Consider the following 55,467-nt stretch of genomic DNA (forward strand, 5'->3'; position numbering starts at 1 on the left):
TGGCCACCGGAAAGAGCTGCCCGCGCCGCATGAACCAGAGCGAGGCGAGCACACCGGCGAAGGACGCTGCGTTCACGATGAAGACCGGCCCGGCACCGATCGCGGCGACGAGCACGCCCGCGACGGCGGGCCCGATGAGGCGCGCGGTCTGGAACGACATCGAGTTGAGCGCCACCGCGTTGGGAAGGTCTTTGTCACTCACGAGTTCTGAGACGAACGCTTGACGAGCGGGGGCATCAATCGCGGTCGCGACTCCGAGCAGCAGCGCAAACACGTAGACCTGCCACAACTGCACGTGACCCGAAATCACGAGAATACCGAGCCCGAGAGCGAGAGCAAACTGGCTGAACTGGGTCCACAGCAGCACGGTGCGGCGGTCGAATCGGTCGGCGATGATTCCGGTGAGTGGCATCAGCAGCAGCATCGGGCCGAACTGCAGCGCCATCGTGAAGCCGAGAGCAGCGGCGTCATAATCGGTCAGGTCGGTGAGTACGATCCAGTCTTGGGCGGTGCGTTGCATCCAGGCGCCAGTGTTGGAGACGACAGCACCGATGATCCAGAGGCGATAGTTGAAGAGGCGAAGCGAGCGGAACATTGCGCTCACGAATTGGCCAACTTCAGTAGAACGGGAATGGCCGTGCGCAGTGCATCAAGTTCGTCGGGGTCGAGTTCGGCGAGTTCGGCGGCGAACCACTCGGCGCGGCGCTGGCGGGTCTTGTCGACCAGCTCGACTCCGGCATCCGTAGCTTCAATGAGCAATTTGCGGCCGTCGTCTGGCGAGCTTGAGCGGGTGATCAGGCCTTCGTCGCTGAGGCAGTTGACGGTGCGGTTCATCGAGGGCGGTGTGACGCGTTCGTGCTCGGCGAGGGCGGCCAAGGTGCTGCCGCCGAGATGAGCAAGAACGTAGAGAACGGAGAGCTGGCTGTCGCTGAGAGTGTCGTCGTGACGCTGCTGGCGGATGCGGCGTGCGAGTCGCATGAGGGTGATGCGAAGCTCGTCGTCTAGTTTGTCTGGCACTTTCGTTAGTCTAGCAAATTAGTCTTGCTAACTAAATGTGAGTTTGGCCAGCTTTACCCATATTGCTTGGAACTTCGCCGCCATAGAATGGACGAAGCAAGGAGGCCCATCAATGCCCAAGTTCACGGTGCCACGAACTGATCACTCCTACACGGATGCCCACGGAGTGACGATCCACTATTACGTGTGGCAGTCGCCCAAAGCCCATGCGGTGCTTCAGCTCACGCACGGCCTCGGCGATCACGCCCGCCGTTACGAATACCTCGCCCAGGCGCTCGTCGCTGCCGGCTACACGGTCTATGCCGACGACCACCGTGGGCACGGTGCAACCGGGCTCGACCAAAACGCGGGCGACGCCAGCAAACTGGGCAAGCTCGGCAAGGGCGGCCTGCGGGCGGCGACCGAAAACATCCGCGACCTCACGAGAATCATTCGGGCCGAAAACCCCACCCTTCCGTTGGCGCTACTCGGCCATTCGTGGGGCTCCCTCATGGTGCAAGACGTGCTGAACCACCACGCCGACGAATACGAAGTCGCGATCCTCACCGGCACCGCACACCGCACCTTTGCCCACATGAACAGTGGCAACCTCAACTCCAAGCACAAAGACCTTGGCACCACGGGCTACGAATGGCTCAGCCGCGATCCGCAGGTCGCCGACGACTTCGTGCACGATCCGCTGACGTTCTACGCGGATGCTCTCAAACTCTTCGGCCCCATCGACGGCATGCGTCTGCTCGGTCGCCCGGCCAAACATCTCAAGCGCGACATCCCGATTCTCATCATGATCGGTGACGAAGATTCGCTCGGCGGTGAAGCCAGCATTGAGGCGCTCGCCGCCGACTACGTGGTGCGCTCCAAGCTCACCGACGTTGAGGCCATCGTGTATCCGGGCGCCCGCCACGAAATCTTCAACGAGACCAACAAAGACGACGTCATCAAAGATCTAGTGGTGTGGCTCGATGCTCGGCTCAAACCCGTGCACCCTGATGCGCCAGCTCCTCCGCCGGCTCACCCCGAGGCGACCGAGCCCAAATAAATGGCATCAATTTTCACCGAGATTCTGAACGGTCGTTCGCCCGGGCGCTTTATTTGGGCGGATGACCGTGTCTTCGCCATTCTCACGATCGAGCCCCGCAAGCCAGGCCATGTGCTGGTGATTCCGCGCCTCGAGGTTGATCGGTGGAGCGAGCTCGACGAAGATCTCGCGATGCACATCTTCCGGGTCGGGCGGCTCATCGGTCTCGCCCAACGTGACGAGTGGGATGCCGACCGGGTCGGTCTCATGTTCGAGGGCTACCGGGTGCCGCACGCGCACTTGCACGTCTGGCCGTCGTGGAATGTGTATGAGTACAGCCACACAGGCATTGATCGCGACCCGGGTGCTGCGGCGCTCGACGAAGCTTTTCGGCGATTGCGGGCCCGCATGATCGAGCACGGTCATGGTGAGTTCGTGCCGCCGCTCGACTGGTCAATTCCGCAGGCTGACACTGCCCAGTAGGCTGGATTCGGTACAACTAGACAGGGGTGAGTGATGCACGGCGAATTCAAGGTGCCTGGTGGAAAACTCGTAGTGGTCGATCTCGACGTTGTCGACGACGCCATCACCAACTTCCGGCTCGCCGGCGACTTCTTTCTTGAACCGGATGATGCCCTCGAAGACATCAACGCCGCGATCAACGGGCTCCCCGCCAACTCTGACGCGAAGACCATCACGGCCGCGATTCAGCAGTCGCTGCCCGAGGGCACCGTGATGCTCGGCTTCTCCGCCGAGTCGGTGGCCACGGCCATCCGTCGTGCACTGCAACGTGCCACAACCTGGAAAGACTACGACTGGCAGATCGTCACCGGGCCCCCTCTCGAACCGCGCATGCAGATGGCGATGGATCAGGTGCTCTCTGAAGAGGTTGCCTCGGGTCGCCGCCAACCCACTCTGCGCATTTGGGAGTGGGACAAGCCCGCCGTTGTCATCGGCAGCTTCCAGTCTCTACGCAACGAAGTCGACCTCGAGAACGCGAAGAAGTTCGGCTTTGAGGTTGTTCGCCGAATTTCCGGTGGTGGCGCCATGTTTATGGAAGCCGGCACCGTCATCACCTACTCCATCTACGCGCCGGTCGAGCTCGTGCAGGGCATGACCTTCGCCGACTCCTATGCTTTCCTCGACGAGTGGGTCATCATCGCCCTCAAGTCGCTCGGCATTGACGCCAGCTACCAACCCCTCAATGACATCGCGAGCCCGACCGGCAAGATCGGCGGAGCAGCCCAGAAGCGTCTCGGTGCCGGTGCGGTGCTGCACCACGTGACCATGAGCTATGACATCGATGGCGAAAAGATGGTGCAGGTGCTGCGCATCGGTCGCGAGAAAATGAGCGACAAAGGCACCAAGTCTGCCGCCAAACGCGTCGACCCGCTGCGCAGTCAGACCGGCATGGAACGCGCCGACATCATCGACACCATGGTTGCCACCTTCCGCGGGCTGCACGGCCTCACCGAGAGCGAATTGACCGGTGACGAGATCGCTCGTGCTGAAGAACTCGTGACCGAAAAATTCGGCACTGAAGAATGGTTGCAGCGCGTTCCGTGAACACCACCCTCCGCGGCCTGACCCTCACGCTCACCCTTGCCGCGCTGCTGCTGGGCGGCATCGTGGCGTCGGCTGTGCTCGGGCAACTTCCGGTGAGCCCTGCCGAAGTTGGCGGATCCCTGCTGCGCTCGCTCGGCATCCAGAACGCCTGGGCGCCCACGGATTCGATCGTGGAATCCACGCTCTGGGTGGTGCGTTTTCCCCGGATTGCGATGGCCATGGTCGTGGGTGCAGCACTCGCCGTAGCGGGTGCTGTGATGCAAGCCATCTTCGGCAACCCGCTGGCCGAACCTGGAGTCGTTGGCGTCTCAGCCGGTGCCGCTTTGGGCGCCGCCATTGCCATTGTTATCGGCGTTGCGGCGCTCGGTGACAGTGCGATTGCGCTCTTCGCTTTCGTCGGCGGGCTGCTCGCGACCCTGCTCGTCTACTTCGTCTCGCGGGCCAACGGCCGCACCGAAGTAGTGACGCTGCTGTTGACCGGTATCGCTGTGAATGCCTTCGCTGGCGCCGGCCTCGCGTTCCTGCTGTTCGTCGCCGAATCGGGCAGCCGGGAACAAATCGTGTTTTGGCAGCTGGGCTCGCTCAACGGTTCGCGCTGGAGCGAAGTGCTCATCGTCGCTCTCGTCACCGCGATCGGCCTTGTTGCCGCCGTGGTGCTCGCGCGCCCCTTCGACTTGCTCGCATTGGGGGAGCGCAACGCCCGCCACCTTGGTGTGAACGTTGAGCGCCTCCGCATCGTGTCGATCGTGATCGTCGCTCTTCTCACCGGCGTGGCCGTCGCGTTCGTGGGAATCATCGCCTTCGTGGGTCTCGTTGTGCCGCACGCCATGCGCATGGCGATTGGGCCGACCCATCGCCCGCTCATCATTGCCAGCGCTGTCGGCGGCGCAGTGCTGCTCGTGCTCTCCGACCTGCTCGCCCGCTCGGTTGTGCCCGGCGGTGACTTGCCGATTGGCCTGCTCACCTCCCTCGTTGGTGGCCCGTTCTTCTTCTACCTCCTGTTCCGCCAACGACGCCAGAGCGGAGGCTGGGCATGATCAGCGCACGCAACGTGAGCGTCCGGCTCGACTCCCGCGCCATCCTCGACGACGTCAGTCTCGATGTGGCTCCCGGCGAAGTCCTCGCACTTGTCGGGCCGAACGGCGCCGGAAAGTCGACGCTGCTCTCAGTGTTGAGCGGCGACCGCAAGCCAGACAGCGGAACCGTGACCATTGATGGGCAGGATGTTGGCGGCATCCGTCACGCAGAGCTCGCCCGCTTGCGTGCCGTGCTCACTCAAGAGAACACGGTTAGTTTTCCGTTTCGGGTGTCTGAAGTGGTGGCCATGGGCCGGAGCCCGTGGTCGCGATCGCTCGAGAGCCGCGACGACGTTGCCGTCGTCAACGACGCTCTTGCGGTCACGGATGTTGCCCACTTGAGCGAGCGCCGGTTCACTACGCTGTCGGGCGGTGAAAAGGCGCGCGTCTCCCTTGCGCGAGTGCTCGCTCAGCACACCCCCGTTGTGTTCTTGGATGAGCCGACCGCCGCCCTCGACCTTCGCCATCAAGAAGACGTCATGAAAGTGGCGCGATCAATGGCCGCTGACGGTCGTGCCGTCGTCGTTGTACTCCACGACCTCAGCCTCGCCGGCGCCTACTCCGATCGACTCGCGCTGATTGCCAACGGCACGCTCGACGCCATCGGCACTCCAAGCGAGGTGCTCACCGCCGAGCGCGTAGAGCGCGTGTACGGCCTCGCCGTGGACTTGCACGACGTGGGCGGGCATCCGGTGGTCGTTCCGCGCCGGTAAGGGCTTAGCGACTGAGTAGATCCCGATATTCGGGGTTGTCGGCTACGAACTTGGCCATGAACTCGCACTTGGCCACGACTCGGGCTTCGCTTTCGGCCCGCACCAGATTGAGGGCACCGCGGGCGAGGTCGCCACCGCGGCCCTGGCCACGAAACTTGGGATCGATCTCGGTGTGCACGAACACGATTTCATCGTCTCGCATCTGGTAATCGGCAAGCCCGACCTGCACGCCATCGAGAAGCAACTCGTACCGGTGCATCGCGGGGTCGTGAATTACTTCGCTGGCCATGACCAAAGCCTAGTCGCGGTCTCTTCGGTGTGGACGTGTTCTGCGGCGCGTCAAAACATGGGAATAGTATCGATGGGTGTCTGATTCTCCTCCCCCCAATCCCGGCGGATCGCACCGCCGGTTGATCATCATCACCGTCACGGGCGCGGTTCTGATCGTCATTGCCGCAGTGGTCTCGTTTGTTGCGCTTGAACCGAGCCCGGAACCGGTTGCAACCGCAACCCGCTCGGTCACTCCGACTCCAACCCCCACTCCGACCCCTACTCCTACGCCTACGCCAACATTCGACAAGGCCCAGTTCTCGATTGACGACCCGAGCAGTTTGTGGGTGGTGGCGAACAAGCTTCGTCCGCTGAGCCCGATCGACTATGAACCCAGCCTGGTGTTTGTTGACGTTGCATACGCCTATGAGCCCTATTTGACTCCGGATGCTGCTGCCGCGGCTGTTGAAATGTTCACGGCCTACTACGACGAAACTGGGCTGCAAATGCAGTCACAGAGTTCTTATCGAAGCTACTGGTCGCAAGAGAGCGTCTATGCGGGCTGGGTCTCAAACCTTGGTCAAGAAGAAGCTGACCGCTTAAGTGCGCGACCGGGACACAGCGAGCACCAAACGGGGCTATCCATTGACGTCAACGCGGTGCCTGCTAACTGCACGCTCATCGCCTGCTTTGGTGACACGCCTGAGGGCCAGTGGCTGGATGCCAACAGCTGGAAATACGGCTTCATTCTGCGGTACCCCGAAGGAAAAACCGACATCACTGGTTACGCCTACGAGCCGTGGCACTTTCGGTATGTCGGTACCGTTCTCTCTACTGAAATGCACGAGACGGGCATCCAGACTATGGAAGAGTTCTTTGGGCTACCGGCGGCACCGAACTACGGCTAGCCGCTGGCACCCTAAACTCGTGTCATGACTTCGACGCCTAGCCCCGACACGGTGAGTTACAGCTACTTGGGTCCCGCTGGCACCTTCACCGAGGCTGCACTGAAGCAGGTTCCTGAGGCGGTCGGCGCGCACTGGAAGAGCGTCAACAACGTTGGCGAGGCGCTCGACGACGTCACGAGCGGTCGCAGCATTGCCGCCATGATCGCGATTGAAAACTCCATCGATGGTGGCGTCAGCGTGACGCAGGATGCGCTTACGACTACTCCCAACCTCCGCATCATGGGCGAATACTTGGTGCCCGTGAACTTCGTGCTTGTCGCCCGGCCGGGCACGGCGCTCGCCGACGTGACAACGGTCAACGCGCATCCGGTCGCCTATGGACAAACGCGGCGCTGGCTCGACGCCCAGTTGCCCCAGCACGGTTACATTCCTGCGACCTCCAACGTTGCGGCCGCGGCTACGCTGCTCGGCAACAGCATTGCGGATGCCGCCGTTGCCCCGCCCGGAATCACCGAGCATTACCCGCTTGAGATCCTCGCCGAGAACATTGCTAACAATCAGAAGTCAGTAACGCGCTTCGTGCTCGTATCGTCAAAGACGGCGCTGCCCGAGCGGACAGGTGCTGACAAGACGAGCGTGATCGTCGAACTCCCCGACAACGCTCCTGGTCGCTTGCTTGAAATGCTCGAGCAATTTGCCACGCGCGGCGTCAACATGAGCCTGATCGAATCGCGACCCATTGGTGATGAACTCGGCCGCTATCGCTTCGTCATCGACCTTGAGGGCCACATCCTCGATGAGCGAGTAGCGGATGCCCTGCTCGGCCTCAAGCGGTTCAGCCCGAATGTCATTTTCTTGGGCAGCTACCCGCGGGCAGACAAACTTGCCACGACAGTGACGCCGCGCTATGGAAACGACGTTTTCGTGGAGGCACGCGACTGGTTGCGGGCCATCACTACCAGTGAGCCGTCGGCTACTCGCGAGCCTTAGCCTTTTTGCTTCGCGCTTTCTCCAGGGCGCTCGTGCGCGCAGTCGAACGGGCTTTCGCTCTGGCGGTCGTGCGTGCCAGCGACTGAGCCTTGGAGTGAGCCTTCACTTCGGCGCGGGTGTGAGTCTTCGGAACCCGCACAATCAGCGACCGCGGCTCAGTCCAGGCGTGTACTGACTTGGCAAGACCGAAGTCGTCGCCGTCGAGCTGAAACTCTTCCGGGGTGTCGACGATCATGTTGAGGTCGCTGCCCTTGGCATAGCGCACATCACGCACGTCTTGGGAGAGATCGATGATGCGGCGACCAATCGCGCTTTTGCGCAACACACCGTTTTCCCACGCGATTTTGTTCCAAATGTTGAGCCACCCGAAACGGCCGCGAGGGATAAGGGCGGCCATATCGAGGATGCCATCGTCGGGTTGCGCTTCGGGCATCAGCAGCAGCCCGCCCGGCAGCGATCCGCAGTTGCCGATGATCACGGTGTGCGCACTGAGCGACCGATTGGGGGCGCCATCCACGCTGTACCGCAGTTTCACGGGCTTCAGTTCGGGGATAGATCGCGCGATGCCATCAACGTAGGCCAACCAGCCGACAGCCTTCTTCAGCTTCGTGCTCGTGTTCTTGATCATCTTGGCGTCGAGCCCAAGGCCCGCCATTACCAAAAACGCGTGCGTTTCGTGTTCGTCGTTGTCCCGCACGATTTCGACCATGCCGAGGTCGATAGCGTGGTCTGCACCGTGGAAAGCCAGCTCAACGCTGTCGCGGATGCTGCCCGTCGGCAGGTCAAGGTTGCGCGCAAGGAGGTTGCCGGTGCCCGCCGAGACAACAGTCAATGCGACTCCGGTGCCACCGAGGGCTTCGGCCACGGCGCGCACGGTGCCATCGCCTCCCGCCGCGATGACAACGTTGGCGCCCCGTCGGATAGCACTGCCGGTGACGTTCTGTCCGGCATCCTGAATCGTTGTTGAAAACCAGATAGGGGCAGCCCAATCGGCGGCCTTAGCGGCAGCACCGACGATCTTTTTGAGCTTGGCAAGATCGACCTTGATGGGGTTGTAAACAACCGCAACTTTAGGCTTTGAGTTTCGAGGGGTGGGCACAGATAAACGCTACGCCATGAATCGGTAGGCTGTAGGAGTGATTGACCCCCAAATTCTTAGAGAAAACCCTGAAGCCGTGCGGCAGTCGCAAATCGCGCGCGGTGCGTCAGTTCAGTTGGTCGACGATGCAATCGCCGCCGACCAGAAGCGCCGTGCCAGCATTGGCGAGTTTGAGACCCTGCGGGCTGAGCAAAATAGTTTCGGCAAGAAGGTCGCTCAGGCGCCATCCGAAGAGAAGAAGGCGCTCGTCGCTGAGGCTCAGAAGCTCGCCGCCCGAGTGAAGGCAGCTCAGCTGGTTTCCACCGAGGCTGAGGCAGAGTTCACTCGCATCGTCGGTGCTCTCGGCAACATCGCTGTCGAGGGCGTTCCCGTCGGTGGCGAGGATGACTGGGAGCTGGTGCGCGAAGTCGGCACGCCCGTAACGTTCGACTTTGAACCCCGCGACCACGCCGATCTCGGCGAAATCCTGGGAGCCATCGACATCCCCCGCGGTGTGAAGGTCTCGGGCAGCCGTTTCTACTTCCTCAAGGGCGTTGGTGCGCGACTCGAAATCGGCCTCATGAACATGGCCCTCGATCGCGCCATCGCTGGCGACTTCATCCCGCTCATCACGCCAACGCTCGTGCGCCCCGAAATGATGGCCGGCACCGGATTTCTGGGTGAGCACTCCGATGAGATTTACTACCTGCCCGCCGACGACTTGTACCTCACCGGCACGAGTGAAGTGGCGCTCGCCGGGTACCACTCCGACGAGATCCTAGATCTGTCGAAGGGCCCGCTGCGCTATGCCGGTTGGTCGACCTGTTACCGGCGTGAAGCCGGCTCTGCGGGCAAAGACAACCGCGGCATCCTGCGCGTGCACCAGTTCAACAAGCTTGAGATGTTCAGCTACGTGCTGCCCGAGAATGCTCAGGCCGAGCACGAGCGCCTGCTGTCGTTCCAAGAATCGATGCTGCAGGCGTGTGAGCTCAGCTACCGCGTAATCGATGTTGCCGGTGGCGACCTCGGCTCGAGCGCCGCTCGCAAATACGACATTGAGGCCTGGATTCCGACGCAGGGCACCTACCGCGAGCTCACGTCCACCTCGAACTGCACGACGTACCAAGCGCGCCGTCTCGACACCCGCTATCGCACCGAGTCGGGCAAAACCGCCCCGGTAGCGACCATCAACGGAACTCTCGCAACCACCCGCTGGCTGGTTGCCATTCTTGAAACCCACCAACAGCCCGACGGGTCGGTCGTGGTGCCGAAAGCACTTCGCCCCTACCTCGGCGGCCTAGAAATTTTGGAGCCAATCGCGTGACAACCGCAGCGCAGGATGACCGCTGGATGATCGCACTCGACATCGATGGCACTGTGCTGCTCGAGTCGGGCGAGATGAACGACGCCGTTATTGCGGCCGTCGCGAAGGTTCGGGATGCCGGCCACGAGGTCATGTTGGCCACCGGTCGTTCGGTTGCCATGACTCTGCCCATCCTGCAGAAGTTGGGCCTGAAGCCGCAGTATGTCGTCTGCTCCAACGGTGCGATCACGCTCAAGCGCGATCCCTTGGGCGAGGGCGGCTACGCTCGCGAATTTGTGGAGATGTTTAACCCTAAAGAGGTGCTCACGAGCATCAAGAAGCACTTGGGGTCAGCGAATTACGCGGTTGAGGATGCGACCGGCAAGTTCTTTGTCAACGGCAAGTTCCCCGATGGCGCTCTCGGCGCGGTGAGCGAAGATGTCGCGTTCGAGGAGCTCGTCAAGGTGCAAGCGACGCGCGTTGTTGTGATCTCGCCTCAACACCAAGTCGATGATTTCCTGTCGGTTGTCGAGAAGATGGGCCTTCACAAAGTCAGCTATAACGTGGGCTGGACGGCCTGGCTCGACATCGCGCCCGACGGCGTCAACAAGTCAACGGCGCTCGAAAACGTGCGTTCGCGACTCGGCATCCCACGCACGCGAGTGCTCGCCATGGGTGATGGTCGCAACGACATCGACATGCTCGAGTGGGCGTCACGTCACGGCCGCGGTGTTGCAATGGGTCAGGCTCCGGATGACGTGCTCGCGGTCGCCAACGAGGTCACCGAGAGCGATCTCAACGACGGCGCCGCGCTCGTTCTTGCCGCCTTCACGCCGTAGCACGCCGTAGCGAGGTTTAGCCGAGCCCGAGCCCGAACGCCGAGCTCGGCCAAACCACCCGCTTCTGCGCTGAACCCCTTCGGCGCAGAACTCTGTTAAAGCTCGCTGAGGGCTTCGTCGTAGATGGCCATGGCGCGCGCAACTTCGTCGGGCGTCACAACGGCCGGCGGTACGACGTGGATGCGGTTGTCGGCAATAAACGGCAACAGTCCGCGCTTCACGAGCGAACCCTTGATGCGGCCCATGTCGGCCGCGCTGAGAGGCTCGCGCGTCTCACGGTTGGCGACCAGTTCGAGCGCCCAGAACACGCCGCTTCCGCGAACGTCGCCGATGCAGTCGTGCTTCTCGGCGAGAGCGGCAAGGCCGGGGCCGATGTGATCGCGACCGATCATGGCAGCGTTCTCGATGATGCCTTCGTCTTCCATCGCGGTGATGGCCGCGACGATCGAGGCGGCGGCAATGGGGTGGCCGGAGTAGGTAAGGCCACCGGGGAAGACGCGTTCGTCGAACGTTGCGGCGATCTCGTCGGAGATGATGACGCCGCCGACGGGGATGTAGCCGGAGTTCACGCCCTTGGCGAAGGTGATGAGGTCGGGCTTCACGTCGAACGCTTCGAAAGCGAACCAGTTTCCGGTGCGACCGAAGCCGACCATGACTTCATCCAGAATCAGCAGGATGCCGTACTTGTCGGCGATCGCGCGAACACCAGCCATGTAGCCGGGCGGCGGGGTCAGCACGCCAGCGGTTCCTGGAATGCTCTCGAGCAGGATCGCGGCGATGGACTCGGCGCCCTCTGCCTGAATGGTGCGCTCCAGGTGGTGCAGGGCGCGCTCGGATTCTTGTTCGGGGGAGTCCGACCAGAATTCGGAGCGGTACTCGTAGGGACCGAACACGTGCAGGTGAGCGCGAGCGTATTCGTTGGGGATGCGGCGCCAGTCGCCAGTGGCGACTACGGCCGATCCGGTGTTGCCGTGGTACGAGCGGTAACGCGAAATGATCTTGTCGCGGCCGGTGTGCAGGCGGGCCATGCGCATGGCGTTCTCGTTGGCATCCGCTCCACCGTTGGTGAAGAAGACCTTGTTCATGCCGTCGGGCGCGTGGTCGGTGATCTTGCGGGCTGCTTCTCCGCGGATGTTGATGGCGTGGGCCGGTGCGACGGTGGCCATGATGTCAGCCTGTGCCTTGATGCCGGCGATAACTGCTGGATGCTGGTGGCCGATGTTGACGTTGACGAGCTGGCTCGAGAAGTCGAGGTATTCGTTTCCTTCGTCGTCCCAGACCATGCTTCCGAGGCCGCCTTCGAGCACGAGCGGTTTCAGTGCGCCCTGTGCTGACCAGGAATGGAATACGTGGGCGCGGTCGAGTGCGACGGTGTCGGCGTTGCTGTGCGGGGGTGTTGCGGGCGCGGAGTTCATGGGGCACCTTTCGTGACGAAGCTGAATGACTCAACTATTGCTGCCGGCCACTCGCGCGTGGCTGCCAATATGTACACCACACCGCCGATTCTTCGACATAATGTGACTACAGAGCGATGAGGGGAGAAACCGGATGCTCCCGACGATTCAATGGCTGCTCACGAGGCGCACATTGCGACTGAGCGTGATCGAGGCGGGCGCCACCGCGGACGCCACCGCGGACGCCACCGCGGGCGCTAACACCAGCCCCGTGGAGAGTGCCAGACTCAGTTCCGCTTTCACGGCCAGAATGACCGCTCCAATCAGTTGGGTGCACAGTTCCGATCTCGATGATCCGACGCCGTTCTTGAGCCGCGGCAATGTTTTGCTCACTGATGGTGCGCAGTTCGGGTTCGGGGCAGCTGCTGAGCTTTACGACTACGACTCCTACATTGCGCGCCTCATCGACACCGGTCTTGTCGGGCTCGGTTTCGCAACGCACTTTCTTCACCAAGGCATGCCAGAGGCGCTCGCTGCTGCTTGTGCGCGTGTGGGCTTCCCCCTTATTGACGTTCCCGATCGCGTTCCCTTTATTGCGGTCATCCGCGAGGTCGCTGATCGCATCGCGGCGGAGCGCAGCCGTCGCATGGCATGGTCGATTGCTGCCCACAAAGCCATTTCGCACGCCGCCCTCAAACCAACAGGTTTGCGGTCAACCCTCATCGAGCTCGAACGTCAACTTTCATGCTGGGTTGGGCTCTTTGACGCGACAGGTCACCCGGTTCCCGTTCCTGGTCAGCAACGCTCCGCAGCTCGCTTTGCTCAGCCGGTGCGGGATGAGGTGGCGCGGGCGCTGCGCAAGGGCAGCCGGTCATCCACCGCCTTCACTCTTGACTCTGGGCAAGTCACGATTCAGACCCTCGGCCAGAACGGAGAATTGCGCGGTGCGCTGGCTCTTGGCCGCGGCGTGCCTCTTGATCGCGCTGAGAACGAACTCGTGACGAGCGTGATCGCGATGGCCACCCTTGCGCTGGAACAGAACCGCACCCTGGATGCCACGCGTGGTCAACTGAGGTCGGCACTGCTCGAGCTGGTGCTCTCAGGCAACGTCGCCGCGGCCGAGGCAATTGCTGGCGAAGTGTGGGGCGCTCTTCCGGCCGCGCCGCTGAGCGTCGTGGCGATTGCACGGCAAACCCACAGCCACTTCGTTCTTGATGCCCTCGACGCCCTCTCGCTCGATGCCGACGGCAGCGCCTTCTTCGCCGTTCGTGGCGATACCGTCGTCGTTCTCGTCGAAGCGGGCGCGCAGCAGCAGTTCTCCGCACTGCCTTCTGACCTGACCGACGTGCAGCGAGACCTCAGGCAACTTATCGCTGACCACGAGCTCGTGGCAGGCAGCTCCAGTGCCGTCGATTATGCAGGGCTGGGCGCAGCGCTCGGGCAAGCATCCAGTGCCCTTCGTGCTCGCGGCGGGCAGGCTGGGCTCACTGATTTCGCCGATATTGGCGACTCCGGAATGCTCGGGGTTCTGCAGTCTGCTGGTGCTGAGCGAGTGGCGCACCGGGTGCTCACGCCGCTCAGCGATTTCGATAGCGCGCATTCGGCGGCTCTCGTGGAGACGTTGCGCTCCTGGTTTGCGAACGATTGTTCGTGGGGTGCGACCGCAGCGAAACTCGGTGTTCACCGGCATACGGTGCGGTCACGTATTGACCAGGCGGCGACCATCCTGAAACTCGATCTGGAATCGTTTGAGGGGCGACTCGAGGCGTGGGCGGCGCTGCGGCTGCTTGATTAGACCGCTTAACCCCCATTTCGAGCGTTTTCGCCTGCCTTTCAGGTACGCCTTGCGGGCATCAGATACACTCTGAACTTGCGTCACGCAAGGAGGGCTGTCCGAGCGGCCGATGGAGCCAGTCTTGAAAACTGGTGGGCAGAAATGTCTCGTGGGTTCGAATCCCACGCCCTCCGCTCTGCGTGTCATGTCCTGTCTCCGGCTAAAGAAAGGGGAGTGCGATGAGTGAACTTCGTCCGCGCTCAGAGTTGCGCTCGCGCTCTGTCGACCGCACCGACTCCAAGAATAAGCCGGAAGTTCAAGGTTTGGCACGTCACGGCCGGTTGAAGAAACCGGGGCCGTGGGGATCGATCGCTAAGGTCGTTGCCGCATCACTTGCCGTGCTGTTGGTCAGCGGGGCCGCTGTTGGCGCTGTCGCCTTCGACAGCATTTACAGCCAACGCGACACCGTCGCGCTCATTGGCGAAACCGAGGGTGCTCCGCCTCAGATCGGCAGCTTTGAGGGTGGGTTTAACATCCTCATCGTGGGTAGCGATACTCGAGTAGATCAAGATGGCGTCGGAGGCTCGGCAACGGTTGAATCTGGCGAGCTCAACGACGTGAACATGATTTTGCATGTCGCAGAAGACGGTCAATCCGCTACCGCCATCAGCTTTCCGCGCGACATGGTTATGGGTATTCCGGAATGCCCGAGCCTGGACGGCGATTACAGCAAGTACTACTCCACCGAAGCGCTCAATACGGCGATGTCGTATGGCGGTCTCGCCTGTGTCGTCTTGACGCTGTCGGAGTTCACCGGCCTCGACATCCAGTTTGCCGGCGTTATTACTTTTCAAGGTGTCATCGAGATGACGAACGCAATCGGCGGCGTTCCTGTTTGTATCGATGGCCCGCTCGTTGACCCGCTGGCTGACATCAACCTTCCTGAGGCAGGCACCTACACGCTTCAGGGTGCTGAAGCTCTCGGCTTCCTCCGCTCTCGCCACGGTGTTGGCGACGGTAGCGACCTCACTCGTATTAGTTCGCAGCAGGTGTACCTCTCCTCGATGGTGCGCACTCTCAAGAGCGAAGACACGCTTGGCGACTACAAAAAGCTATACAACTTGGCGCAAGCCGCTATCGACAACATGCAGCTCTCCACTGGACTCAGCGATGTTCCGACCCTCGTCTCCATCGCGCTGGCGTTGAAGGATGTTCCGCTCGATAGTGTCCAGTTTGTGCAGTACCCCGGCACCACCGGCGGCGTCGGCGTGTACTCGGGCAAGGTTCAGCCGAACACGTACCTGGGCGAGCAAATGATTGACTTGATCGCGGCCGATGAGCCGTTCGTGCTCGCAAACGCTGGAGACGACATCGGGTCGTACGTTAACCCCGATTCTGTTGAATCGACTACGGAACCCGAAGCCACAGAGTCGGCCGACCCCAATGCAACGGCTGCTCCTGAAGTTGAAGCCGAGGTTCTTGATATCCGCGGCCAGAGCGCAGCGGATGAGACCTGCACGATCACGAACAGCTACTAAATCGTTCGATTTGCGGCTCGGTTCGTCGTTCCGCTCTCAAGCGGTTATGATTGCTGAGTACGTCTGGAGACGTCGCATAGTCCGGCCTAGTGCACCACCCTGCTAAGGTGGAGTACCCGTAAGGGTACCGAGAGTTCAAATCTCTCCGTCTCCGCTCTGCAAAGAAAACCCTTGATTATTCGGGGGTTTTCTTGCGTTAAGGGCGGCATATTCTTGCTAGTGCGGAGGGACAAGGTGGAGACGTACGCGGTCGCTGACGCTATTGCGCGAATTGGTGTTCTTGCCCAGCGCGAGAGTACTGCGCCTTTTCTTCTCGGCATTGTCGGGCCGCCAGGAGCAGGCAAGTCGACTCTTGCTGACCAGCTCGCGGCACCCATCCTCCCGATGGATGGTTTCCACTTCGCCAACGAACACCTCGACCGGTTGGGCCTGCGGAACAAGAAAGGCGCACCGGAGACTTTCGATGCCGCCGGCTTCGCCTCAACGCTGCATCGGTTGCGAGCAGGCGAGACGGTGCTTGCACCCCGGTTTGATCGCGACATCGACGCGGCCATCGCTGGCTCAATTCCGTTGCGTGCTGATGCCCCGGTGATCGTGACCGAAGGCAACTACCTGCTTCACGATGGCGACGGCTGGGACGCGATTCGACCACTGCTCGACGAGGTCTGGTATCTCGATATCGACGACGATCTGCGTCGCGATCGACTCATCACTCGCCACCAACGCTACGGCCGCTCGGCGGCGGATGCTGCCCGCTGGGTTGCCGAGGTCGACGAACCCAATGCCATACTTATCCGCCAGACGCGCGAGCGCGCTGATGCGGTCGTGCTTGCGACCTGACCGCGCTTGAGGTGATTCGCTGCGACTTGCTGCTAGCCCGACCGTAGTTCGGCCACTAGCTAGCTACGGCAGAAAGTGTTACACCCCCGTAACAAGCCGGGGTTGAGCTGGAAACGTCCAACTGCTCTAATTGGGTAATCGATTACCCGAGCTGCGGACGTTCTCATTAATTCGCCCAATCACAGGAATGACGACATGACAAATACTTCGAAAGGCGGCCTTCGGCGCCGGATTCTTGGCCTCGCCGCGGGAACCAGTGCGATAGCACTGGTTGCAGGATTAGCTGCGTGTTCCACCGAGGCCAGCGACGCAGAGTCGACTGACGAGAGCCTCACCTCCATCCGCTTCGTTCAAGAGTGGCCGGTGCCTGATGGCTTCTGGATTCCCTGGGTAGTCGCACAGGACCAAGGCTTTTACGAAGACGCGGGCCTTGACGTAGAAATCATCACACCTCCAAATGTCGCAGCCACAATGCAGTACCTCGGCACGGGAGACGCAGACCTCGCGTTCACTACGAGTGTTGACATCGTTGCCGCCCGATCGCAAGGTGTCCCTGTGGTGGGCATTGGAACCTACGGTTCAAATAACAACTGGGGACTGATGAGCAAGTCAGGCGAACCAATCGATCCATCAGAGCTCGAAGGCAAGCTCGTGGGAACGTACAACGACGCATGGTCGAACGCTCAACTCTCAATCATGCTTGCATCGGTTGGCAAGACGATTGCAGACGTGACACTCGTCACTGCGGATTCCAGCACTGTTCCGTTGCTTGTGGAAGACAAGGTAGATGTCATCACAGGTATTACGAACGCTGAGGGCAGCGAGCTTGAGTCGCTCGGAGTCGAAGACTATTCGATCGCGTACTCGAAGGACTTTGGCGCACCGGATGCACCAGTGTTGATGCTGGCCGGTAACGAAGAGTGGATGGCTGAGAACCCTGACGCGGCTAAGGCCTTCATGGACGCGACCATCAAGGGTCTCAACTTCGCACGGGAGAACCCCGAAGACGCTGTCTCGATCTTCATGGATGTGTATCCAGATGCCCAAACCCTCGAATTTACGCAACTCCAGTGGACCGCTACCGCTGCGCTCTTTGGCGAAGCTGGCTACGAAGTCACTGCCGCTGACCTGACGCAGTCCAGTGAAATCTGGCAGAGCCTGGTCGATGTCTCGGTCGAATTCGGCATCATCGACTCGGCGATCGCCGTCGACGAACTATTCACAAACGACGCACTGAAGGACTAATGAAGAATCGCAGCATTCTCCTCGCCGGAGAGTCATGGAGCACGACTTCTGTACACACCAAGGGATTTGACACGTTCCATACGAGTGCCTACGAAGAGGGGGCCTGGCCCTTTATTCACTCGCTCGAATCCCAAGGATGGACAGTCGAGTTTCAACCGAACCATGTGGCATCTGAAAAGTTCCCTTACCAAGCTGAGGAACTTGACCGTTTCGACGTAATCGTTCTCAGCGATATCGGCGCCAACACACTGTTGCTCCCAAATTCTGTGTTTGCGGGTGGAGCAGTGGCTCCGAGTAATCGGCTCCGCGTTCTGGCCGATTGGGTCAAGGGAGGAGGAGCACTTCTCATGGTTGGTGGTTACTTGTCCTTTCAGGGCATTGAGGCTAAGGCTAACTACAGGTCGACGCCCTTGGCTGAGGTGCTACCGATCGTGATGGAACTGGGTGATGACCGCCAAGAAACTCCTCAGGGAATTCGGCCGATTTCACTAGGTGATCACGTCGTTACCAGCGGCTTAGGTGGTGAATGGCCAGCCATTCTCGGATACCAGCGGTTCACGGCGAAGGAGGGTGCTGTGGTGCTTGCGACAGCGGAGGATCATCCCCTAGTTGTTGTCGGAGAGGCCGGCCGCGGTCGCGTAGCCGCAGTGGCCACCGACATGGGGCCTCACTGGCTCCCGAAGGAATTCTTAGAGTGGGATGGGTTCAGCCTGCTGTGGAACCAGCTACTGGGCTGGTTGGCAGATGACGAGAGTGGAGCAGTGTGATGTCCAACGAAGTTCAGGCCTTCACCGACAGTCCCCCTGAGGGACTAGTCCGGGCTCAAAGACTGGCAATTCAGATCGCCGAGGAATTCACTGAATCTGTTTCTCCGGGGATGACTGAAAGAGCGGTGCGCGACGCCATCGATGCTCGAGTTGTCGAGCTCGGAGGCACTGGGGTATGGACGCCGACGGTGGTGGGTTTCGGCGTCGGTACGCTCAGTTGCTTTCCCACCGACGTTGCGTCGGATCGGCCCTTATGGGATATAGATCTCGGAACCATTGATGTGCATCCAGTAACCGAGGATGGCTGGTGGGGAGATTGCACGCGCACCCTGATCCGTGGAGGGAATATTCCCCAGCAGAGGGCGCTGGATGCGATTAATTCTGTGCACGCGCATGTGTTGGCGTCGGCTCGCCCGGGCATGCGAGCGTGTGACTGGTTCGCAGAGTTCCAAACCGCTCTTGAGCCCACGGGATTGCTACTTCTCGATCGTCTCCAGAACATTGGTCATTCGTTGGCGCAGGATTCGTCCTATGACCTCGGCTACATCGATGCTTTCAACGAGACTGTGCTGACCGGCGCTTGGGCGGTGGAGCCGTTCATCGGCAATCACCTTTACGGAGTCAAACGTGAAGACGTCGTGTGGTTCGGGCCGACGAAGACCACGGTGATTGCGTGACAACGTCATCCGTGCCGAAGATCGAACTGGCTAAGGTTGCCCAGCGCTTTGGCCAGACCGAAGCACTGGCACCCACCAGCTTGCGCATCGAACCCGGGGAATTCGTCGCGGTGATTGGCCCGAGTGGATGCGGCAAGACGACGCTGTTCAATGTCTTGTCCGGCATCCTTTCGCCGACCTCGGGCACCGTAAAAATCGACGGCACCGATACAACCGGCAAGCCAGGCCATGTCGGTTACATGCTCCAAAAGGACCTGTTGGTGCCTTCGCTTAGCGCACTTGAGAACATTACGCTTGGGGCGCGACTGCACGGTCGGGTCTCACGGGCACAACGTGACGAAGCGGCGACCATGGCCAGGCACTACGGGCTTGGTGATTTTCTCGATCACTTTCCGCACGCAATGAGTGGAGGGATGCGCCAGCGGGTCGCCCTCATGCGAACCCTGGCATTTGCGAAAGATGTGATGCTTCTCGACGAGCCTTTTGGGGCACTTGACAGCCAGACGCGGCTCGAAATGCAGCAGTGGCTGCTGCGTGTGTGGGCGGAAACCGGGTCGACGATCTTGTTCGTCACGCACGACATCGATGAGGCAATCTTTCTTGCAGACCGCGTAGTCGTGATGTCCCCGCGCCCCGGCCGAATAAGCGAAATCCTCGAAGTAAATCTTGACCGGCCTCGTGACCTGGATGTTCTTACGACCGAGGCGTTCATGACGCTCAAACGTCGCGCTTTGGACCTAATTTACGGTCGCTCACGCGGTGACCTTGACGCCGAAGGGGTCACCCCATGAGTAGCACTGTAAGCATCCTCACCAGCACACAAGCCCGTGGACGGTGGCTAGCCTTTGGTGCGCCGATCCTGTCGATCGCGGGGCTCATCGTGCTCTGGGATCTCGCGGTAAGGATCTTCTCCATCCCGCGTTTCGTGCTGCCTGCGCCCGGTGAGGCTTTCGCGGAGATCATCAATGACTGGGACCTGATCAGTAAAGGTATCGTCGCAACGACCCAAGTTTTTGCTCTCGGATTCGTCATTGGGGCGAGTCTCGGGTTCGTCCTTGCAATCGTGATGTCGTCGTCGAAGCCGCTTTTTAGAATTCTCTACCCGATCATGATCGTTAGTCAGGCGATCCCGGTAGTTGCAATCGGTGCGGCTCTCGTAATCTGGCTCGGCTTCGGACTTGCTCCCAAACTCGTCGTCGTGGCCATGATCGTGTTCTTCCCCGTGCTGGTCAATGTGTTGGACGGATTGCGGTCGGTCGACAGCGACAGCATCAATCTGGCGCGAGCAATGGGGGCTTCGAAGTGGCGAACCTTCCTCGTCATCAAACTTCCCGCGACGTTTACCCCACTTTTCTCAGCGCTGAAGATGTCGGCGACCTTCTCGGTGACCGGAGCAATTCTTGCGGAGTCGCTGGCCTCAACGACGGGAGGACTAGGCGTCTACCTCTCGACTATGCAAGGCCGCTTCAATACGCCGGGGGTATTTGCGGCGATTCTGGTGTTGGCATCAATCGGCCTGCTCGCTTTCCTCCTTATCTCGGTTTGGGAATCGGCAGCAACTCCGTGGCGGAGAACGAGCAGGGTTCCGCGGCAGCGACGCTACCGTGGTGGTGCCGCCGTAGAATGACGGTATGAGCCGACGCCCCACAGTAAAAGACGTCGCCGAAGCCGCAGGCGTTTCCGTTGCCACGGTATCGCGGGCTCTGTCAGGGGCCAGGGTGGTTCGGCCCGAGCTGCAGGAACTAGTGGTGCGCACGGCGGACGCTCTCGGGTACCGCCCGCACTTGATCGCGCAGGCTCTGCGCCGGTCGCGATCCGGCGCGATCGGAATGATTGTGCCGAAGATTGAGAATCCGTTCTTTCCGCAGCTCGTTGGTCATGCTGATCGTGTGCTTCAGCAACATAACCTCGCATTGCTGTTGTGCAGTGCGGACGATGATCCTGAACTTGAGGCAAAGCGAATCTCAATCCTTGCTGAGCGTCAGATCGATGGGTTACTGATTAGCCCTTGCTCTCAGTCGGCTAGCGCTCCCGCTTTAGCCGAGATTGCGGCTCGTATGCCTGTGGTTCAGTTTGATCAACGAGTGCCAACGGTGGCAACGCCGTTCGTCGGCATTGACGACGCCGCAGGAATCGCGGCGGTCACCGCCCATCTTGGCCGATCCGGTCGCCGCCGACTTGCGTTCATCGGCGCAGATACAGACAACTGGTCGGGTCAGCGACGCACTGACGGGTTTGAAGCGTGGGCCGATGCGGAAGATCCAAGTGCTCGCCAGCGCATACTCGCGGGAGACTTTTCGCGCGAGTTCGGCCACGATGCGGCGATGCAACTTCTTGCGGCGGATGGTCAGATCGATGCGATTGTGTGCGCCAATGACCTACTCGCGCTCGGCGCCCTCGATGCGGCCACCGAACTCGGTATCGGCGTACCTGACCAGCTTGCGATCACAGGTTTCGATGACATTAACATCGCGACGGTGTCTCGACCAACGTTAACCACCGTTCGTCAGCCCGTTGCAGAAATGGTTGAGAAGGCAATTGGTATTTTGCTCAACGCGATTGACGGCGCGGTAGAGGAACCTGTCGACATTCGTCTACCGGTCGAGCTGATTATCCGTGGAAGTGCGCCTCGGGGCGCTCAGCCTAACTGACCGCGGTTCCACGCTTCGAGTAGAGATTGGTAGACGGATACTGACTGTTCGACGAGCTCTATCGACACAGATTCATCTGTCGAATGAGGCTGATCTGGGTCGCCAGGGCCGATGATGTAGCTGCGAGCGAGAGTTGGATCTAGCACCGCCGCATCAGTGAAGTACGAGACGCCAGCGGGTTCATCTTGGCGTCCAGTAACGCGGGCTACCGCGTCGAGGATCTCCTGAGTGACCGTAGATTCCGCGCCAGTCGGGGCCCACACCGGAGGAAGTTCAAGAATTGTGTGAACCGAGCCGAAGTTGGCTAGTTTTTCCCGCACCGATTCATGGGATGCTCCGGGGACTGGACGAATATCGACCGTCATCTGTGCTCGATCGGGAACAAGATTGGTCTGTGTCCCACCGCTAATCGTGCCGACGTTAGTCGTCCGGGCGCCGAGGTAAGGGTGAAGAGCTCCGGCGCCAAGTTCACGTAAACCCACAACGGCATCGCTGAGCATTTCGATTGCGTTCACTCCCAAGTCTGGCCGTGATCCGTGAGCTGCCCGTCCGGCAGTTTCCAGCTCCAACCACGTCGCACCTTTATGTCCTAGCCGAACGGCGTTGGCCGTTGATTCACCAACGATCAAAATTCCGGGAGCTTCCATCGCTTTTTTTGAGAGAATGGTGCGGGCACCTCCGCAGCCTGTCTCCTCTCCGGCAGTCAGCGCGACGGTAAACCCGCGCGCACCGCTGCGGGCAGCGGAAATCGATGCCAAGACCATGGCTGCGACTCCACCCTTCATGTCGCTGCTGCCGCGACCGAAGAGGCGATCCCCGTCGCGCTCCGCTGCGAGAGGTCCGTGCGCCCAGGTCGCTTGACCGTAGGGCACCGTGTCCACGTGGCCGGAGAGCACGAATTCTCCGCCGCCGTTCCAACGCGCGACAAGACTTCCGCGGCCGGGCATCCACGGCACGTGGGTGAGGTCGAAGCCAGCCTCAGCGAGCAGGGGCGCAACTAGGTCGATCGCGTCCTGCTCGTGATCTCCCGCAGTGTCGATCCGCAACAGCTTCGTAGTGAGGTCGATTACGCCGCCATTCATAGCGACGAGGTTAGGTTGTACGCATCCATGCGGCGGTCTCTGACGGGATTGTTGAACTGGCCCCAGCCGCGACTGCGCCGAGCCTCTGCGAAGTCAACATCAGCGACGAGAAGTTCTGGTCGGGCGGTGTCGGCGGGACCGGCGATAGGCCAACCGGTGTGCGAAACGATGAGACTTTGTCCGATAAATTCTTGCTCGCGTTCAACCCCGACGCGATCAGCTGCCGCGATGACAATGCCGTTGCTGTGCGCCGCTGCCATCGTGAGAATCGTTGCCATGCCTGGCTGATCCGCAGCCTGACCAGGAATGGGAACCCAGTTTGTCGGCACGCACACCAGATCGACACCTTTGAGGGCGAGCGATCGGTAGCTTTCAGGAAACCACCCGTCGTAGCAGATCATCATTCCAATGCGGCCGAGCGTGGTCTGAATAACAGGAAACCCGAGATTCCCCGGTTCGAAGTAGAGCGCTTCCTCATCCCAAAGGTGCACTTTTCGGTAGACATGGTGGTCTCCGCCCGGCAGGCACATGATGCTCGAGTTGTAGAGGACGTCTCCGTCGCGCTCGGCGAAGCCGGCGACAACGATGATGTTGAGTTGCGCCGCGAGGGCCATCCATTCGCTGGTCGCAGGGCCCTCCGTTGCAATCTCAGCGAGTGCGAACGCTTCTTCGCGGGAATTCATCATGTAGCCGGAGTTCACCAGTTCCGGGAGAACGACTACTTTCGCGCCAGCTTCAGCGGCCGAGGTGATCGCGAGCGTCGTCATCGCGACATTGGTAGCGATGTCTCCGAACACGGGTTCAACTTGGGCGACGGCAATTGCGATGTTGGCGATGGTGTCCTCCGAACCATTGGTAATCGATTTCCCATGATACTTCACGGAATGGTTCCGGGCAGCATCCACAGGCTAGGCTCGGGCGTTATGGCAGCTGGCTCAACGATCCACACCTTCACGGTGCAATTGGCGGATGTGGACCGCGGGGTTTACGACGATTTCACGCTTCGCGTAGCGCGGCATCCTTCCGAAACTGACCTCTATATGGTCACGCGCGTGCTCGCGTATTGCCTCGAGTATGAGGAAGGTATCGCGTTCAGCGAGGGAGTTTCGTCGACAGATGAGCCCGCGGTTCTGGTTCGCGACCTCACCGGCACGATTACAGCCTGGATCGAAATCGGGGCTCCGGATGCTGCCCGACTCCACTACGGAAGCAAGCTGGCCGACAGGGTCGCGATCTACACGCACCGCGACCCGGTGAAGGTTGCGGCTCCGTGGGCGGGCAAGAAGATTCACAACGCGAGCGACATCGTTTTCCGCAGCTTCGATCCTGGCTTCATCGAGGATGCCGCAGCGGCCCTTGAGCGCCGCAACGCTGTAACTCTCTCGGTTACTGAGGGTCAGTTGTATCTCGAAGTGAACGGCACAACGGTAAGTTCCGCGCTGCATAGTCACCGCGTGGAGTAGTCAGGGTGCGCTGAGCTTTTCCGAGAAGCTCCTGTGGTGTGCATATTTCTCGGAATGAATGCCGCCCACCGCTATGTTGGTCTAGAAGATGACTATTCTGCCGCGCACCCAACCTCCTGCCCTTTCGTTGCCGCTCGCGCGCGGAGGATCCCTTGACGATCTCGCGCTCGGCACGGGTGCCGACGGCCGCTTCACTCTCGTTGTTTTCTATCGGGGCCTTCACTGCCCGGTGTGCCGCAAGCAGTTGCGTGAACTCGACGAGAATATGGACGCATTGCGCGAAGCCGGAGTGGGCCGCATGGTGGCCATCAGCATGGACACGCTCAAGCGCGCCACGATCTCGATCGACGACTGGGAACTCAGCCGCCTTCCGATCGCCTACGGACTCAGCGAAGAGCAGGCCCGCGAGTGGGGCCTCTTCGTCTCCAGCGGTTTCAAAAAGGGCGAGCCGGAGTTGTTCAGCGAGCCTGGCATGTTCATTCTTGACAACGACAACACCGTGTTCTGGGCTACTGTCTCCAGCATGCCGTTCGGGCGGATGCCGGTAAGCGCCATCATCCATGGTCTCGAGTACGTGACCGAGACTGATTATCCTGCGCGGGGAGTGGTTGCACCCTCGCTCTGAGTCCTCGAAGAGTGAGCAGTTTCGTCAATTACCGGCGTGTCCCCCTGATGGGGGTAGACAGGGGGTCTCTACCGCCATAGGGTCGATGCTAAATCGTTATTCAGTAGTGCGCGAGTGGCTGTCGAAACCTAGTCGACGCCGGCGTACGTGAGCCCGACGAAGGACCCTGGCGTGAACCCTCCTGTAGATCCCGACGTACGTCCGCGAGGTGATGGCGAGGCTCTTCTCGCTCGCCGCATGATTATTACGAGTGGTGTTGCGGCTCTCGCCGCAGTGGGTGCTGCTGCCGCGAGCAGCGCGGCTTTTGGCCCGGCCAGCACACTCTCGCTCTTGCCAGACGGGGCGAGCCCTCCCGTGGCTCCGGTGCCAACGGGATCCGCTCCCAAGAACACCCCGGTGCCGACCACTCCAACCCCGAGCGCCACACCCACGAACCCGCCGTCCACGAAGAGCCCCACTGTGGGCGTGAACCCACCAACGACTCAAGATTCACGCTCGCCAGCGACGGCGAACCCGCCAGCCGACCGCGACCAGAGTTATGCAAACCCTGGAGCGGGAACCGGAACCACGCCTCGCGCAGACACTCCATCGGCCGCGAAGCCTGCGACGAAATCCACCCCGCAGAAGGGGTCAAGTGCACCCGAGGTTGTGTCGACCGGTGTCGCAGACAACGACCAAACGCACGCACATCTACTGTCGCGGGCAACGTTCGGCCCGCGCAGCAGCGACTTTGCAGATATTTCCACTCTGGGAATCGACAAGTGGCTCGGTGCTCAGCTCGCACCGTCATCGATCGCTGATCCCGATGGGACTGCTGCGTGGGCAGCGTTTCCTCTCGCGAAGTTGTCAATCGCCAAGGTTCGTTCTTCGGTCAAGCAATACAGCTGGGAAGCTGCACGCGAGACTGGCCAAGCAACATTGGCTGCTCAGATCTTTAGCAAGCGGCAGCTTTTCGAAGTTGTTGTCGACGTCTTCTCTAACCTGCTCAACGTGACGACTCCGTCGGACAGCGTGTGGGCTACCGCGCCTGACTATGCAAACACGGTGATTCGCGCAAACGCCCTCGGCACCTATGCCGAGATGCTGCACTCCGCAATACGGCATCCCGCCATGTTGACGTACCTCAACAACGAGCAATCCAACAAGGCAAACGTCAATGAGAACCTTGGTCGTGAACTGCTAGAACTCCATACGCTCGGAGTAGCTTCGGGTTACACCGAAGATGATGTGCGCAACAGTGCGATGATCCTCTCGGGTCGCGGCATTGACTACGACACGAGAGAGTTCCGCTATTGGCCGGAACGTCACTTTGTGGGGCCTGTAGCCACCTCGTTCTTCACGGACGAAAACGCCACCGCAGACGGCGGACTCGCGGTGGGTGATCGGTTCGTCAGCGTATTGGCCCACCACCCCGCCACCGCCGCGAATGTCGTCAGAAAACTTGCTGTGCGTTTCGTTTCGGATTCGCCGCCTCAAGGTCTGCTCGACCGCCTGGCCCAGGTCTATCTCGACAACGACACCGCGATTATTCCGGTGCTCAAGGAGCTCTTCGCCAGCGATGAGTTCTGGTCTGCGGTCGGCGAGAAGGCGCGTCGTCCCCTTGAAGATGCGGTTGGAGCGGCCCGTGCGGTTGGCGCAGCACCGAGTGACAAGCTCGCCGATGGAGCAAAAAATCTCTATTGGGTCTTGCAAAATCTGGGTCACGCGCCTCTCACGTGGACCCCTCCTAATGGCTTTCCCGATGTCATCGGGGCGTGGCTTTCGGCCAGTCAAACAGTCGGGCGGTGGAACATGCACCGCGGGCTCGCTGGCGGATGGTTCAAGGGGCTCACTCCGCCCGCGAAGCTCAGTGAGCAACTCGCTCCGACCGCAGGGCAGACGAACTCGCAGTGGATCGACAGCATCTCTGAGCACATGATCGGTCGACCTCTCAGTGACACACATCGCGCTGTGCTGCTCTCGTATCTCGATGCCGATGGTTCTGCTGAAGCAGAAGCCGGCGACGCGTGGCAAGTGCCCGCTCTCGCCGCCCTAGTGCTCGACTCGCCCTATTTCCAATTGCGCTAATCGACCGCGCTCTTCCGCATTACCCTCCCCTGTAGCTCGAACCCGAATCGAGAAAGAACCCCCTCATGACCGAGACCCGTTTCCTTCACCCTGACTGCCCAGACTGGCGCCAGCTGGGACCAACCGATCTAGATTCCGCTGTGCGGGCCCATAGCGAGATTGTGGTGGCCGAAGAGGCTGCTCGTCGACAACTTTGGTCCAAGGGTTTTACCCGTCGACGGATGCTGCAGGGCGGCCTGATGGCTGGCGTTGCCGCCATCGGTTCCCAGATTGTGACCACTCAAGCGTCCTACGCGGCTCCAGGGTCGCCAGACACGGGTGCTCTTATCGTCGTATTCCTCCGCGGCGGAATGGACGGACTTTCCGTGCTCGTTCCGGCCACCGACGCAGACCTCTTGAAGGCCCGCCCGAGCATCGCGGTCAAAGAGAACTCAGGATTGATTGCTTTCGAACGCGGCTTCGGCTTGCATCCCGCGCTGTCAGCCCTGAAGCCGATGCTGGCGCAGGGCAAGATCGCTGCCGTACCGGCGATCGGCACCCCCGACCTTTCACGCAGCCACTTCCAAGCGCAGGACTGCCTTGAGCGTGGCGGCTCTGCCGGCAGCGCCTCGCAGACCGGATGGCTTAACCGTGCTCTTGAGCAGAGCGGCCCGGGAACCACCTGGCGCGGAGTGGGTGCAAGCGATCGCCTTGCTCGCTCCCTCGTCGGCGGTTCGAACGCTCTCGTCGTTCCCGACCTCGACCGCATGGCGATCGACGTAGACGATTCGCTCCTCGAACCCACCCGCACCGCCCTGACGAAGCTCTATACCGGTCTCGACCACCCAATCGCGCAGCAGGCAACGCTCGCCCTGAGCGCGTCTGGTGAGGCCGCAGCCATCGCAGCCTCTGCGGGAGAAGCTGAAGCGCGCGGCTATGCAGACGACAACTTCTCAAGCGACCTCGCAACCTTGGCCAGCCTCATCCGCGCCAACGTTGGGCTTCGTGTTGGCACGCTCGATCTCGGTGGGTGGGACATGCACACCGACATCGGAACGCCAGACAAGGGCGACATGCACGACATGCTCAGCGCCGTCGGCAACGGCCTCGCGGCCTTCTTCGCTGACCTCGGCCCGAAGGCCGACACCACGACGGTGGTGCTCATGAGCGAGTTCGGTCGTCGCGTTGGCCAGAACGACAGCTCGGGTGCTGACCACGGTCACGGTGGACTCGCGATGGTGCTCGGCGGTGGAGTTAAGGGCGGCGTGCACGGCAAATGGGAAGGCCTCGGTGCAGATGTGCTCGACCACGGCGATGTGCCCGGCAGCAACGACTTCCGCGATCTCCTCGGTGAAGTTGTGATGAACCGCCTCGACCTCAGCGCGGCCGACGCCAGCATCATCTTCCCGGAGTGGAAGGTCACGCCGATGGGGGTTATGGCCTAGCGCTCTGGCGGCTTAGCTGGGTTCGATCTGCGGTCGAATATACTGGGCATCTAGTGTCCGGCAGATGTCGGTTCGCCACTCCCAGGAGGAATGAGCCGCGCCATGATCGAGTTTCGCAACGTTTCGAAGCGGTTTCCCGATGGAACGCTCGCAGTCGAGAACTTTTCTCTCGTGCTTCCGTCGCACAAAGCCACCGTGTTCGTTGGCTCATCCGGCTCTGGCAAGACCACGCTACTTCGTATGATCAACAGGATGATTGATCCCACTGAGGGATCCATCCTGATCAATGGCGAAGATATCGCCGGGGTCGACCCAGTGCTGCTTCGCCGCCGCATCGGGTACGTGCTTCAAGCCACCGGACTGCTCCCTCACCGCAAAGTGGTCGACAATATCGCCTCGGTGCCGCGATTGAATGGTGTGCCTAAGCGTAAAGCCCGGCTCGACGCAACCGCTCTGCTCGATACGGTTGGCCTTGATCGGAGTCTTGCGGAGCGTTATCCAGATCAGCTATCCGGCGGACAACAGCAGCGCGTTGGTGTGGCTCGCGCCCTCGCTAGCGACCCCGACATCCTTCTCATGGATGAGCCATTTGGCGCCGTCGACCCCATCGTGCGGGCGGAGCTTCAAGAAGAGCTCAACCGCCTGCAGCGTGAACTGGGCAAAACGACTGTCTTTGTTACTCATGACATCGATGAGGCGTTCGTCATCGCCGATCAGGTGGTTATTCTTCGCAACGGCGGCGTGATCGCGCAGGTGGGCAGCCCCGCCGATATCTTGGCGAGTCCCGCGGATGATTTCGTAGCGTCGTTCATCGGAGCTGATCGTGGCAAGCGCACCCTCTATATTCAGCACCGCGAAGGAGACAGCGCGCCGCTGATAGTGGATTCTGATGGTCGGCCTGCCGGCGTGCTCGGGACCGAACAATGACGTGGCTCCTTGACAACTTTGCTCTAGTCGCCGAGCTCACGGGCAACCACGTAGCGCTCAGCATCCTTCCGATAGTGCTCGGGTTTTGTATCGCTGTGCCGCTCGGCTGGATCGCCAACCGCTGGCGGCCCGTGCGCTCGTTCGTCATCGCTGGCGGCAGCCTCCTCTATACAATTCCCTCGCTTCCGCTGTTCGTGATGTTGCCGTATCTGCTGGGAACGAAGATAACCGATGATCGGAATATCGTTGTGGCGCTCACTCTCTATGCGGTCGCAATGATGGTGCGGACTGCAGCCGATGCGCTTGCCGCGGTGCCCAAGGACGCGATCGAAGCGGCGACTGCGACTGGATACTCGGCTTGGGGTCGATTCTGGCTAGTCGAGCTTCCGCTAGCTGGCCCGGTCCTTCTTGCTGGCATGCGGGTGGTTTCCGCGAGCACGATCGCACTGGTGTCGGTGGGGGCCATCATCGGCTCGGCGAACCTTGGGTACCTCTTCACGAACGGAAAACAGCGCGACTTTCTCGACGAAATTGTTATCGGCATCGTGGCTAGCCTCGTTATTGCGCTCGTCTTTGATGTGATCCTCGTTCTTCTTGGCCGAGTTCTTATGCCGTGGATGCGACGGCAAAAAAGCGTTCGCAGCCGTACGCCGCTTCTTCTCGGGCGGGTGGGATAGCCCATGCAGTTCTTTCTCGATGCTTTTCGTTGGCTTCTCGACCCGGCTAACTATGCCTCAGGCGGTGTGAATCCTTTGCCGATTCACGATCGTGTGGGCGAGCACCTGTTGTACACGGTTGTCGCCGTCGCACTCGCGACGGTGATCGCGTTGCCGCTGGGCTTCTACATCGGGCACACCGGTCGCGGGCGGCAGTTCGTGATCGGATTCACCGGTGCCATGCGCGCTTTGCCCACACTGGGATTACTCATGGCGCTCTTCGTGATCGTGGGCGCAACCGTGCCGTTCACACAGGCGGCATTTATCGCCTCGATCATCGCACTCGTTATCCTGGCGATTCCATCGATTCTGGCGGGCGCCTACGCTGGCATCGAGTCTGTCGATCGTCAGACGATCGACGCAGGTCGTGCAATGGGGATGACAGAACTGCAAGTACTCACTCAGATTGAGATTCCGTTGTCGTTGCCGCTTATTATTGGCGGAATTCGGGCGTCTGCGCTTCAAGTTATTGCGACCGCAGTGATCGCCTCCTACATCTCATTGGGCGGCCTCGGCACAATCATCTCTAGCGGCATCGGACTCAACGACAACGATCGCATTCTCGGTGGCGCCATTCTTGTCACGCTCTTAGCGCTCGTTGTTGACGGTATGTTCGCCCTCGCTCAGCGGCTTACCCGTCGGCGCGGAACTGCCGGGGTTCGCCGAAAGAAAACAAACGTCCGTGAACAGCCACTGGGGCTGGTCGCGGTGGCGGCACCATCCGCCCACGAAGGGAAAAACTAATGTTCGCAGCAAATCGGAGGGCACGGGTCGCCATCGCGACCGTTGCCGCGGGAACGCTTGTTGCCCTCGCAGGGTGCTCTACCTCTGACCCCACCGACACGTCGGCTGACGGTTCTGTCACTGGCGACACGATCATCGTGGGCTCGTTCGCCTACCCTGAGAGCGAGATTCTGGGAAACATTTACGCCATCGCGCTTGAGGATGCAGGGTTCGAGGTCGAGACGAAGTTCAACCTTGGTCCGCGCCAGACCACGATTCCCGCTTTAGAAGATGGATCGGTCAGCCTCATGCCGGAGTACAACGGCAACCTGCTCTTTTTCTATGACACAGAAAATGCCGCCCGCACCACAGCCGAAGTAGACGCGGCGCTCGAGACCACGGTGCCCGATGGCTTCCAGGTGCTCAACTCCTCGCCTGCTGAGGACAAAGACGCCTACGTTGTCACACAGGAGTTGGCAGATGAAGAGGGGCTCGTTTCAATCGGTGACCTGGCGAAGATCGAGCCGTTTAGCCTCGGAGCCAGCCCGCAGATCGCCGAGCTTCCTTACGGCATCCCGGGTCTCGAGTCGGCGTACGGACTTACGGACATCACGTTCGTTCCGATTGAGGACTTTGGCGGACCCGACACGGTGAAGGCCCTCGTTGACGATGCTGTGCAGGTGGCAGACATCTTCACGACATCACCGGATCTAGTCGCCAAGAACCTGCTCGTTCTTGAGGACCCCGAGAATCTCATTGCTGCGCAGAACATCGTGCCGCTGTTGAACTCGAACATCTACAGTGCCGAACTCGCAGTAGTTCTCGATGCGATCTCGGCCGCGCTCACCACCGAAGATCTCATCACTCTGCGTGACCGTGTCGAGGGCACGGAGAAGGCGCAGGCTGAGACCGCAGCCCAAGACTGGCTCACCGAAAAGGGTCTCCTGAACTAAGAAACTGCTTCGCATTTACGTGCGGAGAACAGCGGCGCGAGAGCGGCATCCGTCTAGCTCTAGGGCGGAGCCGCTCGTCGCGCTGACCGTCGGCACAGTATTATCGCGGGGATGACTACTTTCTCTCGCCGAGGCCTCCACGGGCACGTTGTTGATGTGCTCGGGCGCCGCATCATGCGGGGCGAGCTTGCCTCGGGAGACATCATCGATCCGGATGCGCTGCTTGCAGAGTTTCAGGTCAGCCGCACGGTGATCCGCGAAGCGATCAAGGTACTCACGACCAAGGGCCTTGTGGATGCGCGACCGCGCCTCGGCACCTACGTCACTCCGCGGGAGCGCTGGCAGCTGCTCGACCGCGATGTCATGACGTGGCGCTCGGAAGGTATGCCCGACCCGCTGCTCGTGCTCGAACTCAGCGAAGTGAGGCAAGTGCTCGAGCCCGCCGCCGCTCGACTGGCCGCCGTTCGCCGCAGCGAAGAACAGTGCGCCGAAATCGAAGCCGCGATGACGGCGCTAGCTGCGACCTTCGAGAGCACCGAAGTGACATCGCACGTAGCAGCGGACTTAGCTTTTCATCGGGCCATCTTGGCAGCATCCGGCAACGAACTTTTGGCCCGCTTTGAGGTCGTGCTGGAACCCGCGCTGCATGCGCGCAACGAGCTTGCTTTTGAGAACGAGACAACAACCCAATTTTTGGATGACCATCGCGCAGTTGTGACGGCGATTGTCACGCAGGATGCCGAGGCCGCCCACACCGCGATGAAGTTGCTGATGGACCAGTCGAACCGCGACTCCGAAACCATCGTGAGCAAAGACCTGACCGGCGCTGCACTCGTCGCGAACCGAAAGCCGGCTCTCTAATGGCGACCCGCACCGTGCTCATCACGGGCGCAGCCCACGGCATCGGCGCGGCTGCTGCGCGCCTCTTTGCTGCCTCCGGTGACGATGTTGTTGTCACTGACATTGACGTGGATGCCGCTGCCGCGGTTGCCTCCGAAATCGTCGCGGCCGGTGGCGCCGCCACCGCCCATCGCCTCGACGTCGCGGACTCCGAGCAGTGGGAGGCGCTCTCGCGCGAGCTGCGCTCCGCGAATCGCCCGCCCGCGGTCATCGTGAATAACGCGTTCTTTCAAGTGACTGGCATTGCGCACGAACAGAGCGAAGACAACTGGAACAAGCAGCTCTCGGTGACGTTGTCATCCGTCTATCGAGCGATGCGTACTTTCCACGACACTCTCACCGCTGCTCGCGGCAACATGGTTAACGTGTCGAGCGTGCACGGGGTGCTGTCCTGGGCCGAGCAACCCGCTTACGGCGCGGCGAAGGGTGGGCTCATTTCGCTCACGCGTCAACTTTCGCTCGACTATGCGCCGCACGTGCGCGTGAACGTGGTGCTCCCGGGATCGATCAAGACCCGGCAGTGGGATCACCAAACCCCTGAAGCGCAGGAGCTGGCGCGACGCCAAGCCACCCTGCAGCGGCTGGGGACTCCCGAGGAAGTCGCGTCTGTCATCCAGTTCCTCGCTGGAGACGGTGCGTCGTACATCACGGGCGCTTCGCTTGTCGTCGATGGCGGCATGACGACGACGCTCGGCGCCTAGCGGAGACTCGCTGGCGCGCCCTCGACTATCGCTGGCGTTGCCGACCGGCTACCACTCGGCGAGCGACCCATCATCGTGACGCCACACGGGGGAGCGCCACTGGTGTCCGACCTTGTCGGCGGCGCGCACGGCGGCCTCATCGATGTCGATGCCGAGCCCGGGAGCGGTCAGCCGCTCGATGTAGCCACTCGTGAAGTCGAAGACGCTCGTATCCATGAGGTATTCGAGCACGTCTGATCCGACGTTGTAGTGGATGCCGATGCTCTGTTCCTGAATCAAGAAGTTCGGTGTGTTGAACCCGACCTGCAGACTCGACGCCAGAGCGATCGGTCCGAGCGGGCAGTGCGGCGCGAGCTGAGCATCGAACATGTCGGCGAGAGCGGCGATGCGGCGCACTTCGGAAATACCGCCCGCATGGGAGAGGTCGGGCTGCACGACAGCGATGCCGGCCTGCAGTGGTCCCAAGAACTCGTTGCGGGAGAAGAGGCGCTCGCCGGTGGAGATCGGGATTGATGTCGACGCCACGATGCCGTCGAGCAGATGTGACTTCTCAGGCACAACAGGTTCTTCGACAAAGAGGGGAGCGTAGGGCGCGAGAAGGGGGAGCACGCGACGGGCGTTGGCGACGGTCATCCGTCCGTGGAAGTCGATCGCCATGTCGCGGTCGGGACCCAAAACTTCGCGGGCGAGTGCGGCCCGTTCAACAACCTCGTCGATGGCGCTCACGGTGCCGATGGGCTTCATCCGTCCGCTGCCGTTCATCTTCACAGCGGTGAGGCCCGACTCCACCTGCTGGGCGATGTTATCGCGCAGCTCGGAGGGTTCGTCGCCGCCAACCCAGCCGTACATTCGGATGCGGTCGCGCACGGCGCCGCCCAGAAGGTCGTGAACGGGAACGCCGTGAGCTTTGCCCGCGATGTCCCAGAGCGCTTGGTCGATGCCGGCGATAGCGCTGGACGCGACGGGGCCGCCCCGGTAGAAGCCGCCGCGGGTGAGCACTTGCCAGTGATCTTCGATGCGGGTGGCGTCGAGCCCCACAAGGTATTCGGCGTGCTGTTCGACGGCGGCCCGCACGATGTCGGCCTGGCCTTCAACAACGGGCTCGCCCCAGCCGACGATGCCGTTATCGGTCTCGATGCGCACGAAGAGCCATCGTGGTGGAACGAGGAATGTTTCGATGCGTGCGATCTTCACGGCGGCCCTTCCGTTAGTAAGTCTTATTATCCTACTAATGACAGCTACTAAAGTGAGCATCATGGATACCACCACGACGAGCCACCGCGACTGGCGGGGCGAGATGCTTGCCCACCTTCGCGCACTAATCGTGCAGGCCGAGCCCGCGATTGTCGAAGAGGTCAAGTGGCGAAAACCCTCGAGTCCGGATGGCGTCGCAGCGTGGAGTCTCGACGGACTGGTCTGCACCGGCGAAACCTACAAAGACAAGGTCAAACTCACGTTTGCGCAGGGCGCTTCGCTCGACGACCCCACCGGTCTCTTCAACAGCAGCCTTGACGCCAAGGTCAGACGCGCGATCGATCTCCATGAGGGGGACGCGATTGACGCTGATGCTTTTCAGTCGCTCATTCAGTCTGCGGTGGCGTTTAACGCAGCTCGCTAGCTTGCGCACCTCGCACCTCGCACCTCGCGCCTCGCACCCCGAACAACGCCGCTCGCGTCAAGCATCTCGCGCACTCCAGCGGACCACGCCGGCCACCAGCAGCGGCATCCGCAGCGTTAAGAATCGCCCCCTTTAGCGATCTCTAAAGTGTTGCCCGAACTGTGCTTTTCTGAGCGCGCGTGCCGAGCATCCGTCTGGGAGAATGGATGCGGGACCAGCCGTGCCACAAGCGCGCCCGCGGACCAAGACAGTGCAGTCGGAAGGAACCTGATGCAACGCGAACACAGCGACGAATTTGACCGGTGGAATGCCCGCCAAGAACTGGCCGAGGCAATGATCCCCCTTATCGGTGGGCTGTATCGCAACCACGGTGTCGTGACCTCGATTCACGGCCGCCGCCTCATCAACCAGTCGCCTGTTGAAGTGCTGAAGGCTCACCGTTTTGCGCGTCAGCTCAACGAGAGCGAACTGCCGATCGAAGAGACGATGCCGATCATGGTGGCGCTCTCGGCAATGCCGCTGAATTCGGCATCCATTGATTTGGCGAAGCTCGTGAACCGTTTTCGCGAAGTTGGCGGCGAGCTCAATGACTTCTTGGCGGCTGAGCTTGAGCCGGTGCTCAAGAACGGCAGCGAAACGAAACCAGCGGGAGCGGATGTCGTGCTCTACGGTTTCGGACGTATCGGTCGGCTGTTGGCCCGCATCCTGATCGCGCACGCTGGCAATGGCGAGGGACTCCGTTTGCGCGCAGTCGTCGTGCGCAAGGGTTCAGACAATGACCTCGTGAAGCGGGCCAGCCTGTTGCGACGCGACAGCGTTCATGGCCCGTTCGAGGGAACGATCTCGGTTGACACCGAAGCCAACACGATTCTGGCCAACGGCACCCTCATCCAAGTGATCTACTCGAACGACCCGGCCACGATCGACTACACCGAGTACGGAATTTCGGATGCCATCGTCGTCGATAACACAGGCCGCTGGCGTGACGAAGCTGGCCTCGGTCAGCACCTCAAGTCGCAGGGAGTGAAGCGGGTCTTGCTGACGGCTCCCGGCAAGGGTGAGATCAAGAACATTGTGTACGGCCTCAATCACGACGCGATTGCCGACACCGACACGATCCTCTCGGCTGCGTCGTGCACGACCAACGCGATCTCGCCGGTACTCAAAGCGATCAACGACCAATACGGCATTGAGCACGGGCATGTTGAGACAGTGCACTCGTACACGAACGACCAAAACTTGACGGACAATTTCCATTCCGGCGACCGACGTGGACGGTCGGCACCGATGAACATGGTCATCACCGAGACCGGTGCTGCGAAGGCAGTCGCGAAGGCGGTTCCCGAGTTGGCGGGATTGCTGACCGGCAGCGCCATCCGCGTTCCCACCCCTAACGTGTCAATGGCGATTCTGAACCTCAACCTCGCGACCGAAACCACACGCGAAGAAGTGAACCGCTACCTGCGCAACCTCTCCCTTGACTCGACTCTGCAGCAGCAGATCGACTTCATTGATTCGCCCGAGGTCGTCTCGAGTGATTTCACCGGCTCGCACCGCGCGGGCATCGTTGACGGCCTTGCGACCATCAGCACCGGCAAGCATCTCGTGTTGTACGTCTGGTACGACAACGAGTTTGGTTACACCAGCCAGGTGGTGCGTGTGATTGAACACATGGGTCAAACGCACCCGCAAGTTATTCCCGAACGCGCCGTAGTCGGGGCATAATTTTCCGAACTGTGATCGTGTTACGCCCGCGCTTCACGCTGTGAGCGTAACAAAGGAAAACTCTCAGACTTGGCGTGTGAACATCGTTAAATGAACGATTCCGCGCTCCCCGTAATTGATCTCTCGCTACTCGATGGCGGCCCAGAAGCGGCTGCCAAGTTCCGGGATGATTTGCTGTGTGCCACCCACGATGTGGGGTTCTTTTACCTTGTCGGGCACGGTGTCGACGAAAAGTTGATGGATGACCTGCTTGCAGCATCCCGCGAGTTCTTTGACTTGCCCGCCGAGCAGAAGCTGGCCGTTGAAAACGTTAAGAGTCCGCAGTTTCGTGGCTACACGCGCGTCGGTGGCGAGCTGACGGAGGGCAAGACCGACTGGCGCGAACAGATCGACGTGGGCCCCGAGCGCGACGTTGTCGACAACGCTGCCGGGCTCGCTGACTACTGGCGCCTTGAGGGCCCGAACCTGTGGCCGGATGCCGTGCCGCAGCTTCGTGAGTTGGTCAACGAATGGAATGACAAACTCAGCGCCGTTTCGCTGCGCCTTCTGCGCGCGTGGGCTCACGCCCTCGGCGCTCCGGAGGACGTCTTCGACAATGCTTTTGCCGACAAGCCTTTCCCGCAGTTGAAGATCGTGCGGTATCCCGGTGAGTCCAACCCGGAGCCCAAGCAGGGTGTTGGTGCTCACCGTGACGGTGGAGTTCTCACGCTGCTGATGGTGGAGCCGGGCAAGGGTGGGCTGCAGGTCGACTACCAGGGCGAGTGGGTCGATGTTCCGCCGAAGCCCGGTGCGTTTGTTGTGAACATTGGCGAGATGCTCGAGCTCGCTACTGAGGGTTACCTCAAGGCGACGCTGCACCGCGTGATCTCGCCACTCATCGGCGATGACCGCATCTCGATTCCGTTCTTCTTCAATCCCGCGCTCGACACTGTGATTCCCCAGTTGCAGTTGCCGCCCGAGCTCGCCGCCCAGGCCCGCGGACTGTCGCTCGACCCCACGAACAGCCCGATCCTCGAAACGTATGGAGACAATGCGCTTCGCTACCGAATGCGGGCGCACCCCAACGTTGCCCAGATCCATCACGATGATCTGATTCAGGGCCCGCGGGGTGCGATCTAGAGGATTCTCTTTGAAGCGCCGAGGGCACTCGAGCTCTGTATTTCTTTCACTTTAGATCAGCGGATTCTGGGCTCGTTCGCAATTCGCCCAGTCTCGAATCCGCTTCGAAACTTCGAGCGATACGTCAGCGGCGAGGTTGAGTGTCTGCGTCCGGCCACACGAGACGGATCAGCTGTTGGATGGGCTCTCGGGCTGTGGGCTTGAGCAGACGCTGTCCGGTTGGTGCTAGCGAGGCAACTGCAATCTTGGCCTCGCGCTCGAGTTCGATCCCGTTGGAGGCAATTCCTAAAGAAGCTGCAGCTGCTGCGAGGTTCTGGGACCACTTTTTGCCGGGGTTCTTGAAATGATTCGAGTTGAACTCGCGATCGAAGGTGCTAGAAAGCGCTTCCAGGTAACTGGCTGGCTCTAACAAGTCTTCGATTTCAGATGATTTGCGGGCAGCGTCCCCGAGCATGAAAATGTCTGACTCCTTGAGCAAGCGGCTATCCCGCAGCTGGGCAGCCTCCGCTCGGCCAGCCTCGTCGTTGTCCAGGACGACTATTATTCTGCACACTGTAGATTTTTCTTTGCTGATTACCGCCCGAAGTTTGCCGCTTCCCTTGGTGGCTTTTAGGATCACTCGGCCGCTTCGGATATCGTCCGCCATTCGTGTGTGTTCCGGAGCAAGGATTTGAGAAAGCAGCGTCGCGTCTGTCAGCCCCTCGACGAGTACCACGGTCTCCGCAGATTCTAGATTGTCGTGCAACTGCACTCCGATCGCTTCCCGGATCTCTGAGAGGTTGCGGGCGATTTTTGCCTCGCTGCGTCGAACAATCAGGTTGGATGCGGCTCTGTCTCGGTTCACGAAAATTGGGTTGTGCGTCGCGAGAATGACTTGCTGGGTTTCAGATAACTCCTGAAATAAGATTTGTAGCTCGTGGACAGCGAAAGAGTGCAGGTGCGCTTCCGGTTCATCAACAAGCAAGATGAAACTGTTGCTCCTCGCTGTGACCTTGGCAAGTTCTTGGATCAGCGCCAGCGTTACAAGGCTCTTCACGCCGTCGCCTTTGTGTGCGAGCGATGTCATCACTCCGTCATCGATTTGAACGTCCCTAACAATGCTTGACGCTTCGAAGCTCGCGGTCTTGATCTCGATTCCTACTATCGACGGTAAATAGCCCTTTATGGACTCCGTCAGTTCGTCTCCGACTGTTCCTAATGCGGTGTCCAACATGCTCTGCAACTTCGCCGTGAGTTCCTTATACTCCTCCGAATACGTCAACTTCTGGATCTGAAGTTTCGCTAGGTGGCTCATCATGGCGCGAGCTTCCGCGTCTGTTCGAACTGCGGGTATTAGCACAAATGACAAGCGATCTGTGATGAACTGAGCGATCTCGCCGGCTTTGGCCTTGTGAGTGGCCGCCCCCTTACCCGGCTTGATAACTCCGAACGATGCAGCATTTTTGGAAAGCTTCATCTCAATAGGCAGCTCGCCATTGTTGCTGATCCCGGTTGCTTCCGTGAACTCCTCGACTTCTTTCGGAGTCAAGCTGAACTTGAGGCGCAATACAGTCGGGTGGGTTCCCCTTTTCTCTTGTTTTGATATCGGGTAATCCTCTTCCCAGCTGTATCCCCACTTCTGATCGCGGTTGGCAGCGGGTGCCCGTCTTGCGCCTCTCATAACAAGGCGCGCTTGCCCGCCAGTGAGCTGCCCCTTCGAGGACATGCTCGAAGGTAGGGTGCTCCAGAGCTCAATAAGATTCATCCCCAGACCTAACGCCCTGAGTAGGTTCGTTTTGCCTTCGTTGTTGGGCCCGACCAACGTTGTGAGGTCATCAATTTGGAAGCGGGTTTGCGCGCCGATCGATCGGTAGTTTTGGATGGTAGCTTCAACAAGCCGCAAAAGGTACTCCTTCGTCGGGCGCGATGCTGCGCCGTTTGACAAATACTCGCCTAAATTGGGGTGCTGAGCAAGCAGTGCGTTAATGCGCCGATTGATTCATGCGGCTCTCGACCTGGGCGGTTGATCGAGCGTCGGCTGGAGAAGTCCGGCTGCCGACTAGGGGAACCCGGCCCAAAGCGGCTGTATTCCGAATCGACGGGGCGGTAATCCTTGCTATTGAGTTCGTGGACCGGTGTGCAGAACTGGATCTTCGATTGATCGGCTTTCAGGCGTAGGGCCCGCACTGTGCGCGCGACTCTATGGGCGCGCGATCGCGGCCAATGCCCAAGCCCGCGGGCTGTCGCTCGACCCCACGAACAGCCCGATCCTCGAAACGTATGGAGACAATGCGCTTCGCTACCGAATGCGGGCGCACCCCAACGTTGCCCAGATTCATCACGATGATCTGATTCAGGGCCCGCGGGGTGCGATCTAGGTTGTGCATAGCCGGGCTTGCTCGGTGTTCGCCATTGCTGGTCATCAGCGTTTGGTATATCGTTTGATCACGCGTTCGACCCCGTGTGATGCGCGTGCGAGGGGTGGTGCAGTTGTTCAACTCTCTGTCGCGTTCAAGCACATCATACGTACTATGAATATCATCGAGGTTGATCACGATCCCCCGAGCGCGAAGGTTTCGCGTTGCCAACGAAGGAGAGCACCCAGTGAGATTTGCACGACTCGGCCCCATCGGGTCAGAAATCCCTGTTGTACTGCACGACGGAGGCGCATTTGATCTGCGCCCCATCGCGTCAGATATCGACGGATCGTTCTTTGCATCGGGCGGCATCGACGCCGCCCGTGCCGCCGTCGCTGCAGGAACCCTCCCCGCCGTCGAGACTGAGGGTGTTCGCGTCGGTGCAGCAATCGCTCAGCCCGGCAAAATCGTATGTGTCGGCCTCAACTACAGCGACCACGCGGAGGAAACCGGGGCAACGTTGCCCGACGAACCCGTCATCTTTATGAAAGACCCCAGCACCATGGTCGGCGCCTTCGACAACGTGCTCATCCCGCGCATGAGCGTCAAGACCGACTGGGAGGTCGAGCTCGGCGTCGTGATTGGCGCCACCGCTCGCTACCTTGACTCCCCGGATGACGCGGCCGCCGTCATTGCTGGTTACGCCGTCTCGCACGACGTTTCCGAGCGCGCTTTCCAACTCGAACGTGGCGGAACCTGGGACAAGGGTAAGAGCTGCGAGACCTTCAATCCGTTCGGGCCTGAGCTGGTAACCGCCGACGAGGTGTCCGACCCTCAAGCCTTGGGCTTGCGGCTGTGGGTGAATGGTGTCGAACGCCAGAATGGCACGACCGCGAATATGGCGTTCGGTGTCCACTACGTCGTCTGGTACTTGAGCCAGTTCATGGTGCTGCGCCCCGGCGATGTCATCAACACGGGAACGCCCGCCGGCGTGGCCATGGGTATTGAGGGCCAGCCGTATCTGCGGGCCGGCGATGTTGTTGAGCTCGAGATCGACGGCCTCGGTCGCGCACGCCAAGAGATGGTGCAAGCATGAGCGCCGAGTTCGACGGTCTCGTCGCGGTAGTTACCGGGGGAGCCTCCGGCATCGGGCTAGCCTCCGCGCTTGCTCTTGCTGAGCGTGGTGCAACGGTGGCCGTGCTCGATCTGAACCCTGAGGCTCTGGATGCTCGCCTGCACGGATTCGCAGCAGACGTGTCAGATCGTGCCTCCGTGGTCGCGGCGGTTGCGGCGGCGGCCGAGAAGTTGGGCGGCATCGACATCGTCGTGAACAACGCCGGCATCAGCGCGGTCGGAACCGTTGAAGAGAACGACGATGCTGAATGGGCTCGCGTGCTCAACATCAACGTGACTGGAATGGCAAGAGTGTCGGCAGCGGCCCTCCCGTGGCTGCGCAAGTCTGAGCATGCTGCGATCGTGAACCTTTGCTCCATCGCCGCCCTCAACGGCCTCCCGCAGCGCGCGCTCTATGGCGCCTCGAAAGGTGCCGTTCTTGCGCTCACCTACGCGATGGCGACCGACCATGTGGCGGATGGGGTGCGCGTCAACGCCGTCAGCCCCGGCACCGTCTCCACACCCTTTGTCGAACGGATGCTGCAGGGCTTCGACGATCCCGTCGCTGAACGCGCCGCCCTGGATGCCCGCCAGGCCACCGGACGCATGGTCACGCCCGAAGAAGTCGCCGGTGCCGTCGCGTATTTGGCGAGCCCACTCTCCGGCTCAACCACGGGCACCGCGCTCGAGGTTGATGGTGGAGTAACGCACCTTCGCGTCAGAAAGTAGGCGCTCGCGGCATCCGACTATCAAAAGTGGCAGTGGGAGGCCAAAACCGCTGGTATAGTTTTCTGGTTGGCGAAAGTCAATGAGATGCGCCCGTAGCTCAGCGGATAGAGCAATTGACTACGGATCAATAGGCCGGGGGTTCAAATCCCTCCGGGCGCACCAAATAAAGCAGGCCTGACCAGCACTTTCTCGTGGAGTGCGGTCGGGCCTGTTGTGGTTTCTGCCCACATCCTGCCCACACTTGAAAACAATGGGGCGTACTTTCGGGGCAAAAATCGACCTGTCCGACTCGGCGGAACCCAGTGTTTATCTGGGTTTTGGTCCAGCGGGCGGAGTTGACCAATTGACCTCTGAACAATCGCCTGAGTAGACGGTGATTGCGCCTAGCGGCGCGTAACCGAACTAGGGGCAGGTCAGGGAGTAACCGAAACACTCAGGAGACCCTTCTGCCTCGGAAACTGCCAGAGCAGTGGAGCAAAGACACTTAGCGGAAAGACCTGTTTCCAAGACAGATCGAGCCCCGGAAATCTGCCACTTCCTACCGAGGCTCGGAAGATGTTCCGCGTGTCTCGAAAGCTTTAGCTTTCTGAGACACCCACCTCGAACGTTTGACGCACCTTCATCTGGCTTAATCTCGGGTGAGTCATACGGGCACCGCACGCCCGCGCTCTTGACGGCCCCATGCGATAGCTCGGGAACGTCCGCTGCTCGTCCCGGTTGTGGGAGGGCGAGTGAAGGTGGGGGGCAATTGCCCGGCAATCCGAGAGCGGCTAGGCTGAGATCATGACAGAGTTTTCGGCTCTCACGGTTTTCGCAGGTCTCCCAGTTCGGGATCTGACGCTTGCGATCGAGTGGTACGAGCGGGTGTTGGGTCGTGCCCCTGACGCGCGACCCGCTCCCCAGATCGCCGACTACTACCTAACCGTTGATCGGGTGCCCGAGCATGGCACGCTTCAACTTCGGGAGGATGCCGACCGTGCCGGGGGTGGGATGACGACGATCAACGTGGAAGACATCACAGTGATCGCCCAGTCCCTTGCGAATCTGCAGGTGGCATTCGACACGCAAGAGTTCCCGATCGACGCCGTGACGGTTAGCTCCGTCACCGTGGGCACATTCGAAGACCCAGACGGCAACGCTGTCACCATCGTTCAACCTCACCTCCGGTCCACGGACTAGAGGCGTAAGTAAGGTCTTTCCGTTGCCCGACGGAAGCGGATCCTGCACAGACAACGTCGATTTGCCCCGCAGCAGGTTACCCTTGCGGGGTAGCGATACCGCCACATAGCGATCACAGAACGCCGCCACAAAGCGATCAATTTTACACTTCTGCCCTAGGTGTTTGGTTGCTGCGACGGGACGCTGCCAGGCAGTGCGGGCCGTCCTGTACCGGGTCGGGCGCGTCCGGGGTCGGCCTGCGCGGCCTACGCGCCATGAGTCGCCAACTACTACCCGAGATCGCCTTCGCGATCGATATTGCGGTTCCGGGTCGGCCGTGTGGCGGCCCAGACCGGGCTCGGTGCTCTTCGAGTGCTTGATCAACCACATCCGGCCGAGTCTGGCTGCTTCGGTTTCGCGTGCACGCGGGGCCGCGGAGCTGAGATCAATGGACGTTACAGCGCCCCTCGGCGCATCGATCCAGGTCGATCTGCCCGCGGTTCGACGGCGGTCAAGCGGCGCACGCCGCCCCGTCGGACATCGACCGCGTCGATGTCGCGCAATCGTCCGTCGCTCATGAATGCTCCGTCGAAAAGGAGCGCGATTTGCATCGAAACCGCTCCGAGCCCGGCATGTCCCCAAGGAGGCGGGCTTCGTAATTGTTCGAGTCGCAACTGCATCGCGACGGCTCCGGGACATCGCGATGGCGACAGCGCCTTCCATACCGTAGCGACCTCAGGAGCCTCACTCTCGTCCGAAGGTGTGGTCGCCGCATCGGCCGGCATCATCGCATTGCTCGATGCACTCACTGAGGTCAAATGTAGGACGCAGGCGCCCAAGGCAGGATGAGTCCAGAACCGGTTGGTCCTCGTGCAGGCATCCTCTCAAAAAGGGCAGCCGGCCTACTGCACCGCCGGCCTACTGCACCACCGGTCGACCAGCTCGCCGCACAACTCGTGGCGGGGAACTACATGGCCATTCCGGATAAAACTCGGACGCAAGGAGTTATCCCTGTTGGAGGTCTGCTGCGGTCAACGAGTTCGGCAGCTTATCGCCCTCGTTGCCTAGCCATTGATATTTATCACCATCTGCACCAAAGAGGCCGGCGGTGCCACCCGTGATGTAGAACTCATTTCCGGAGGCACCGGGCACGCCTGATTCCACTAAGAATACGAGATAGGACCCACTGGCGTCGATGACGATTTTGCTGCCGTCTTCAGACACCGAGTTGCCAGTTGCCAGCTGCCGGATCACGATTTCCTCACCGGCGCTAAACTTCTGGTCCAGTCTCGCATCATCGGGCAGTCCAGCTGGCTGGAAAATCGCCGTTATCTCAGCCGTGGATGCGGTATAGGCAGAAGCAGAATCTGTCTCGGGGTACTCTTTCTGACTCGTCACGTCGATGCTTGCCACGAGCGTGCTATCGGCGGCAAGCTCTTTGATGGAGTTGTAGAGCTTTACCCGTGAACCAGATGAGAACGTAACGGCCGGAGCGCAAGCTGCAAGCGACATAACGCTGACAACTGCCACCATCATGAGGAACTGTCGGCCGTATTTGGGGAGCGAAATCATTGTCCCAATCCAATCAGTAGAGAGCGTTCATTCCTTGAGAGTCATCCGCAACAAGTTGGCAGCCGATGCCCGCAGCGTAGTTGCTTGTCGAAACTGAATTCATAATGGCAGTAGCGGTCGAAGAATGATTGAGGCCCATCACGTGACCGATCTCGTGGACCCAAACGCACTTGCGCTTCGTCACCGAGTACGAATTCGTGTAATAGGTGTTGATCCATGATTCACCCGTGTGGCCATCGCACGCCCACGTCGACCTACCGTCGTATCCCGCCGCCCCATTGTTCTTATAGGTCACTGTGAACGCCGCCGTGGAGCTGGTGAGTAGATTCGCGTCTGTGACGTTCCAAGCGCGTACCGCTGCAGATACTTCGGATGCGAACGGCGTGCCGCCAAGGTTTTGATACCGCTGCGGACTCAAGGTACAGCCCGTCGTGGTGTAGGCGTTCGCCCCGGTTACACCAAGCCCAACTGACATTGTGGACACTAAACCAACTGCTAAGATCGCCGGGACGACTTTCTGATTGCGGCTGCGAAGCTTCATTGACTTCCCGATCCGTTTCGATGATTTGTAACGATGCTGGCCAAGTTACGCGCCCTAAAGGTGAACGTCAATCAATTTCGCGGTCGCCCGCTTGGTAATAACCTGCAGACGGCGACCGCGGCTCGGAAGCTGGGCTGGCGCGTGCGTATGGAGATCCGCCTGCGGTGGTCATGTCGGTGAAGGTTCGGCCCGCGGGCCGTCGTGATCTGCGGATTCATCCGGGATCCATCATTATGTAGTGATGGATGTCATCGTTCGAAGAGCGGTTCCTGACGAGTGGCGCGCCGTGCAAGACATCCGCCTTCGAGCACTAACTCGTGAGCCGTCTGCATTTGGCTCATCCGCGGGCGGAGAAAGCTTTCTCACCGAGGGTGATTGGCGGCAACGCATCGCGCACGGCTTCTCGGTACTCGCCTGGGCGGACGAGGAGCCCATCGGAATGGTGAGTGGAATCGTTAAGCGGGAGACCGGTGGGCACGAGCTGGTAGGGATGTGGGTCGACCCCGAACAGCGGGGAACTGGGGTGGCAACACTCGTGGTTGATGCCATGTGTGCCTAGGCGAAAGGCATGCGTGCGACAACGCTTGCTCTCTGGGTGGTTGTCGAGAACCAACGAGCGCGCCGGTTTTATGAGCGTGTCGGTTTTCGGGCTACAGGCGACTACGCGAAGCTTCCCAGTCACCCTGAGCTGTCTGAAGAAAAAATGACGATGGTCCTCCGTTAGAGGTTCCCTGTGACACAGGTCACGCCCGTGTTCGAGCTGCATGGGAAATCGTCGCGCTTGCGTGCTTTCGGATGAGAATAGTGGTCAGAGTGGCTCGTCAGAAACGTGAGGCTGAGTCCGCTGCGAAGCCAGCAATACGAACGATGTGATCGCACACGCGGTCGGGCGGGATTCTGTTCGCGGCCAACAAGGTAACGATGCCGTGGCCTGCCGCCCGGATTAGCTCCGCCGCCGCCGCCGCCGCCGCCGCGTCCGCTTCTTGCTCGGTGACGGTGCGGGCAACCTCTTCCTTCAGAATGCTGAATGCTGTGTGCAACTCCCCGGAAGTATCAGCAGACGCGAACGGGAGTGTCGTTCGGGTCGAGAACATTGCCTCACAAGCCTCGGCCATTCAACCTGTTTGGAGTCGGCTCTTGCGCGCTTCGAGTTGATTGGCACCTGTTTGACCGTGCCACGTTCGAGATTGGTCGCACTCTGCTCGCGACAGGGGACGAAGGTCAGAGCATCGAACTTTATTCGGCTGAGCGTTCGATTGTCGACGCGTTCAGGCTGCGAGGCACTGTCGGGTACGAGACCGGTATTGAGGCGTTGCGCAATTGGTTGAAGCACCCAGAGCATCCCAACCCGCCAGGTTGTTTGCCATTGCGCAGGCCCTGCCGCGAGCGGTCGGCCCCTACGAACCGCCTTGGAGATACTGACATGACCCCGGAGCAGACTTTTGCTGCGCTGCAACGCATCGCCCGATAGCAGGACCGCGCGCTGTGCGAAGTCCGTCGTCGAGGACATGGCTTTGGCCGTCCTCAAAGATCATCTCACTGAAGTGTCGACATTCCTGAATCCAGTCTTCGTGGACGCAGTCGAACCTGCGGCAGCGTGGGACCTAACTTCGAAGACGTGGATCTAAGGCTGCTTGTTCTCTTTCCCTAATTCCACCGATGCAGTGGAGACGTAGCTCGTTACCGAGCAATAATCAGATTGACCGTGCCCACATTTCACCCACACTTGGGGAGCATCGCCGTCAGCGCGCGGCATCGGAGTCGCGCCCAGTCACCAGTGTTTTGCAGAGATTTTGGACAGTTCCGCGCAACTCCGCGGAAACGGCTTTCGACTACGGATCAATAGGCCGGGGGTTCAAATCCCTCCGGGCGCACCACTCGAGAAAGACCCCGCCTGTTGTGGCGGGGTCTTTCTTTTTTATGTTTGGCCAGTCTCCGCCGCGAAGGCTCCCGGCGCCAGGGCGAACAGGCAGGCCCTCAGCTGCCATGCACCTACGCGCGGGGTTCGGACCCCAGCGTCTTGAGTAGTTCGCCGATCTGGTGGTGGTGCTCTAGAGGGTGCCGAAGCGGCAGATCCGGGTAGAGCTCGTAGCTGTTGCGTCGTCCATCCCGCTTGCGCGTGAGGTACCCGTCTTCGACAAGTTCGGCGACGATGCGCTGGGCGGCTCGTTCGGTGATGCCCACGGCTTCGGCGATGTCCCGTAACCGCATAGTGGGATCCCTAGAAACACACAATAGAACGTGTGCGTGATTGGTCAGGAAGGTCCAGCTGTTCATCTTTCCATCCTAGGTGACACGCGCTGTGCAATACACGCTATGGTTATCGTGTATTGCACAGCGTATATTCAGGAGGTTGGCCCTTGGGCTCCTCCTAGGGGCTACGGACCGTAAGCGAACCAGAGAGTCACCGCGTGATCGATCCCATCATCCTGTTCTTCCTGCTCGGAGCCGTCGCGGGCTTGTTAAGGTCGGAATTGCGTCTTCCGGCGGCAGTGTACGAGTTCGTCAGTATCGTGCTGCTGCTCTCCATCGGGCTCAAAGGCGGCGTCGAACTCGCCAAGCAGCCCTTCTCCACCCTGTTGCCGCACATGGGGGCAGTGATAGCCATGGGCTTCGTCCTCACGCTGCTCGCCTTCCCTGTCCTGCGCTATCTGGGACGCTTCACGCGCGCGGATGCCGCCTCTATCGCCGCCCATTACGGCTCCGTGAGCGTCGGCACGTTCGCGGTGGCGGTCGCCTATCTGGGCAGCAGGCAGATCCCCTTCGAAGAACACATGCCGCTGCTTCTGGTCATGCTGGAGGTGCCGGCCATCCTTGTGGGAATCGTGCTGGCGCGGGGCCTTTCGCGCGAGACGCGCTGGCGGTCGGTGGCCCACGAGGTGTTCCTGGGCAAGGGAATTGTTTTGCTGCTGGGTGGCCTGCTCATTGGCTGGGCAGCTGGGCCGGACGGGTTAAAGCCGATAGAGCCGTTCTTCTTCGATCTCTTCAAGGGATTCCTCGCCGTATTTCTGCTGGAGATGGGGTTGATCACCGCGAAGCAAATCGGCAGCCTTCGCCGCTACGGGCCATTTCTGGTCGCCTTCGGAATCGGGATGCCACTCTTCTCAGCGCTAGTGGGCACCTGGCTGGGCTGGGTTCTTGACCTCTCCGTCGGCGGAACGGCAATCCTGGCGACGCTGGCGGCGAGTGCCTCATACATCGCGGTGCCGGCGGCCATGCGCATTTCCGTGCCCGAGGCGAACCCCACGCTGTCGCTCGCCGCGGCGCTGGGAATAACCTTCCCCTTCAACGTCTTGCTCGGCATCCCGATCTACCACGCACTTGCCGTGTGGGCACATACATTCGCGAGAGGATGAGAGCCATGCAGAGCTATCACCGCAGGTTGTTAACCGTCATCACTGAAGCCGCACTCGAGAGCACCCTTGTTCGAGATCTCGACCAGCTGAACGCCCACGGTTACACCATTACAGATGCCCGCGGCAAAGGTAACCGCGGCGTTCGCGATGCTGGCTGGGAGGCCAGTAGCAACATCCGCATCGAGGTGGTGTGCGACGCGGAGACGGCCGAAGCAATCGCCGCGTACCTTCAGGAGCACTACTACGCCGACTACGCCATGATCCTGTTCATGAGCGATATCGACGTGCTGCGACCCACGAAATTCTAAGCCGCCGCTCGAATCTTCGCGCAACGGCGCGATGTGCACTAGAACAGAATCGGCACGCGCCGAGTTCCCATCCAGAGTTCCCAAAAACCTGGGCGCAACCTTAAGGGGAAGAATGTTGAAGCGAGATGGAACCCGAGATGAGAACGTAGACGATTCACGTGGCCATGTCATAGAGCACGCGATACTTCCGGTGAAGCCCGGCCTTGAGGCGGAGTTCGAAGCGGCTTTCGCCCAAGCGAAGAGCATCATTGCGGCTATGCCGGGATTCCGCGGACTGACGCTCTCACGCGGGGTCGAGCATCCCGAAACGTATCTGCTGCTCGTGCGGTGGGACACCGTTGACGACCACGAGATTGGATTTCGGGGTTCGCCCGAGTACCAGCAGTGGCGAGCGCTGTTGCACGAGTTTTACGAACCGTTCCCGGTCGTTGAGCACTTCGACGAGGTTGAGCGGGTCTAGACGAATGGCTGAATGGCCCGAACCACTTTCGCTCTCGAGCCGTAAAGCGCGCAGGATAGGGGGATGCTGCTTCCCGCGATCATCCTCATCACTCTTGCCCTTGTCTTGTACACAATTGGTGTGTGGAGCGAGCGCGTGCAGAAAGTGCTCAAGCCGTGGCACACAGTTTTCTTCGCGCTTGGGCTAGCTGCTGATGCGAGCGGCACATTTCTGATGAACCTGATCGCCAACGAAAATCGGGCCGCGGGCATCGAGCAGAGTTTTCTGAATCAGCTCATGGGCGTCACGGGAGTGATCGCGATCGTGCTCATGGCCGTGCACCTCGCTTGGGCGATCGTGGTGCTGGTGCGCAATCGTGAAGCGGAGAAGCACCGATTCCACCGTTTTTCGGTCATCGTGTGGGTGATCTGGCTTGTTCCTTACATCGGTGGGGCGCTCGGTTCCAGCCTGGGCTAGAACCGCTCTGCCAGTTCGATCAACCGATTCGTTCGCGCAGGAACGCGACCACTCGGCTCCGGGCGTCCGCCGCCGAATTTGCGGGATCTTCACGCACTTCTTTCGTGAGCACGGAGTGCGCAGAGGCATCGTAGCCATCGGGGTTTCCCGGCGACGAATCAAGCTGAATAATCTCGAAGGCATCCCCGAGACGTTTCTTGATCGTGTCGAAGCGGGCACGCGGCACCAGAGCGTCTTCGCTGAAACGCAAGCCGAGGGCGCACACTTCTCCCGCGTTGGCTCGTGCGGCGATGCGGTCGAACTCCTCGGCAGAGACTCCGGGATCGAGCTGGCGTGCGCGCCCGACCGGGAAGGGCACGGCGGGTTGACTCAAGACCGATGCCGCAACGGAGTCGTCAATCGCTGCCGCTAGCGCGAAGCCGCCCGTAAAGCATTGGCCGATCATCCCGACCCCTCGTCCTGGAGTTCGCGCGGCGAGATCGCATGCGACGGCCCTGAGGTAGTCGGTGATTGGCCGGGCGGAGTTCATGGCGAAGGCACGAAACTCGGATGACACGCAGAGTCGAAGCACGACGCCCATTTGGTAACTGCCCGAGTTGGAGCGCCCGGGAGTTCCGAACGGTGACGGCACGACGACAGTGAAGCCTGCACCAACGAGGTGTTCTGCGAGGCCGAGCACCTCGGGGGTGATCCCGGGAATCTCTGGGATCAGCACAACCCCTGGCCCTGAACCCTTTTCGAAACAGTCGAAGGTCATACCGGCGGCAGTGAACGGGGTGCGGATCCATCCGTTCAGGGTGCCGACCGGGGCGGAGGGAACGCTAACGGCTGTCATGGCTCCATCATGCCGCACCGAGCCGCATCCGGGGCCTCTAGCTGGCGTCGACGATCCCGCGCACAATCACCGCAATCCCGCCGAGGGAGGCGAGAACCAGGCTGAAGATTCTGGCTGCGCGTGTGGGCACCCACCGGGTCAGCAGTTGACCACCTAGTAGGCCCGCGACGAGGGCCGTGATGGCGGCGATCCAGTCAACGGACGACAGCGTGGGCGCAGTGCCCCGCGCGATCAGAGACAGCGAGCCGAGGGTGGCGAAGTAGAACTGAACACTGATGGCGAAGCGGCGGTGCTCCCATTCGGATGCGACGGCATACGCCGTGATTGCGGGCCCACCGACTCCGGCGATGACGTTCATGAATCCTGAGAGGGCCCCGGCGACCACTTGCCCTGGCCACGCACTCACGTGCGGCACTCGCTTGGCCAGCACGCTCAATGCGAGTGCGAGAATCACCAGTGACCCTGCCCCAATCTCGAGAACGTGCGCTGGCAGAGCGCGCGCCAAGAGGGCCCCGGGGATGACCGCGATCGCAGCGGCGCCAAGAATGGGCAGCACGCGGCGATACTCAATTTCTCGTACGTGGAATACGAAGACACTGAGCGCGGTCGCCACCCCAAAGATATTTGTCAGTACTACTCCCTGAACGGGGCCCAGAGCGAGAAGAAGCAGTGGGGATGCTACGAGAGCGAACCCCACGCCGGTGAGACGTTGGGTGAGCGCTCCGACCAGTACCGCGAGGGCAATCGTCAGAGCGCTCATCATCGCGCCACGTCGTTACAGAGTGATCGACGCATACGTAGTTTCGGTGAACTCTTCGATGCCTGCGTGGGATCCCTCGCGACCGAGGCCCGATTGCTTGACGCCGCCCATAGGGGCGAACACCACGGAGGGCAGTGCTTCATTGAGGCCGATGATTCCGACATCCAGTCGTTCTGCCAGCGTCAAGCAGGTCGTGAGCCCCGCCGAGTAGACGTAGCCAGCGAGGCCCATCTCGGTGGCGTTGGCGCGTTCGACGACATCATCCACCGAGTCGAAACGGAAGATCGCGGCCGCAGGGCCGAAGATTTCGCTCGTCGCCATGAGAGCGTCGTCTGGCACGTCGACGAGCAGCGTAGGGGCAACCCACGACCCTGCTTCGGGCAGATCTCGGCTCGCTGTGACGACTTTGCCACCACGCGACACAGCGTCAGCGATGAGACTCTCAACGGCAACCTTGCGGTCGTTGTCGATGACAGGGCCGAGGTCGGCGACGTCATCACCGGTCGTTGCTCCGACGCTGAGCGCATCAACAGCAGCCACAAACTTCGCGACGAATTCCTCGTAGACCGCGGAATGAACGAAGAACCGATTCGCGGCCACACACGATTGGCCAGTGTTGCGAAAGCGCCCCAACATGGCGCCAGAAACAGCTTTGTCGATGTCGGCGTCATCCATCACGATGAAGGCTGCGTCACCGCCCAGCTCCAGCAGTGGGCGAACAATGCGCTGGCTCGCCTGCGCCATAACACTGCGCCCCACTTCTGTCGATCCCGTGAAACTGACAGCGCGCACGTGCGGGTGATCCAAGATGGCGGATGTCGTGACACGAGCAGGGCCGTGAACGAGGTTGACTACGCCGTCGGGCACTCCGGCATCCGTAATGCAACGAATGAGTTCGGTCACGGCCAGCGGAGCTTTCTCAGAGACGCGCACCACCACAGTGCAGCCAGCGGCCAGTGCCGGAGCGAGCTTTCGTGCCTGGATCGAGCACGGAAAGTTCCACGGCGACAGGGAGGCGACGACACCGACCGGTCGGCGAAGAACAAGGTGACGTCGGTGGGACAACTCGTGGGCGGGGTACTCACCGCTCAGTCGTCGAGCTTCTTCGCCGAACCACTGGAAGTATTCGGCCGAGAAAGCGATTTCGCCGGCTGCTTCGGGCAGACGCTTTCCTGCCTCGCGGGCAAGTAGCAACGCCAGTTCGTCTGCTCGTTCCCGGATGAGTCCAGCGGCCCGCAGCAAAATCTCGCCTCGAGCGCGCGCGGGTGTCGCTGCCCACGAGGGGAAGGCGGCATGGGCGGCGTCGGCGGCGGCGATCGCGTCGCCCACGGCAGCGTCAGGCTCCGGGTAATCGACGCTCCCCACGAGCTCGCCGTTGGAGGGATCGAAGATCTCTTTTCTGGCGTCGCGAGTCTGCCAGTTTCCGTTGATGAGAGTGGTTGGATTCACGGCCATGGCTTGTCTCCTTCAGTAATGGTTCGAGGTGGCGCGAGCGTTAGCGGTTTCCGACGACGCGGTCCACGATCTCGACTAGCCGCTGCAGTCGCGGCACCGCGTCGGCCTCGAGCGAAGCCACGACGTCGGGAGCATCGACGCAGGCGCGCCACACGGCACGACCGGCGAGGAAGCCTGATGCGCCGCCCTTACAGGCAATCTCCACTGCACGCGGAAAGTCATCTGCCGCAACGCCGCTCGAGAGTACGACCCAGGGGGAGGCGATTGCGTTTCCGAGCCGGACGCACTCGTCGAGCAGTTCAGCATCGGTCCCGAGGCCCTTCAACGGAACCTCGGCCTTATAGAGGTCCGCTCCCAGGCTGCCCAGTTCGTGGGCGGCAGCGTGCACGCCGGCGTTCCAATCCCATTCGCCTCCGTGACGAGGAGCCTTGCAGACCGGTTCGATGATGCTGATGAGGTTCGCGGCTGTGCAGCGGCCGATGAAGTCGACGACCATGTCGACGCGCTCCTGCGCCGATTCATCTTCGCGATAGATCACGAGCAACTTGGCAGCGACAGCGCCTTGAGCCTTCGCGGCGACAAAGTCGACGCTCTCATCAATGATCTGAGCGGTAACGACTTCACCATTGCCGGGCACGAACTGGTCGGCGGCGATGATGGGCGCGCAGCCAGCCGCGACGACGCCCTGCTCCATTGCGGCATCCCACACGAACTGACGATCCATCAATACTGCGGATGCGTAGGGGCTAAGAATCTTTGTGGCTTTGAGCTTGAAGTCGGTGAGGGTGCTGTCGGGCACGGCTGCGAGCACCTCTGCGGGCACTGACCCGTCGGAGTTGGCGGCCACGTCACCAGCAAACATGAGGCGCAGAGCTTCGCGTTGGTCGACGGCGAGCATCGCAAAGGCGCCTGACTCGCGTCGCAGCGGTTGCGTGGGGTCGGTCGGTGAAGTGGAGCTCGTCATTTCTGTGCCTTTCGAAGGAAAGCGATGGTTTCGTTGTGGTTAGGGATGGCCGAGCGCCCGTCGACGCCACGGCAGGACAGCGCGGCGACGGCATTCGCGTAAATCAGAGCGTCAGCCATGGGAGTGCCTTGCGTAATCGCCGCGGTCAAGGCGCCGTGGAAGACGTCGCCGGCACCGAGGGTGCTTCCGAAGTCGTCGACCGCGAAGCCAGGAGCAGAGTAGAAATTGTCAGCAGAATCACGCCCGATGCAGCCCTCTGAGCCGAGCGTTGCGACAACGCTGAGGCTGGGAGTGCCGCGCAGAATCTCCTCGTGGGAGCCGTTGCCATAAAGCTCGATGAGCTTCTCCAGCGGTGGAACATAGAGGTCGACATCTTCTACTGTGCACAAGCGTGCGGCAGCGCCCACGAGCGGGTTGCCCGCGTCGACGCTGATCCGCGGATGCTGCTCGCGGGGAACGTGCGCCAAAGCTTCAGCGACGGCTGGCCAGCCGAGGTGATCCACGTGGACCCACTCGGCGGCCAGGAGGCGCTCGCGGTTTTCTGCGCTGAGATGCAGGGGTGCGACTTCGCGGGTCGCAATGCTGCGGGTCGCATCCGCATCGCTGCAGATGATGACGCTCGCTTGAGAGGCGCGGTCAGTTTCTACTTGTAAGAGTTCGGCGGAGATGCCTTCTTCTTCGAGTCCCGAGCGGATGTAGTCGCCAACTTGGTCGGGACCGATGGCGGCGATCAGCTCAACGTCGAGCCCGAGGCGCTTCGCGGCAACGGCAGCGGTAGCGGCGGGGCCCCCGCCGGCGTAACGGATGGTGCTGGCGATGACGCGCTCGTCGGAGGCAGGCGTGCGGTCGACAACGGCGATCGCGTCGTAGGTTGCAGCGCCTACAAAAAGAACGGGCAGGGGCATCATTACCTTTCAGCTCGAGATGGAGAATGTGTGAATATTACCATCTATTGTTGTTTTAAGAACACAGGATGTTCCAAGTTCCGGGACTTTCTCTGGTTAACTTGTGGAGAGGTAGGGGGAGATCAATGACGCAACGCGATGACACTGCAGTGGCAGAGCCTGCCGCGCCGCGCAATGAACGAATCGTGGCGATGCTTCAGACACGCGGATTCGTCTCTGTGCGTGATCTTGCGGCGCACCTCGAGGTATCAGAGATGACAGTGCGTCGAGACTTGCGCGCCCTCGCGAAGCAAGACATGATTCGGCTCGTGCACGGGGGAGCGGCGCTCACCCACGGCACACTCCGCACTCCAGACTTCGTCAACCGGGCAGGAACAGAAGGCTCGGCCAAGCGTGCAATCGCCGAGACAGCTCGCCGATACGTGCGTGACGGCGACACCGTTGCGATCGACTCAGGAACAACCACATTCGTGTTGGCTGAGCGACTCCACGACGCTTCGCCACGCTCGATCGTGACCAACTCAATCCCGGTCGTGCAGCTATATCTCGGGCGACCGCAGCAGAGCGTCGTAGTACTAGGCGGCGATGTGATCCCCGAGAGCCAAGCGATGGTCGGCTCACTCGCAGTGTCCGGTGCCGAGCAACTGCGGGCAACAACGTTCTTCCTCGGTGCCGCAGCGGCAGACGCTCGCGGGCTATATGTCGAGACTGACTCTGAACGACCGACCAAACGGGCGCTCATGGATTCAGCCGACACCGTGATCCTCTTGTGCGACGCCAGCAAATTCGCGATGTCATCTCCCATCAGGCTC

At 60.8% G+C, this 55,467-nt stretch carries 60 protein-coding genes and 3 tRNA genes (2 of these 63 cut by a window edge); 44 read left to right on the forward strand and 19 right to left on the reverse strand.

Annotation, left to right across the window (positions count from 1 at the left end; all coding sequences use genetic code 11):
• Positions 1-604, reverse strand: the beginning of a protein-coding gene (locus I6E56_RS09910; protein WP_197137750.1) for an MFS transporter. It extends 734 nt beyond the left edge of the window; 604 of the gene's 1,338 nt are visible here — the first part of the coding sequence; the start codon lies at positions 602-604; the stop codon falls past the left edge of the window.
• Positions 601-1,017, reverse strand: a complete 417-nt coding sequence (locus I6E56_RS09915; RefSeq protein WP_197137751.1) for a MarR family winged helix-turn-helix transcriptional regulator — start codon at positions 1,015-1,017, stop codon at positions 601-603. Before I6E56_RS09915 ends, I6E56_RS09910 begins: the two co-directional genes overlap by 4 nt.
• A gap of 112 nt (positions 1,018-1,129) precedes the next feature.
• Here I6E56_RS09915 and I6E56_RS09920 point away from each other — a divergent pair, with 112 nt between their 5' ends.
• From I6E56_RS09920 to I6E56_RS09940, 5 genes are read left to right on the forward strand one after another with little or no spacing between them, the layout of a single operon-like run.
• Positions 1,130-2,056 (forward strand): alpha/beta hydrolase, encoded by a 927-nt coding sequence (locus tag I6E56_RS09920; RefSeq protein WP_197137753.1) that lies wholly within the window; start codon positions 1,130-1,132, stop codon positions 2,054-2,056.
• Entirely contained in the window at positions 2,057-2,518 is a 462-nt protein-coding gene (locus tag I6E56_RS09925; protein ID WP_197137754.1) for an HIT family protein, read from the forward strand.
• Between the two features lie 33 nt (positions 2,519-2,551).
• On the forward strand, positions 2,552-3,601 hold the full coding sequence (locus I6E56_RS09930; RefSeq protein WP_197137755.1) for a biotin/lipoate A/B protein ligase family protein: 1,050 nt from the start codon (positions 2,552-2,554) through the stop codon (positions 3,599-3,601).
• The gene (locus tag I6E56_RS09935; RefSeq protein ID WP_197137756.1) at positions 3,580-4,638 is read left to right on the forward strand and encodes an iron ABC transporter permease; all 1,059 of its coding nucleotides are present in this window, start codon (positions 3,580-3,582) and stop codon (positions 4,636-4,638) included. Before I6E56_RS09930 ends, I6E56_RS09935 begins: the two co-directional genes overlap by 22 nt.
• A complete protein-coding gene (locus I6E56_RS09940; RefSeq protein ID WP_197137757.1) occupies positions 4,635-5,390 on the forward strand; it encodes a heme ABC transporter ATP-binding protein in 756 nt (251 codons plus the stop codon). The genes I6E56_RS09935 and I6E56_RS09940 overlap by 4 nt, the downstream gene beginning before the upstream one ends.
• Before the next feature lie 4 nt (positions 5,391-5,394).
• Here the strand turns inward: I6E56_RS09940 and I6E56_RS09945 are convergent, their stop codons facing one another.
• Positions 5,395-5,679, reverse strand: coding sequence for a GNAT family N-acetyltransferase (locus I6E56_RS09945; protein ID WP_197137758.1), 285 nt, complete (start codon positions 5,677-5,679; stop codon positions 5,395-5,397).
• A 76-nt stretch (positions 5,680-5,755) separates the two neighbouring features.
• Here I6E56_RS09945 and I6E56_RS15330 point away from each other — a divergent pair, with 76 nt between their 5' ends.
• Positions 5,756-6,568, forward strand: a complete 813-nt coding sequence (locus tag I6E56_RS15330) for a M15 family metallopeptidase (RefSeq protein ID WP_197137760.1) — start codon at positions 5,756-5,758, stop codon at positions 6,566-6,568.
• Between the two features lie 24 nt (positions 6,569-6,592).
• A complete protein-coding gene (gene pheA / locus I6E56_RS09955) occupies positions 6,593-7,558 on the forward strand; it encodes a prephenate dehydratase (RefSeq protein WP_197137762.1) in 966 nt (321 codons plus the stop codon).
• Here the strand turns inward: pheA and I6E56_RS15335 are convergent.
• Positions 7,542-8,657 (reverse strand): diacylglycerol kinase family protein, encoded by a 1,116-nt coding sequence (locus I6E56_RS15335; RefSeq protein WP_197137764.1) that lies wholly within the window; start codon positions 8,655-8,657, stop codon positions 7,542-7,544. The two genes, pheA and I6E56_RS15335, sit on opposite strands and share 17 nt — an antisense overlap.
• Before the next feature lie 37 nt (positions 8,658-8,694).
• On the opposite strand from I6E56_RS15335, the gene serS reads away from it, so the two are divergent.
• Together serS and I6E56_RS09970 are read left to right on the forward strand one after the other, a co-directional pair.
• Entirely contained in the window at positions 8,695-9,960 is a 1,266-nt protein-coding gene (gene serS / locus I6E56_RS09965; protein WP_197137767.1) for a serine--tRNA ligase, read from the forward strand.
• Positions 9,957-10,778, forward strand: coding sequence for an HAD-IIB family hydrolase (locus tag I6E56_RS09970; RefSeq protein WP_307842821.1), 822 nt, complete (start codon positions 9,957-9,959; stop codon positions 10,776-10,778). Before serS ends, I6E56_RS09970 begins: the two co-directional genes overlap by 4 nt.
• Before the next feature lie 95 nt (positions 10,779-10,873).
• Here the strand turns inward: I6E56_RS09970 and I6E56_RS09975 are convergent, their stop codons facing one another.
• Positions 10,874-12,193, reverse strand: coding sequence for an aspartate aminotransferase family protein (locus I6E56_RS09975; RefSeq protein WP_197137768.1), 1,320 nt, complete (start codon positions 12,191-12,193; stop codon positions 10,874-10,876).
• 133 nt (positions 12,194-12,326) lie between these two features.
• Here I6E56_RS09975 and I6E56_RS09980 point away from each other — a divergent pair, with 133 nt between their 5' ends.
• The 11 genes from I6E56_RS09980 (at position 12,327) to I6E56_RS10030 (ending at position 21,664) form a co-directional block, all read left to right on the forward strand.
• Positions 12,327-13,967, forward strand: a complete 1,641-nt coding sequence (locus I6E56_RS09980) for a helix-turn-helix domain-containing protein (protein WP_197137769.1) — start codon at positions 12,327-12,329, stop codon at positions 13,965-13,967.
• A gap of 88 nt (positions 13,968-14,055) precedes the next feature.
• A tRNA-Ser gene (locus I6E56_RS09985) sits at positions 14,056-14,140 on the forward strand.
• A gap of 45 nt (positions 14,141-14,185) precedes the next feature.
• Complete coding sequence (locus tag I6E56_RS09990; RefSeq protein WP_197137770.1) at positions 14,186-15,484, forward strand: LCP family protein; 1,299 nt, start codon at positions 14,186-14,188, stop codon at positions 15,482-15,484.
• A 65-nt stretch (positions 15,485-15,549) separates the two neighbouring features.
• A tRNA-Ser gene (locus I6E56_RS09995) sits at positions 15,550-15,638 on the forward strand.
• Positions 15,639-15,718: 80 nt separating this feature from the next.
• Entirely contained in the window at positions 15,719-16,324 is a 606-nt protein-coding gene (locus I6E56_RS10000; RefSeq protein ID WP_197137771.1) for a nucleoside/nucleotide kinase family protein, read from the forward strand.
• 195 nt (positions 16,325-16,519) lie between these two features.
• The gene (locus I6E56_RS10005; protein ID WP_197137772.1) at positions 16,520-17,569 is read left to right on the forward strand and encodes an ABC transporter substrate-binding protein; all 1,050 of its coding nucleotides are present in this window, start codon (positions 16,520-16,522) and stop codon (positions 17,567-17,569) included.
• Complete coding sequence (locus tag I6E56_RS10010; protein WP_197137773.1) at positions 17,569-18,336, forward strand: glutamine amidotransferase; 768 nt, start codon at positions 17,569-17,571, stop codon at positions 18,334-18,336. The genes I6E56_RS10005 and I6E56_RS10010 overlap by 1 nt, the downstream gene beginning before the upstream one ends.
• Positions 18,336-19,013 carry a M24 family metallopeptidase gene (locus I6E56_RS10015; protein WP_197137774.1) on the forward strand — a complete coding sequence of 226 codons (678 nt, stop codon included), beginning with the start codon at positions 18,336-18,338 and terminating at the stop codon, positions 19,011-19,013. Before I6E56_RS10010 ends, I6E56_RS10015 begins: the two co-directional genes overlap by 1 nt.
• A complete protein-coding gene (locus I6E56_RS10020) occupies positions 19,010-19,804 on the forward strand; it encodes an ABC transporter ATP-binding protein (protein ID WP_197137775.1) in 795 nt (264 codons plus the stop codon). The genes I6E56_RS10015 and I6E56_RS10020 overlap by 4 nt, the downstream gene beginning before the upstream one ends.
• Positions 19,801-20,640: an ABC transporter permease gene (locus tag I6E56_RS10025; protein WP_197137777.1), complete on the forward strand. Its 840-nt coding sequence runs from the start codon at positions 19,801-19,803 to the stop codon at positions 20,638-20,640. The genes I6E56_RS10020 and I6E56_RS10025 overlap by 4 nt, the downstream gene beginning before the upstream one ends.
• Positions 20,641-20,644: 4 nt before the next feature.
• Entirely contained in the window at positions 20,645-21,664 is a 1,020-nt protein-coding gene (locus tag I6E56_RS10030; protein WP_197137778.1) for a LacI family DNA-binding transcriptional regulator, read from the forward strand.
• On the opposite strand, the gene I6E56_RS10035 is transcribed toward I6E56_RS10030, so the two are convergent.
• On the reverse strand, positions 21,652-22,746 hold the full coding sequence (locus I6E56_RS10035) for a M20 family metallopeptidase (RefSeq protein ID WP_197137779.1): 1,095 nt from the start codon (positions 22,744-22,746) through the stop codon (positions 21,652-21,654). The genes I6E56_RS10030 and I6E56_RS10035 overlap by 13 nt on opposite strands.
• Positions 22,743-23,627: a nitrilase family protein gene (locus tag I6E56_RS10040; protein WP_197137784.1), complete on the reverse strand. Its 885-nt coding sequence runs from the start codon at positions 23,625-23,627 to the stop codon at positions 22,743-22,745. The genes I6E56_RS10035 and I6E56_RS10040 overlap by 4 nt, the downstream gene beginning before the upstream one ends.
• Before the next feature lie 42 nt (positions 23,628-23,669).
• Here I6E56_RS10040 and I6E56_RS10045 point away from each other — a divergent pair, with 42 nt between their 5' ends.
• The 10 genes from I6E56_RS10045 to I6E56_RS10090 all read left to right on the forward strand — a co-directional run bounded on the left by I6E56_RS10045 (position 23,670) and on the right by I6E56_RS10090 (position 33,245).
• The gene (locus tag I6E56_RS10045; protein ID WP_197137786.1) at positions 23,670-24,209 is read left to right on the forward strand and encodes a YaeQ family protein; all 540 of its coding nucleotides are present in this window, start codon (positions 23,670-23,672) and stop codon (positions 24,207-24,209) included.
• 88 nt (positions 24,210-24,297) lie between these two features.
• The gene (locus I6E56_RS10050) at positions 24,298-24,834 is read left to right on the forward strand and encodes a peroxiredoxin-like family protein (RefSeq protein WP_197137788.1); all 537 of its coding nucleotides are present in this window, start codon (positions 24,298-24,300) and stop codon (positions 24,832-24,834) included.
• Positions 24,835-25,005: 171 nt separating this feature from the next.
• Entirely contained in the window at positions 25,006-26,901 is a 1,896-nt protein-coding gene (locus I6E56_RS10055) for a DUF1800 domain-containing protein (RefSeq protein ID WP_197137789.1), read from the forward strand.
• Positions 26,902-26,966: 65 nt separating this feature from the next.
• On the forward strand, positions 26,967-28,325 hold the full coding sequence (locus I6E56_RS10060) for a DUF1501 domain-containing protein (protein ID WP_197137790.1): 1,359 nt from the start codon (positions 26,967-26,969) through the stop codon (positions 28,323-28,325).
• A 102-nt stretch (positions 28,326-28,427) separates the two neighbouring features.
• The gene (locus tag I6E56_RS10065) at positions 28,428-29,252 is read left to right on the forward strand and encodes an ABC transporter ATP-binding protein (protein ID WP_197137793.1); all 825 of its coding nucleotides are present in this window, start codon (positions 28,428-28,430) and stop codon (positions 29,250-29,252) included.
• Positions 29,249-29,929 (forward strand): ABC transporter permease, encoded by a 681-nt coding sequence (locus I6E56_RS10070; RefSeq protein WP_197137794.1) that lies wholly within the window; start codon positions 29,249-29,251, stop codon positions 29,927-29,929. Before I6E56_RS10065 ends, I6E56_RS10070 begins: the two co-directional genes overlap by 4 nt.
• 3 nt (positions 29,930-29,932) lie before the next feature.
• On the forward strand, positions 29,933-30,712 hold the full coding sequence (locus I6E56_RS10075) for an ABC transporter permease (protein ID WP_197137795.1): 780 nt from the start codon (positions 29,933-29,935) through the stop codon (positions 30,710-30,712).
• Complete coding sequence (locus I6E56_RS10080) at positions 30,712-31,644, forward strand: ABC transporter substrate-binding protein (protein WP_197137798.1); 933 nt, start codon at positions 30,712-30,714, stop codon at positions 31,642-31,644. Before I6E56_RS10075 ends, I6E56_RS10080 begins: the two co-directional genes overlap by 1 nt.
• Before the next feature lie 111 nt (positions 31,645-31,755).
• The gene (locus tag I6E56_RS10085) at positions 31,756-32,505 is read left to right on the forward strand and encodes a FadR/GntR family transcriptional regulator (protein WP_197137799.1); all 750 of its coding nucleotides are present in this window, start codon (positions 31,756-31,758) and stop codon (positions 32,503-32,505) included.
• Positions 32,505-33,245 carry an SDR family oxidoreductase gene (locus I6E56_RS10090; RefSeq protein ID WP_197137800.1) on the forward strand — a complete coding sequence of 247 codons (741 nt, stop codon included), beginning with the start codon at positions 32,505-32,507 and terminating at the stop codon, positions 33,243-33,245. The genes I6E56_RS10085 and I6E56_RS10090 overlap by 1 nt, the downstream gene beginning before the upstream one ends.
• 48 nt (positions 33,246-33,293) lie before the next feature.
• Here the strand turns inward: I6E56_RS10090 and dgoD are convergent, their stop codons facing one another.
• Positions 33,294-34,439 (reverse strand): galactonate dehydratase, encoded by a 1,146-nt coding sequence (gene dgoD / locus I6E56_RS10095; RefSeq protein ID WP_197137802.1) that lies wholly within the window; start codon positions 34,437-34,439, stop codon positions 33,294-33,296.
• 37 nt (positions 34,440-34,476) lie between these two features.
• Between dgoD and I6E56_RS10100 the strand changes: the two genes are divergently transcribed.
• From I6E56_RS10100 to I6E56_RS10110, 3 genes are all read left to right on the forward strand, one after another.
• Complete coding sequence (locus I6E56_RS10100; protein WP_231606306.1) at positions 34,477-34,863, forward strand: DUF1801 domain-containing protein; 387 nt, start codon at positions 34,477-34,479, stop codon at positions 34,861-34,863.
• A gap of 270 nt (positions 34,864-35,133) precedes the next feature.
• Positions 35,134-36,588, forward strand: coding sequence for a glyceraldehyde-3-phosphate dehydrogenase (locus tag I6E56_RS10105; protein WP_197137804.1), 1,455 nt, complete (start codon positions 35,134-35,136; stop codon positions 36,586-36,588).
• A 90-nt stretch (positions 36,589-36,678) separates the two neighbouring features.
• Positions 36,679-37,707 (forward strand): isopenicillin N synthase family oxygenase, encoded by a 1,029-nt coding sequence (locus I6E56_RS10110; RefSeq protein WP_197137806.1) that lies wholly within the window; start codon positions 36,679-36,681, stop codon positions 37,705-37,707.
• A 124-nt stretch (positions 37,708-37,831) separates the two neighbouring features.
• Here I6E56_RS10110 and I6E56_RS10115 read toward each other — a convergent pair whose 3' ends face one another.
• The gene (locus I6E56_RS10115; RefSeq protein ID WP_197137808.1) at positions 37,832-39,631 is read right to left on the reverse strand and encodes an ATP-dependent endonuclease; all 1,800 of its coding nucleotides are present in this window, start codon (positions 39,629-39,631) and stop codon (positions 37,832-37,834) included.
• 659 nt (positions 39,632-40,290) lie between these two features.
• Between I6E56_RS10115 and I6E56_RS10120 the strand changes: the two genes are divergently transcribed.
• From I6E56_RS10120 to I6E56_RS10135, 4 genes are all read left to right on the forward strand, one after another.
• Positions 40,291-41,139, forward strand: coding sequence for a fumarylacetoacetate hydrolase family protein (locus tag I6E56_RS10120; RefSeq protein ID WP_197137810.1), 849 nt, complete (start codon positions 40,291-40,293; stop codon positions 41,137-41,139).
• Entirely contained in the window at positions 41,136-41,885 is a 750-nt protein-coding gene (locus I6E56_RS10125) for an SDR family NAD(P)-dependent oxidoreductase (protein ID WP_197137812.1), read from the forward strand. Before I6E56_RS10120 ends, I6E56_RS10125 begins: the two co-directional genes overlap by 4 nt.
• Before the next feature lie 86 nt (positions 41,886-41,971).
• Positions 41,972-42,047 (forward strand) — tRNA-Arg (locus I6E56_RS10130).
• 621 nt (positions 42,048-42,668) lie between these two features.
• Positions 42,669-43,064 (forward strand): VOC family protein, encoded by a 396-nt coding sequence (locus tag I6E56_RS10135; protein ID WP_197109049.1) that lies wholly within the window; start codon positions 42,669-42,671, stop codon positions 43,062-43,064.
• Between the two features lie 434 nt (positions 43,065-43,498).
• Here the strand turns inward: I6E56_RS10135 and I6E56_RS15205 are convergent, their stop codons facing one another.
• From I6E56_RS15205 to I6E56_RS10145, 3 genes are all read right to left on the reverse strand, one after another.
• Complete coding sequence (locus I6E56_RS15205; protein WP_255529381.1) at positions 43,499-43,621, reverse strand: hypothetical protein; 123 nt, start codon at positions 43,619-43,621, stop codon at positions 43,499-43,501.
• 427 nt (positions 43,622-44,048) lie between these two features.
• On the reverse strand, positions 44,049-44,615 hold the full coding sequence (locus tag I6E56_RS10140; RefSeq protein WP_197109048.1) for a hypothetical protein: 567 nt from the start codon (positions 44,613-44,615) through the stop codon (positions 44,049-44,051).
• Between the two features lie 13 nt (positions 44,616-44,628).
• Positions 44,629-45,090 (reverse strand): M57 family metalloprotease, encoded by a 462-nt coding sequence (locus I6E56_RS10145; protein WP_197109047.1) that lies wholly within the window; start codon positions 45,088-45,090, stop codon positions 44,629-44,631.
• Positions 45,091-45,397: 307 nt separating this feature from the next.
• On the opposite strand from I6E56_RS10145, the gene I6E56_RS10150 reads away from it, so the two are divergent.
• Together I6E56_RS10150 and I6E56_RS10155 are read left to right on the forward strand one after the other, a co-directional pair.
• Positions 45,398-45,715: a GNAT family N-acetyltransferase gene (locus tag I6E56_RS10150; RefSeq protein ID WP_197137816.1), complete on the forward strand. Its 318-nt coding sequence runs from the start codon at positions 45,398-45,400 to the stop codon at positions 45,713-45,715.
• A 9-nt stretch (positions 45,716-45,724) separates the two neighbouring features.
• Positions 45,725-45,880, forward strand: a complete 156-nt coding sequence (locus I6E56_RS10155) for a GNAT family N-acetyltransferase (RefSeq protein ID WP_197109045.1) — start codon at positions 45,725-45,727, stop codon at positions 45,878-45,880.
• Positions 45,881-45,977: 97 nt separating this feature from the next.
• On the opposite strand, the gene I6E56_RS10160 is transcribed toward I6E56_RS10155, so the two are convergent.
• Together I6E56_RS10160 and I6E56_RS10165 are read right to left on the reverse strand one after the other, a co-directional pair.
• The gene (locus I6E56_RS10160; protein WP_197137818.1) at positions 45,978-46,250 is read right to left on the reverse strand and encodes a hypothetical protein; all 273 of its coding nucleotides are present in this window, start codon (positions 46,248-46,250) and stop codon (positions 45,978-45,980) included.
• 898 nt (positions 46,251-47,148) lie between these two features.
• Positions 47,149-47,433 (reverse strand): helix-turn-helix domain-containing protein, encoded by a 285-nt coding sequence (locus I6E56_RS10165; protein WP_197137819.1) that lies wholly within the window; start codon positions 47,431-47,433, stop codon positions 47,149-47,151.
• A 134-nt stretch (positions 47,434-47,567) separates the two neighbouring features.
• Here I6E56_RS10165 and I6E56_RS10170 point away from each other — a divergent pair, with 134 nt between their 5' ends.
• The 4 genes from I6E56_RS10170 to I6E56_RS10185 all read left to right on the forward strand — a co-directional run bounded on the left by I6E56_RS10170 (position 47,568) and on the right by I6E56_RS10185 (position 49,736).
• On the forward strand, positions 47,568-48,512 hold the full coding sequence (locus I6E56_RS10170) for a sodium-dependent bicarbonate transport family permease (protein WP_197137822.1): 945 nt from the start codon (positions 47,568-47,570) through the stop codon (positions 48,510-48,512).
• Positions 48,513-48,517: 5 nt separating this feature from the next.
• Complete coding sequence (locus tag I6E56_RS10175; RefSeq protein WP_197109042.1) at positions 48,518-48,820, forward strand: P-II family nitrogen regulator; 303 nt, start codon at positions 48,518-48,520, stop codon at positions 48,818-48,820.
• A 112-nt stretch (positions 48,821-48,932) separates the two neighbouring features.
• The gene (locus tag I6E56_RS10180) at positions 48,933-49,280 is read left to right on the forward strand and encodes an antibiotic biosynthesis monooxygenase (protein WP_197137824.1); all 348 of its coding nucleotides are present in this window, start codon (positions 48,933-48,935) and stop codon (positions 49,278-49,280) included.
• Positions 49,281-49,343: 63 nt separating this feature from the next.
• Positions 49,344-49,736: an HsmA family protein gene (locus I6E56_RS10185; RefSeq protein ID WP_197137826.1), complete on the forward strand. Its 393-nt coding sequence runs from the start codon at positions 49,344-49,346 to the stop codon at positions 49,734-49,736.
• Positions 49,737-49,755: 19 nt separating this feature from the next.
• On the opposite strand, the gene I6E56_RS10190 is transcribed toward I6E56_RS10185, so the two are convergent.
• From I6E56_RS10190 to I6E56_RS10210, 5 genes are read right to left on the reverse strand one after another with little or no spacing between them, the layout of a single operon-like run.
• Positions 49,756-50,571, reverse strand: coding sequence for a dienelactone hydrolase family protein (locus tag I6E56_RS10190; protein WP_197137828.1), 816 nt, complete (start codon positions 50,569-50,571; stop codon positions 49,756-49,758).
• A gap of 37 nt (positions 50,572-50,608) precedes the next feature.
• Positions 50,609-51,331, reverse strand: coding sequence for a sulfite exporter TauE/SafE family protein (locus I6E56_RS10195; RefSeq protein WP_197137829.1), 723 nt, complete (start codon positions 51,329-51,331; stop codon positions 50,609-50,611).
• A 15-nt stretch (positions 51,332-51,346) separates the two neighbouring features.
• A complete protein-coding gene (locus tag I6E56_RS10200; RefSeq protein ID WP_197137831.1) occupies positions 51,347-52,786 on the reverse strand; it encodes an NAD-dependent succinate-semialdehyde dehydrogenase in 1,440 nt (479 codons plus the stop codon).
• 40 nt (positions 52,787-52,826) lie between these two features.
• Complete coding sequence (locus I6E56_RS10205; RefSeq protein WP_197137833.1) at positions 52,827-53,750, reverse strand: aldolase; 924 nt, start codon at positions 53,748-53,750, stop codon at positions 52,827-52,829.
• Positions 53,747-54,655: a carbohydrate kinase family protein gene (locus I6E56_RS10210; RefSeq protein WP_197137835.1), complete on the reverse strand. Its 909-nt coding sequence runs from the start codon at positions 54,653-54,655 to the stop codon at positions 53,747-53,749. Before I6E56_RS10210 ends, I6E56_RS10205 begins: the two co-directional genes overlap by 4 nt.
• A 125-nt stretch (positions 54,656-54,780) precedes the next feature.
• Here I6E56_RS10210 and I6E56_RS10215 point away from each other — a divergent pair, with 125 nt between their 5' ends.
• Positions 54,781-55,467: the 5' portion of a DeoR/GlpR family DNA-binding transcription regulator gene (locus I6E56_RS10215; RefSeq protein ID WP_197137837.1), read on the forward strand. 108 nt of this gene lie beyond the right edge of the window; 687 of the gene's 795 nt are visible here — the first part of the coding sequence; it begins with the start codon at positions 54,781-54,783; the stop codon falls past the right edge of the window.

The sequence above is a fragment of the Salinibacterium sp. NK8237 genome (assembly GCF_015864955.1).
Taxonomy (GTDB): domain Bacteria; phylum Actinomycetota; class Actinomycetes; order Actinomycetales; family Microbacteriaceae; genus Rhodoglobus.

Excerpts from the sequence above, each read along its gene's own strand:
- I6E56_RS10190 (WP_197137828.1), bottom strand. The coding sequence starts at position 50,571 with ATGACAGCCGTTAGCGTTCCCTCCGCCCCGGTCGGCACCCTGAACGGA.
- I6E56_RS10050 (WP_197137788.1), top strand. The coding sequence starts at position 24,298 with ATGACTATTCTGCCGCGCACCCAACCTCCTGCCCTTTCGTTGCCGCTC.
- I6E56_RS10045 (WP_197137786.1), top strand. The coding sequence starts at position 23,670 with ATGGCAGCTGGCTCAACGATCCACACCTTCACGGTGCAATTGGCGGAT.
- I6E56_RS10075 (WP_197137795.1), top strand. The coding sequence starts at position 29,933 with ATGCAGTTCTTTCTCGATGCTTTTCGTTGGCTTCTCGACCCGGCTAAC.
- I6E56_RS10205 (WP_197137833.1), bottom strand. The coding sequence starts at position 53,750 with ATGACGAGCTCCACTTCACCGACCGACCCCACGCAACCGCTGCGACGC.
- I6E56_RS10015 (WP_197137774.1), top strand. The coding sequence starts at position 18,336 with ATGTCCAACGAAGTTCAGGCCTTCACCGACAGTCCCCCTGAGGGACTA.
- I6E56_RS10185 (WP_197137826.1), top strand. The coding sequence starts at position 49,344 with ATGCTGCTTCCCGCGATCATCCTCATCACTCTTGCCCTTGTCTTGTAC.
- I6E56_RS10025 (WP_197137777.1), top strand. The coding sequence starts at position 19,801 with ATGAGTAGCACTGTAAGCATCCTCACCAGCACACAAGCCCGTGGACGG.
- I6E56_RS10085 (WP_197137799.1), top strand. The coding sequence starts at position 31,756 with ATGACTACTTTCTCTCGCCGAGGCCTCCACGGGCACGTTGTTGATGTG.
- pheA (WP_197137762.1), top strand. The coding sequence starts at position 6,593 with ATGACTTCGACGCCTAGCCCCGACACGGTGAGTTACAGCTACTTGGGT.
- I6E56_RS10005 (WP_197137772.1), top strand. The coding sequence starts at position 16,520 with ATGACAAATACTTCGAAAGGCGGCCTTCGGCGCCGGATTCTTGGCCTC.
- I6E56_RS09930 (WP_197137755.1), top strand. The coding sequence starts at position 2,552 with ATGCACGGCGAATTCAAGGTGCCTGGTGGAAAACTCGTAGTGGTCGAT.
- I6E56_RS10100 (WP_231606306.1), top strand. The coding sequence starts at position 34,477 with ATGACAGCTACTAAAGTGAGCATCATGGATACCACCACGACGAGCCAC.
- I6E56_RS10155 (WP_197109045.1), top strand. The coding sequence starts at position 45,725 with ATGCGTGCGACAACGCTTGCTCTCTGGGTGGTTGTCGAGAACCAACGA.
- I6E56_RS09975 (WP_197137768.1), bottom strand. The coding sequence starts at position 12,193 with ATGAACTCCGCGCCCGCAACACCCCCGCACAGCAACGCCGACACCGTC.
- I6E56_RS10150 (WP_197137816.1), top strand. The coding sequence starts at position 45,398 with ATGGATGTCATCGTTCGAAGAGCGGTTCCTGACGAGTGGCGCGCCGTG.
- I6E56_RS15205 (WP_255529381.1), bottom strand. The coding sequence starts at position 43,621 with ATGAGCGACGGACGATTGCGCGACATCGACGCGGTCGATGTCCGACGG.
- I6E56_RS10105 (WP_197137804.1), top strand. The coding sequence starts at position 35,134 with ATGCAACGCGAACACAGCGACGAATTTGACCGGTGGAATGCCCGCCAA.
- I6E56_RS10090 (WP_197137800.1), top strand. The coding sequence starts at position 32,505 with ATGGCGACCCGCACCGTGCTCATCACGGGCGCAGCCCACGGCATCGGC.
- I6E56_RS10210 (WP_197137835.1), bottom strand. The coding sequence starts at position 54,655 with ATGCCCCTGCCCGTTCTTTTTGTAGGCGCTGCAACCTACGACGCGATC.
- I6E56_RS10070 (WP_197137794.1), top strand. The coding sequence starts at position 29,249 with ATGACGTGGCTCCTTGACAACTTTGCTCTAGTCGCCGAGCTCACGGGC.
- I6E56_RS09945 (WP_197137758.1), bottom strand. The coding sequence starts at position 5,679 with ATGGCCAGCGAAGTAATTCACGACCCCGCGATGCACCGGTACGAGTTG.
- I6E56_RS10145 (WP_197109047.1), bottom strand. The coding sequence starts at position 45,090 with ATGTCAGTTGGGCTTGGTGTAACCGGGGCGAACGCCTACACCACGACG.
- I6E56_RS10110 (WP_197137806.1), top strand. The coding sequence starts at position 36,679 with ATGAACGATTCCGCGCTCCCCGTAATTGATCTCTCGCTACTCGATGGC.
- I6E56_RS10140 (WP_197109048.1), bottom strand. The coding sequence starts at position 44,615 with ATGATTTCGCTCCCCAAATACGGCCGACAGTTCCTCATGATGGTGGCA.
- I6E56_RS09935 (WP_197137756.1), top strand. The coding sequence starts at position 3,580 with ATGGTTGCAGCGCGTTCCGTGAACACCACCCTCCGCGGCCTGACCCTC.
- I6E56_RS10180 (WP_197137824.1), top strand. The coding sequence starts at position 48,933 with ATGTTGAAGCGAGATGGAACCCGAGATGAGAACGTAGACGATTCACGT.
- I6E56_RS10125 (WP_197137812.1), top strand. The coding sequence starts at position 41,136 with ATGAGCGCCGAGTTCGACGGTCTCGTCGCGGTAGTTACCGGGGGAGCC.
- I6E56_RS09980 (WP_197137769.1), top strand. The coding sequence starts at position 12,327 with ATGCTCCCGACGATTCAATGGCTGCTCACGAGGCGCACATTGCGACTG.
- I6E56_RS10080 (WP_197137798.1), top strand. The coding sequence starts at position 30,712 with ATGTTCGCAGCAAATCGGAGGGCACGGGTCGCCATCGCGACCGTTGCC.
- I6E56_RS10200 (WP_197137831.1), bottom strand. The coding sequence starts at position 52,786 with ATGGCCGTGAATCCAACCACTCTCATCAACGGAAACTGGCAGACTCGC.
- I6E56_RS10175 (WP_197109042.1), top strand. The coding sequence starts at position 48,518 with ATGCAGAGCTATCACCGCAGGTTGTTAACCGTCATCACTGAAGCCGCA.
- I6E56_RS09990 (WP_197137770.1), top strand. The coding sequence starts at position 14,186 with ATGAGTGAACTTCGTCCGCGCTCAGAGTTGCGCTCGCGCTCTGTCGAC.
- I6E56_RS10060 (WP_197137790.1), top strand. The coding sequence starts at position 26,967 with ATGACCGAGACCCGTTTCCTTCACCCTGACTGCCCAGACTGGCGCCAG.
- I6E56_RS10065 (WP_197137793.1), top strand. The coding sequence starts at position 28,428 with ATGATCGAGTTTCGCAACGTTTCGAAGCGGTTTCCCGATGGAACGCTC.
- I6E56_RS09920 (WP_197137753.1), top strand. The coding sequence starts at position 1,130 with ATGCCCAAGTTCACGGTGCCACGAACTGATCACTCCTACACGGATGCC.
- I6E56_RS10010 (WP_197137773.1), top strand. The coding sequence starts at position 17,569 with ATGAAGAATCGCAGCATTCTCCTCGCCGGAGAGTCATGGAGCACGACT.
- I6E56_RS10195 (WP_197137829.1), bottom strand. The coding sequence starts at position 51,331 with ATGAGCGCTCTGACGATTGCCCTCGCGGTACTGGTCGGAGCGCTCACC.
- I6E56_RS10160 (WP_197137818.1), bottom strand. The coding sequence starts at position 46,250 with ATGTTCTCGACCCGAACGACACTCCCGTTCGCGTCTGCTGATACTTCC.
- I6E56_RS10030 (WP_197137778.1), top strand. The coding sequence starts at position 20,645 with ATGAGCCGACGCCCCACAGTAAAAGACGTCGCCGAAGCCGCAGGCGTT.
- I6E56_RS10035 (WP_197137779.1), bottom strand. The coding sequence starts at position 22,746 with ATGAATGGCGGCGTAATCGACCTCACTACGAAGCTGTTGCGGATCGAC.
- I6E56_RS09925 (WP_197137754.1), top strand. The coding sequence starts at position 2,057 with ATGGCATCAATTTTCACCGAGATTCTGAACGGTCGTTCGCCCGGGCGC.
- I6E56_RS10165 (WP_197137819.1), bottom strand. The coding sequence starts at position 47,433 with ATGAACAGCTGGACCTTCCTGACCAATCACGCACACGTTCTATTGTGT.
- I6E56_RS10135 (WP_197109049.1), top strand. The coding sequence starts at position 42,669 with ATGACAGAGTTTTCGGCTCTCACGGTTTTCGCAGGTCTCCCAGTTCGG.
- I6E56_RS09940 (WP_197137757.1), top strand. The coding sequence starts at position 4,635 with ATGATCAGCGCACGCAACGTGAGCGTCCGGCTCGACTCCCGCGCCATC.